The organism is Ramlibacter sp. (assembly GCF_028291745.1).
Lineage (GTDB): Bacteria > Pseudomonadota > Gammaproteobacteria > Burkholderiales > Burkholderiaceae_C > Ramlibacter.
In genome coordinates, this window is record NZ_JAQGNQ010000045.1 from 1 (window position 1) to 49,327 (window position 49,327).

Here is a 49,327-nt window from a genome sequence, read left to right on the forward strand (position 1 = left end):
GGCGGGCGCGACGAGGGGCCGGCGCGCGACGCGCTGCACGACCTGCGCACGGGCGCCGACATCGTCGCGCTGCAAGGCGCCCGCGAGGGGCTGCCGCGCGGCGTTGCGGAAGTGGTGCTGCGCGAACTGGCCGCCCTGTTCTTCGGGCGCCGCGCCCTGCCCCTCGCGGCGCAAGCCGGTGCGATGCTGCCGCGGCTCGATGCCGCACTCGATGCGGCCGTGCACCAGCGCGCCGACGACGACGCGCAGCGGCGCGCTCTCGCGGCGCTGGTGGGCCTGCGGCGCAACCTCTTTCCCGACGCGCCGCCGGTGCGGCCCGCGGTCCCCATGCCAGGAGAGCCGCGGTGATCGGCGACGCTTCCCTCTACGGCCTCTATGTGCCCTGGCTGCTGGTGCTGTGCGGACTCGGGCTCGCGGTGTCGTGGGCGGTGCGCCGCCTGCTGGCCGCGATCGGCTTCTATCGCTGGGTGTGGCACCCGGCCCTCTTCGACCTGGCGCTGTACGCGCTCGTGGTGTGCGGCCTCGCGGCCGCCACCTCACCCCTGACAAGCGCATGACTGCAAGAACCTGGGCGGCCCACGGCCGCATGATGAACGTGGCGCGCGCCCTCGTGACGCTGGCCGCCGTCGCGGCAGCGAGCTGGGCCGTGCTGCGCCTGTGGGACCACTACGAACTGGCACCGTGGACGCGCGACGGCCGCGTGCGGGCGAGCGTCGTGCAGATCGCGCCCGACGTGTCGGGCCTGGTCAGCGAGGTGCCCGTGCACGACAACCAGACCGTGCGTGCCGGCGATGCGCTGTTCAACGTGGACCCTGCCCGCTATGAGCTCGCGGTCCGCCAGGCCGAGGCTGCAGTTGCGGCGCAGCGCATCGTGCTGGCGCAGGCGCTGCGCGAGGACCGCCGCAGCGCGGGCCTGGCCGACCTGATCTCGCAGGAGACGCGCGAGCAGACCCGCATGCACGTGGACCAGGCCCGCGCTGGCGTGGCGCAGGGCGAACTCGCGGTGGCGGCCGCGCGCCTGAACCTGCAGCGCGCCCAGGTCAAGGCACCGGTTGCCGGCATCGTCACCAACCTCGACCTGCGCGCTGGCGGCTACGCCAGCGCCGGGCGGCCGGTGCTGGCGCTGGTCGACATGCGCTCGCTCTACGTCGAGGGCTATTTCGAGGAGACCAAGCTGCGACGCATCCGCATCGGCGACCGCGTGCGCGTGCAGCTGATGGCCGGCTCCGGGGTGCTGGCAGGGACCGTGGACAGCATCGCCGCCGGCATCGCCGACCGCGACCGCTCCACCAGCGCCGACCTGCTGCCCAACGTGAATCCCACCTTCAACTGGGTGCGGCTTGCCCAGCGCGTGCCGGTGCGCGTGCGGCTGGATCCGCTGCCCGCCGACTTGCGGCTGGTGGCCGGCGAGACCGTGAGCGTGGAGGTGATGCAGGGCTCGGGCCTGGATGCCGAGGCCGCCGCTGCCGCGGCGCGCGCGCCTGTGCCCGCAGCGGCGAGGAGCTGAAGAAGCGATGGCCATGCCGTTCTCGCGCCCGCTCGCCGCTGGCACCCTCGCCGCACTGCTTGCTGCCTGCAGCACGAGCCCGGTGGGTCCGGACTATCACGTGCCCGAGCAGGCCCTGGTGCGGCAACCGGCCGCGGCGGCGTCCTTCGATAGCTCGGCCGCGGCGGAGCACCAGGTCGCCGACGCCGCACCGCTGCCGGCCCATTGGTGGCGCCTGTACCAGGACCCCGCCCTCGACGCCCTGGTGCAGCAGGCCCTGCAGCACAACACCGACTTGCGCCAGGCCGCGGCCAATCTCGAGCGGGTGCAGGCGATGGCGGTGGAGGCAGGGGCCGCGCAGTCCGTGCACGTGGGTATGGATGCAGCCCCGGTCTATGGCCATGTGTCCGGCTTGTCGCTGCTGCAGCCCGGCTACCAGCCGCCGACGCGGGGCATGGACAGTGTCGGCGTCACGCTGTCGTACCAGCTCGATCTGTTCGGCCAGATCCGCCGTGGCATCGAGGCCGCCGAGGCGGGCACGGGCTCGGCGCAGGCAGCGCTGGACCTCGCCCGCGTGAACGTTGCCGGCGGCACCGCGCGCGCTTATGCGCTGGCCTGTTCCGCGGGCCTGCGGCTGCGCACCGCGCAGCATTCGATCGCCCTGCAGCAGCAGGCCCTGGACGTCTCGCAGCGGCTGCAGCAGGCTGGCCGCGTGGACGTACTCGATGTCGGCCGCGCGCAGTCGCAGTTGCATCAACTGCGGGCCACCGTCCCCGCACTGCAGGCGCAGCGGCAGGGCGCCTTGCTGCAACTGCAGACGCTGACCGGCACGATTCCCGGCACTGCGCTGCCCCCGGCGGTAGCGAACTGCGAGCGCGCGCCCGTGCTGGCGCAGGCGATCCCGGTCGGTGATGGCGCCGCGCTGCTGCGCCGCCGCCCCGACGTTCGCGAGGCTGAACGCGAACTGGCCGCGGCCACTGCTCGCATCGGTGTCGTCACCGCCGACCTGTACCCGAAGATCGCGCTCGGCCTGTCGGCGTCGAGCGCATCGCCGATGTCGGATTTCGGCGCCCGCGATTCGATCGGCTGGAGCGCCGGTCCGCTGATCTCGTGGACCCTGCCGAACACCGGTGCCGTGCAGGCACGCATCGGCCAGGCGCAAGCCGGTGCCCGCGGCGCGCTCGCGCATTTCGACGGCACGGTGCTGGCCGCCTTGCGTGAAACGGAAACCGCGCTGGACGCCTATGCCCGCGAGCTCGATCGCCGCGCCGCGCTTACTGCCGCCCGCGAAGCCGCGGGCCGCGTCGCCGAACAGGCCCGACGCCTGTACCGCGCGGGCAAGACGGGCTCGCTGGAGACGCTGGACGCCGAGCGCTCGCTGGCGGCCGCCGAGGCGGCGCTGGCCGAGACCCAGGCGCAACTCGCCGACGACCAGATCCGCTTGTTCATGGCGCTGGGCGGCGGCTGGGAAGCGCCAGGGGAACAGGCGGCGGCGCGCTGAGCGGAGGGCCTGTGCACTGCCCTGAAGATGTCGGATGACATCTTTCATGGAGGTCGACGGGCCCGGCCATCGCGTATGCTCCAGCCGAAATGAAGGCTTGCGTTGGCTGATTCCGTCTCCATGACCACGGCCGCCAAGGCGCTGGTGCTGCAAGGCGGCGGCGCCCTGGGCGCCTACCAGGCCGGCGTCTACGAAGCGCTTTGCGAGAACCAGAGCAAGCTCGATTGGGTGGCCGGCGTTTCCATCGGCGCCGTCAACGCCGCATTGATCGCCGGCAACGCCCCCGAGCACCGGGTCGCGCGCCTGCGGGAATTCTGGCAATTGCTGTCCTCCGCCCCCGCGCAGAACCTGCCGCTGCACTGGGGCGAGCGCTCGTTCCTGAACCAGTGGAGCGCTGCCGCCGGTGCGCTGGTGGGCATCCCCGGCCTGTTTCGTCCGCGCGTGGATCCATCCCTGCTGCTCGGCGGGGCGGCGCCGGTGCTGAGCTACTACGACACGGCGCCGCTGAAGGCCGCGCTGGAGCGGCTGGTCGACTTCGATCGCATCAACCGGCGCGAGATGCGCCTGAGCGTGGGCGCCGTCAACGTGCGCACCGGCAATTCGACCTATTTCGACAACAGCACGCAGCGCATCGGCGTCGAACACATCATGGCCAGCGGCGCCCTGCCCCCGGGCTTTCCGCCGGTGCACATAGCAGGGCAGGATTACTGGGATGGCGGCATCCTGTCGAACACGCCCCTGCAGTACGTGCTCGATTCGTTTCCGCGCAGCCGCCGGCTGGTGGTGCTGCAGGTCGACCTGTTCAGCGCCCGCGGGCCGATGCCCCACACGCTGTCGGAAGTGGTCGAGCGGCAAAAGGACATCACGTATTCCAGCCGCACCCGCATGAACACCGACGCGCTCGCCGCCAACGTGAACCTGCAGCAGGCGCTGGCCGACCTGATCGCCAGGCTGCCCCCGCGCCTGCGCAACGACCCCGCGGTGCACGCCCTGAACGAGCACATGACGCACCAGCCGATCGACATCGTGCACCTGATCTACCGCGACAAGCCCTACGAGCTCGACTCGAAGGACTACGAGTTCTCGCGTGCCATGGTCGAAGAGCACTGGCAGGCCGGCGCGCGCGACATGCGCAACACCATCGCGCATCCCGAGTGGCTGCAACGCGCCACGCAGGACGGGGTCACCACCTTCGACCTCACCGAGCCCGGTGGCGCCAAGGTGCGGCGGCCCGGCCCCGACACCGAGGCCGCGGGATGAACATGGCCCAACACCCCCACCAGGAGCTTTCCATGCAACTCAAGGACAAGGTCGCCTTCATCACCGGCTCGGCCAGCGGCATCGGCAAGGAGATCGCCATCGTGTATGCCCGCGAGGGCGCCAGCATCGTCATCGCCGACCTGAACAAGGCGGCGGCCGATGCCACTGCCGCTGAACTCACGGCCAGCGGTGCAAAGGCCGTCGGCGTCGCCGTGGACGTCACCAGCGAGGAGCAGGTGAACGCGGCGGTCGAACAGGGGGCCGCGGCTTTCGGCGGCATCGACATCCTGGTCAGCAATGCCGGCATCCAGATCGTGCATCCGCTGGAGGAGTTCTCCTTTGCCGACTGGAAGAAGATGCTCGCGATCCATCTCGATGGCGCCTTCCTCACCACCCGCGCCTGCCTGAAGCACATGTACGCGCAGGGCCGCGGCGGCAGCGTGATCTACATGGGATCGGTGCACTCCAAGGAAGCGTCGCTGCTGAAGGCGCCGTACGTCACCGCCAAGCACGGCCTGATCGGCCTGTGCAAGACCGTGGCCAAGGAGGGTGCCCGGCACAACGTGCGCGCCAACGTGATCTGCCCCGGCTTCGTGCGCACCCCGCTGGTGGAAAAGCAGATCCCCGAACAGGCGAAGACGCTCGGGATCAGCGAAGACGACGTGATCCGCAAGGTGATGCTCAAGGACACCGTGGACGGCGAGTTCACCACCACCGACGACGTCGCCCAGGTCGCGCTGATGTTCGCGGCCTTCCCGACCAATGCGCTCACCGGCCAGTCGCTGGTGGTGAGCCACGGCTGGTTCATGCAGTAGGGCTAATGCACGCCTAAGACTGCAGTGCTAGGGTGCGCGCAGGAGCCTGAACCATGCGTGTGCTGTTGGTCGAAGACGACGAGATGATCGGCCGCAGCCTGCGGGAAGCCCTGTCTGCGCGCGGCTGGTCGGTCGATTGGGTGAAAGACGGCCTGCTGGCGCAAAGCGCCTGGGCCGACGGCGACTATGCCTGCGTGCTGCTCGACCTGGGCCTGCCCAAGCGCGACGGCGTCGAGGTGCTGCGGCAGGCGCGCGGGCGCGGCGATGCCACGCCGGTGGTCGTGCTCACCGCGCGCGACGGCGTCGACGATCGCATCTACGGCCTGGACGTCGGCGCCGACGACTACCTGCTCAAGCCCTATGAAGTCCGCGAGCTGGTGGCGCGCATGCGGGCCGTCATCCGGCGGCGGGACGGCAGCGCGCATTCGCTCGTCGGCAACGCTGCGCTGCAACTGGATCTCACCACGCGCGAGGTGCTGCTGGCCGGAGAACGCTCGCAGCTGTCCGCGCGCGAATTCGCACTGCTGCACGCGCTGCTCGAACGGCCTGGCGCGATCCTGTCGCGCGAGCAACTGGAGAACCGGATCTACGGCTGGGGCGACGAGGTGAGCAGCAATGCGGTGGACGTGCTGATCCACGGCATGCGCCGCAAGCTCGGGCCTGATGCGATCCGCAACGTGCGCGGGCTCGGTTGGCGCGTGGCGATGCCCACCGCCGACGCAAGGAGCGCCGCGTGAAGTGGAGCGTCTTCCCTGCGGGCCGCCTGTGTTCGTTGCGCCGCGCGCTGCTGCTCTGGCTGGTGCCGCTGTTCCTCGCCGTGGGCAGCGCGGCGGCGGCACTGTCCTATTGGTCGTATGCGCAGATGGTCGATGCCTTCATGGACGACCAGATGCAGCAGCTCGCCGCCACCATTGCGGCCAATCCGGGCGTTCATCCGGCGCCCCAGAGCGCCGAACGTGTGCACCGATGGGGCGCTTACGTGGTGCAGGTGTACGGGCCCGACGGGCGCCTGCGCGCGACCTCGTCCGCGGACGTCGAGCTCGGACTGGTGGCGCAGGAGGGCTTCCACGACGCGGCGGCCGGCGGCTTGCGCTGGCGCGTGTACACGGTGCCGGCTGCCGCCGCGGCGCCGGACCGCGTGCAGGTCCTGCAAAGCGCGGCCTTCCGCGACCGGCTCGCCGCCGAACGTGCGGGCGCCGCGGTGGCGCCCGTGCTGCTGCTGCTGCCGCTGTCGCTGTTCATCCTGTGGGCCCTGGCCCGCGCCATGTCGCTGGCCTTGCGCGACATCGCATGCCAGGCGGCGCAGCAGGACGAACACCACATCGCCGAACTGTCGGTGCGCGGCGTCCCGCAGGAGATCGTGCCCATGGTGCTGTCCTTCAACAGCCTGCTGCGGCGCTTGCGCGAGGCATTCGCCACGCAACGGCGCTTCGTGCAGGACGCCGCGCACGAACTGCGCACGCCCATCACGGCCATCGCCCTGCAGCTGGAAAACATGCACCAGGACGTGCAGTGCGAGGCGGCCGCCGGGCGCTACGGGCAACTGCACGCCGGCGTGCGCCGGGCGCAGCGGCTGGTGGAGCAGTTGCTGCGACTGTCACGCCAGGAGGCCGCCGGCGCCGATGGTCCGGCGATGGTCGACCTGCAGGCGCAGCTGCGCGAGAGCATGAACACGCTGATCGGCCTGGCCGACCAGCGCAGCATCGATCTCGGCTTCGTCGGCCCGCCACCGGCGGCGCGGCCGCTCACCCTGCACTGCGTCGCGGGTGACCTGCGCAGCCTGCTCGACAACCTGATCGAGAACGCGCTGCGCTACACGCCGCAAGGGGGCGTGGTCGACGTACGCCTGCTGCAGGAGCAAGGCCGCATTGCCGTGGAAGTGGTGGACACCGGTCCGGGCATTCCGCAGGACCTCCTGCCCCGGGTGTTCGATCGCTTCTTCCGCGTGCCGGGCACGAGTGCCGAGGGCAGCGGCCTGGGCCTCGCCATCGCGCGCGGCGCGGCGCAGCGCTGCGGGCTCGCGCTCACGCTGCGCAATCGCGGCGACCGCAGCGGCCTGGTCGCGCGCATCGAGGCGCTTGCCTAGTTCACAGGCGCTAAGTCGTGGCTAAGAGAAGCCTCAGGCGCCGCTAACTCCAGGTTCCTACATTGAGTGAACGGTTGGTGCGGGCATGAAAGCAGCACTGGCCGCGAAAGTCACCCTGACCACTCACTGAACGAGGAACCATCATGAACCGCTACCTGATCGCATCCGTGCTCGCCATCGCCGCCGCCGCCACCAGCGTTGCCTTTGCCGACGACATCACCGTGGACCCGAATCCCTTCGCGTCGACGCTGACCCGTGGCGAAGTGAACGCGCAGCTGCAGCAGTACCGCACCGCGCGCGTCAACCCGTGGGCGACCAGCTACAACCAGCTCGCGGGATTCAAGAGCTCGCGCACGCGCGCGGAGGTCACCGCCGAATTCCTGCAGGCCCGCGACGAAGTCGCGGCCCTGAACGGGGAAGACAGCGGTGCGTCCTGGCTCGCGGCGCAAGCGCGGCACGCCGCCCCACCCGTGGCGGTGGGCGGCATGCTGCTGGCGCACTAGTTAGTAGCCGTTGCGGATCACCGTCACGCGGCGGTTGACCCCGTAGCCCGGACGATGCCCGTCGCGCACGATCACGTGGCGCATCGGCTCGTAGCGGTGGCGGACCACCACGGTGCGGTGCATGCGCGGGCCGAAGTCGCCGGCCTCGCCATAACGCGTGGAACGCCGCACGAACGTGCTGCCATCGGGGCGGTCGACGCGCACCGTCCGGTGAACCCCGTTGAATTCGTCCGAGCGCACGTGCTTGGTCACCACGGCGCCGTCAGGCCGCTGGTGCGTGACGGTCAAGTCTTGCGCGAAAGCCTGGCTGGTCGCGAAACCGGTGGCGGCGACCGCCACGGCAATGGCAATGGTCCTGATATTCATGGTTCTACTCCTTGGATTGCAAACGATGGGGACAGCGTACGGGCTGCCCGTCATCTTTGGAGCGCGAGCCATCGGACATGATCGAAGGACGCGGGTGCGTGCCGATGCAGGCCTGCTCCGACGGCGTCTGAAACTGGCGGTGCGCCGTTCACCCCACCGGCCACCCGCTTCCTACAAGCGCATGCCGTGTCCACTGACCGCACGCTGCCCACGGTGGGGCCACATTGTTGTCTCCACAAATCTCTCGGGAGACACCATGAAATACCAGATCGCCTTCGCATCCGTCTTCGCTGCCCTGGTCGCGGTCTCCGCGCCGGCCAGTGCCGGAGCCCTGAAGGGTGCCGCCGTCGGTGCCGCGGTGGGTCACGTCGCGGGTCACCATGCCGCGCTCGGCGCTGCCGCCGGCGCCGCGATCGGACATCACCGGGCGAACAAGAAGGGCTGAGCCGCCGCCGGTGGGGTGGGTCGCCTGCGCCGGGGCGACAATAGGGGGAACCCGGGTGCCCGGAAGGAAAAGGAAGCATGGGGCAAGTTCACCAGCATCACCACCACAACGAACACAACGAACACAGCGAACACAGCGGACACGGCCACCACCATCACGGCCACCACCACCACGAACTCCCGAAGCAGATGGGGAGGGCTTTCCTGATCGGGATTGCGCTGAACCTCTTGTTCGTGCTGTGCGAGTGGTTCTTCGGGGTGGCATCCCACTCGCTGGCCCTGCTGGCGGACGCCACGCACAACCTGGGCGATGTGCTCGGGCTGGTGATGGCATGGGGTGCGTCCGTCCTCGGGCGACGCGCTCCCACCGACCGGTTTACCTACGGGCTGCGCGGCACGTCCATTCTTTCGACGCTGGCCAACGCGATGATCCTCGTCCTGTTGACCGGGGGCCTCGCATGGGCAGCGATCCAGCGTTTCGACGACCCTCAGCCGGTGGTCGGCACCACCGTGATCGCAGTGGCGCTAGCGGGCGTGCTGGTCAACGGCATCAGCGCCTGGCTCCTCAATGCCGGCCAGCAGCACGACATGAACGTCCGCGGCGCCTACCTGCACATGGCCGCCGATGCGGCGGCCTCGCTGGGGGTCGCGATCGCAGGCGTCGTGGTGCTCTTCACCGGGTGGACATGGCTCGACCCCGCCGTCACGCTGGCCCTGGCCGCCGTGATCCTGGTGGGCACGTGGAGCCTGCTGCGCGATGCGCTGAAGCTCGCCTTGCAGGCCGTGCCCCAGCAGATCGACATCGACCAGGTTCGCGGCTTCCTGGCCAGGCTGCCCGGAGTGACGGAAGTGCACGACCTGCACATCTGGGGCATGAGCACCACCGAGAACGCCATGACGGCGCACCTGGTGATTCCGCAAGGACACCCCGGCGACACCTTCCTGCAGACGGTGGCCCACGCCATCGAGCACGACTACTCCATCCACCACGTGACCTTGCAGATCGAACTGGCCGACGGCACCGCCTGTGCGCTGGCGCCTGCCCACGTGGTGTAGCAGCCGGCCCGCGCACCAGTCGCGCGGGCCGTAACTTCTAACGCGTACTGAACGTCAGCAACTGCGCCGGCTCCGCGCCGCAGCTGGCGCAACCCGCCGGCGACGGCCCGGAGGAGGCCGGCAGGAAGGCCTTGGAGGTCACCGGGTCGACCGCCACCGAGTGGGCGTTGTTGCCGGTGGCCACCTGCACGACGAGGCTACGCGTCGCGGCGTCGATCACGCCCAGCACCGGCGTGCAGGGCGAGGCCGCACTGCAGTTGCCACCCACGGACGCGAGTCCGTTGGCGGTCCAGCGACTGGCGGCGGTGTAGTAGCGGTTGGTCGAGGCGTCGAACTCGAGCTGGTCGCCGCCGCCCGCGTTCACCGAGGCCAGGATCGCTCCGTTGGTGCGGTCCATGATCTGCACCAGCAGCGGCGCACCGGTGGTGGCTTCGCGGCAGTTGACGGCGATGTCGTTGCCCGGGCCGAAGGCCAGCCCGGTCGGATCGCAGTTCCCTTCGGCGAACATGCGAACCCCCGCCAGCGCGGTGTAGTTCACCGTGCCGCCGGCCGGGATGGCGCGGATCGAGGCACCCGTCATCACGTCCAGTTCGCCGTGCGGGTTCGCCGTGGTTCCGTCGTTGTTGACGAAGAAGGTGTCGCTGTTGGCGTCGTAGCGACACTGCTCCAGGCCTGCCGAGGGCGCGCCGGCGGCGTCGGTGAACGTGACGTGCGCGACCACGGTCTGCGTATTGGTATTGATGAAGGTCGCGAACGGGATGGGGGCCTCCGGCGTGGAGATCATGTAGATCCCATGCACGGCGTCGACGCAGCCCTCGTCGGCGCGCGTGTTGGACGTGCCGACCACGATGGTCTTCAGCACCTGCTGGGCGGCCGGGTCAACAATCTTCACCGAATTGACGTCGCCGACGTACAGCAGGTTGCCGACCGCATTGATACCGTCGGGTCCCGAGGTCGCGTTGGCCGCCGTGAGCCCGGCAAATGCGTTGGCACCGGTGCCCCTGATCTGCGCCACGATCGCGCTGTTGCTGGTGTCGAAGACATCCACCGCGGCATTGTTCCGGTCGGTGACGTAGTAGCGGTTGCCCACCACGACGCCGAGGTCGAAACCGAAATTGGTTCCGGTGCCCACGCCGGGAATGGGCGTTTGCGCGATCTGGCGCACGACCGGGGTGTTGTCTCCACCACCCCCGCATGCTGCCAGTGTGAGTGCAAGCCCGAGAGCGGGCATCAGTTTCAGCCTCATTTGTTGTCTCCTTTGTTGAGCACCCCGTATGGGGGCTCACAGAGACTAGACTTGCCGGCGCAAGCGAACCTCAGGGTTATCGCGGAGAACACCGCTCCAGTCGGGGCTGCGGTTACGTGCCGTTGCGAACCTGACGCGAGGCTACTCGACCATGGGCTCCGCCGGAAAAGCCATCGCGAAGCGCGCGCCGCCGGAGATCGATGCCTGCACGGTGATCGTCCAGCGCAGGTGCTCGCAGACCCGCTGCACGATCGCCAGGCCCAGCCCGGAGCCGGCGGGGCGCTCGCTGGCCCGCACGTAGCGCTCGAACACCACGCGGCGGATCTCTTGCGGGATCCCGCTGCCGCTGTCTTCCACCACGATGCAACGCTGCTGCAACAGCACGCGCACATAGCCGGTCTCCGTGAACTGGCAGGCGTTGCGGATCAGGTTGCCCACGGCAGTGGCCACGAGCTCGGAGGGGCCGAAAGCCTGCGCCGTCGGGTCCTCGAGCACCAGTTCCAGCGAGACCGGCTTGCCCGCCAGCAAGGGCCGACAGCGCTCCACCTCGTGCGCCAGCAGATGCGGCAGGTCCACGGACGGGAATTCCAGGTGCTCGGGCGCGCGGGACAGCAGCAGCAGCGCGGAAACGCGATCGCCGGTTTCCACCGCGGTGCGGCGGATGCGCTCGACGAAGGGGAGCAGGTCCGGGCGGTCCGGCAGGCGGGCGGCCAACACCTCGGCGGCCCCGAGCATCACGGTCAGCGGCGTGCGCAACTCGTGGCTCACGTCTCCGGTGAACAGCTGCTCGCGCGTGAGGAAGCGTTGCATCTCGTCCTGGTGCACGGCCAGCGCGCGGGCCAGCACGCCGACCTCGTCGCCGCGCCAGAGCGCCAGCGGATCCTTGTCGAGCCCGTTGCGAGTGACCGCATCCGCCAGGTGCACCAGCGGCAGGATCACGCGCCGCGCGGTGACGGCCCCCAGCCCCAGGGCCAAGGCGATGCACAAGGCCGACGTGCCGGCCAGCGCAGCCCACAGCTGGCCCTCGTTGCGCTCGAAATCGCTCTCGTCGTCGACCACCGCAAAGCGGTGGCCGCCCTGCTGGCGGATCAGGACATGCAGCACGCGATCGCCGAGTTCGAGTTCCTGCACGTCCCCAGCTGCCAACTCGCGCATGGCTGCAGGGATATCGTCATCCTGGTAGACCTCGGGATCGCCGCCGACCGCACCACGCGCGTGCCGCACGTGGTTGCGGATCAGGTCGTCGGCCGATTTGACCATGCGGTCGTTCAACAGCCGGTCCTCCAGCGCGTGGATTCCGACCAGCAGCAGCAGCGCGTAGACGGTGCAGACGATCGCGGTCAGGATGACGAAGGCCTGCACGATGCGCGAACGCAGCGAGGATTTACCCAGCATGGCCGCCATCCAGGCAGTAGCCGACGCCCGCGACCGTGCGCAGCAGCGGCGTGGCGAAATCGCGGTCGATTTCCTGCCGCAACACGTGCATGTGCACGCGCAAGGCGTCGCTGGCGGGCGGACTGTCGCCCCACAGCTCGCGCTCCAGTTCGGCCCGCGTCAGCACCCGCGGCATCGCCCGCATCAGCGCCGACAGCAGCTTCACGCCCGTGGGCGTCAGGCGCAGCCGGCGGCCCGCGCGCGTGGCGACCAGCGTGCGCAGGTCCAGCTGCAGGTCTGCCAGTACGAGCATCGCCGCGACGTGCGCACCGCGGGCGCGCCGGTGCAGCGCCTTCAGCCGCACGTCGAGTTCGACCAGCGAGAAGGGCTTGACCAGGTAGTCGTCGGCGCCGGCGTCGAAGCCGGCGACCTTGTCCTGCAGCGTGTCGCGCGCGGTGAGCATCAGCACCGGCGTGGGCTGCCGCAGCACCTGGCGCAGCTTGCGGCAGACCTCGATGCCGTCCATGCCGGGCAGCATCAGGTCCAGCACGATCACGTCGTAGTTGTGCCGGCCCGCCTGCGCCAGGCCCGCGGGGCCGGTGCACGCCGAATCGATCAGGTAGCCGAGCGGCTCGAGAAAGGCATGCAGGTTGGCGAGGATGTCGTGGTGGTCCTCGATCACCAGGATGTGCGGGGCGCGCGGGGCGTCCGGCGCGCTGGGGTGGGCTGCTGCGGTGGTCATCGGGGCCTGCGAAAGCGGCGGTGCAAAGCATCATACGAAGCCGGCGCGCCAAGCGCGAACCGGCCTTCACGCGCTCTTAACGGCGCCCGTCCTATGATGGCTGGCATCGCCATGCACACAGCTCCCCTGCTTCGCCCTCAACTGCGTGCGATAGCCGCCGCGCGCCGGGAGCGCGAAGGCGCGCGGCCCCTGCGCCTGTCGTGCGTCATTCCCTGCCGCAACGAGGAACGCAACCTCGACCTGCTGCTGCCGCTGCTGCGCGAGATGCTGGACGCGCTCGGCGCCGAATGGGAAGTGATCCTGGTGGACGACGGCAGCACCGACGCCACCGCCCTCGTGATGGAGGACTGGACGCAGGTCCCGGGCGTGCGCTTCATCCAGCTGTCGCGCAACTTCGGCAAGGAGGCGGCGCTGACCGCCGGACTGCAGGCCGCTCAGGGCGAGGCCGTACTGATGCTGGACGCCGACCTGCAGCACCCCGTCGACCTGGTGCCGGAAATGGTGGCGCGCTGGCGTGACGGCGCGGACGTCGTCTACGCCTATCGCGCCAGCCGCGCCGACGAATCGCTGGTCAAGCGCTCCGGCGCGCGCCTGTTCTACGCGCTTCTCAACCGCTTCCATCGCTTCCGCATCCCGGAGGATGCCGGCGACTTCCGCTTGCTGGATCGGCGCGCGGTCGATGCGTTGCTCGCGCTGCCCGAGCGCAATCGCTTCATGAAGGGGCTGTATGCGTGGATCGGGTTCGACGCGGTGGGCGTGCCTTACGTGCCACCGCCGCGCGCGCATGGCCGCTCGCAGTTCAGCGGGCTGCGCCTGCTGGGATTGTCGATCGACGGCCTGACCGCCTTCACCACCTGGCCGCTGCGCATCGTCAGCGCCGTCGGCGTGGCCATCGCCACGGCGAGCTTCGCCTATGGCGCTTACCTGTCCGGCGTGTACCTCGTCTACGGCCACCAGGTTTCCGGCTGGACCACCATCGTCGTGGCGCTGATGTTCTTTTCCGGCATCCAGATGATCTTCGCCGGCATCCTCGGCGAGTACATCGCCCGCATCTCCGAGGAGGTGAAAGCCAGGCCGCTGTACGTGGTCAAGCGCGCAGCGGGCCGCGGCCTGCAGCCAGGCAAGCCGTGATCGCGCTGGTGTTCATTGGCGGCCAGGTCGCCGATCTCGCCATGCTGGTGGCCGGACGCAAACGCTGTGGAAGCTGCCGGCCGGCGCGCCAGGCGTGCTCAAGGCGGCGGGCTGCGGCCGAAAGCCCAGTGCGAGCTCAGAAGGTATGTCATGACGGCCACGGCCAGCAGCACGCCGGCCAGTGTCACGTCATACGGCAGCCGGCTCCAGTGCAGCAGCAGCGCGTACGCGCACTCGTTGGCGGCGAAGCCGGTGCCGGAGATCGCGAGGAAGCGGCGTGCCGCCTGCCAGGCCGGCGCGCGGCGCGTGCGGAAGGTGAGCTGCCATTGCCCGAGGAAGGACACGATGAACGCCACCATCCAGCCGCCCACGTTGGCGGCCAGAGGCGGCCAGCGGAAGGTTCCCACCAGCAGTATGACCATGCCCAGATGCACCGCGGCCGCCAGGCCGCCGACCACCACGAAGCTCGCCAGCCGGATCAGTGACCGCACGCCGTCTTCCCGACGTTGAAGGGCGCGCCGCCATGCTTGCGCCCCGCCTGACCCTGTGCGTCGACGACTTCGGCCTGCACGCCGGCATCCACCAGGCGGCCGAGGTCCTGGCCGGCCTCGGCCGCATCGGCGCGGTGAGCTGCATGGTGGCGGCGCCGTGCTGGCCTGCGGCGGCCGAGGCCGCCGCGGAATTCGCTACTTCGCACGTCGGCGTCGGCCTGCACCTGGACCTGACCGAGCACACGGTGGACCCGCGATGCCGCGCACCGCTGGCCGAATGGATGGCCCGCAGCGCCCTGGGCCGCATCGACAGCCTGCGCCTGCGCGGCGAAATCGAGGCGCAGCTCGATCGCTTCGAGCACAGCGTGGGACGCGAGCCCACGCACGTCGACGGGCACCAGCACGTGCATCAATTGCCGGGGGTGCGCGAGGTCCTGCTGTCGGTGCTGGCCGGCCGCTACCTGAGCTTGCCCTGGGTACGCAGCACGCGCGTGCCGGCGGCGGCCGGGGCCAAGGCGCGGGTGATCCAGGCGCTGGGCGAGCGGGGGCTGCGCGAACTGTGCGAGACGACGGGGCTGGCGCAGAACGGGCATCTGCTGGGGGTGTACGGATTCCATGGTGGCGCGGACCGCTATCTTGCCTTGTTGACCGGCTGGCTGCGCTGCGCGCGCGACGGCGACCTGCTCATGTGCCATCCCAGCATGGCCAGCGACGGGGTAGCCTTGGCAGCGGCGCGCCGCTGTGAATTCGACGTGCTCGCCGGCCCGGCGTTCGCTGCGCTGGTGCGACTGTCCGGCGTGCAGCTGGCGCCGTTTGTTGCGCAACCCAAGGAGCGATCATGAAGCTGCACAAGACCATCACCCTGCCCGGCCTGCTGCTCTGTGCCGCGGCCCTGCCCGCGCAAGCCCAGGTCCATGCGCGTCCCGACCGCATCGGCGACGCACTGCAGTACCTCGTGCCGGCGGGCGCGGCGGGCCTGGCCCTGTACGAGCGCGACACCGAGGGGCTCAAGGAGCTGGCCTATTCGCTGGCGCTGTCGCAGGGCAGCACCGAAGTGCTCAAGCGCGTGTTCGACAGCAAGCGCCCGGATGGCACGGGACGCGGCTTCCCCTCGGGGCACACCTCCGCGGTGTTCGCGTCGGCGGCTTTTGTGCACGAGCGCTATGGCGTGCAGACGGCGCTGCCCTACTACGCGCTGGCCACGCTCACCGCGTACAGCCGGGTGCACACCCGCCATCACTTCACCAAGGACGTGGTGGGCGGCGCGGCGGTGGGGGTCGGCTCGTCGTTCCTGCTGACGCACCCTTTCGGGCCGCGCACTTCGGCGTCCGTGAGCTATGCCTCGGACGGCGTGTGGGCGCGCTTGGCGAGCGCCTGGTGAACGCGCTGCGCCCCTCAACCCGTTTCGCGATCGACGTAGCAAGTCGTGCGCTTCATGCAATCGCGCAGCTCGCGCGGGCGCTTGATGGCGCCGCTGCGATCGTCGAACTCCGCCACCATCAGATCGAGCGCGCCGCGGCGCTCATGCTCCTCCACCGGCAGCCACGGCGCACCGAGCGCAGCCCACTGGGCGTCGGTCACCGGAAGCTCGCCGGTCAGGAAGACCTGCAGATTGTCTGCGCCAGCCGGGAAAGACGTCTCCATCGCCTGCCCGGCATCGCCGGGTCGTGACAATCCGTGCGCCAGCGCCGGGTCGAAGACGACCAGGTCGCCGGGCGTCAAGGCCAGCTGCACGCCCGGGTGCGGCATCACGAACTCCACATCGGCCACCGCGAGCGCAAGAATCCAGAACAGGCAGCGCGACCAGTGGCCCCGCACGTCGTTGTGGAAGCCCGCGCCGCGCGAGACCAGATAGTCGATCCGGGTTGCGAGGCTGCTGCGGTACGCACCGAGCTCGTCACCCAGCACGCCCGTCACCTGCAAGGCCGCGGCCAGGCTGCCGACCAGATCGGCCACTCCCGGCGCAGCCGCGGCCAGCTCCTGGGGCGTGGTCGTCGCATAGTCGATGTCCGAGAAAGCCTCGGCGGTGGTTCGCGCACGCCCTGGCGCCGCCATGCTGGCGAGTGCATCGGCATTCAGGAAGCCCGCACGCACCACGTGGACGCGGTCATAGGGCGCCCGTGCGTCGAAGGCATGCGCGGGTTCGTCGCTGCGAACGGCAAAGGCCTTGAAGGGCTGGGGCACGCGGTACGCATTGGCGGCAATGACGCGATGCGTGAGGGGCGGAGGCATCGCCCCCATTGTGCGGGGGAACCGTGTGCCTAGCTGCGCCCGCGCTCGGACCGTCCGTTGCCGCGCAGGGGCACGACCACCGGCGAGCTCCCCGAGTGGCGCTGCACGCGGTCGGACACGCGCTGGCGCAGGCGCAGGCGGGCCGCGTCGGACAGCATGCGGCCGGCCCAGCGGTACACGTTGAACTCTCGCACCGTGCTGCGCAGGCTGGCCATGCGCTCGCGCTGTTCCGCCGGCGGCATCACCAGCGCCTGGAGCAGCGCGTCGGCCGTCTCCTCGACGTGATACGGATTGACGATCAGCGCCTCCGGCAGCTCGCGCGCGGCGCCGGCAAAGCGGCTCAGGATCAACACCCCGTGCTCGTCGTCGCGCGCCGCGACGAATTCCTTGCACACCAGGTTCATGCCGTCATGCAGGCTGGTGACGACGCACACGTCCGCCGCGCGATACAGCCGGTTGACTTCATCGTGCGCGTGATGCTGCGCGAGCAGGCGGATCACCGGCGCCTCGGGGCGACCGAAGCGGGCGTTGATCCGCTCCACCAGCGCGTGGATGCGCTCCTGGAACAGCCGGTACTCCTCGAGCGCGCCGCGCGAGGGCGCGGCCACCTGGATGAAGGTGAAGCGCGATTGCCATTTCGGGTGCTTCTCCAGCATGCGCTCCACCGCGTGCAGCCGCTCCAGGATCCCCTTGGTGTAGTCGAAGCGATCGACCCCGACGGCCACGCGGTGGTGCGCGGGAATGCCCAGCCGCCCGAACACTTCCTCCCGGCACTGGCCGGGCGTGGGCCAGTTGCGCGCCTCCTCCGGGGAAGGCCATTCGATCGAGATCGGATAGCTCTCCACGAAGGTCTGCTCGCCGCCGAAGCTGATGGTGGAGTGCTCGTGCTCGATCCGCGCTTCCAGGTAGCGGTCGACCGTCTCCATGAAGTTCTTGCAATGAAAGTCGGTGTGGAAGCCGAGGATGGTGCTCCCCAGCATGCCTTCGAGGATCTCGCTGCGCCACGGGCAGATGCCGAAGGACTCGGGGTTGGGCCAGGGGATGTGCCAGAAGGTCAGGATCGTGGCGCGCGGCAGGCGTGCGCGGATCAGCGCCGGCAGCAGCGCGAAGTGATAGTCCTGCACCAGCACCACGGGGTCTTCGCTGCGCGCCTCGGCCACCACCGCATCGGCGAACATGCGGTTCACGTGCTGGTAGTGCTCCCAGTCCTTTTCCCGGAACACCGGCCGCACGTGCGCGACGTGGCACAGCGGCCAGAGGCCTTCGTTGGCAAAGCCGTAGTAGTAGCCCTGCTCCTGCTCGGTCGTGAGCCACAGGCGCCGCAGCAGGTATTCGTCCTCGCCCGGGGGCAGCGCGACGCGGTCGTTGCGGTCCACCACCGCGCGGTCGGCGCTGCCGCTGCCGTGCGCGACCCAGGTGCCCGAGCAGGCGCGCATCACCGGCTCCACCGCGGTCACCAGGCCGCTGGCCGGCCGGCGCACTTCGATGCGGCCATTGCGCTGCTCGTGGATGTACGGCTCGCGGTTCGAGACGACGATCACCTGGTCGCCGCGCAGTTGCGTGCGCAGCAGGGACTGCAGGCGCTGCGCCGTCCACATGATGTCGGAGGCCTGCATGCGCCGGTACTCGTCCTCCAGCTCGCGCAGGCGCTCGCGCAGGTCGGCGACCAGCGGGGCGAACTCGGGGGACGCCGCCTCCATGGGCCGCAACAGGCCTTCGCCGCGCAGCAGCGCCCGCGCGCCGGAGACCCAGCCGCGCCAGCTCAGTTGGGCAACGATGATCGTGACCAGCGCGATGCTGGCGCCCAGCGCGATGATGAAGATGATCAGGTACTGGCGCGTGTCCTGGCTGCGGCGCTCGATGAAGCTCAGGTCGTGCATCAGGACGAGCTGCCCCACCGGCCCGGATTCGGCGGTCATCGGATGCACGCTGACGTGCACCGCGCCGCCTTCGATGCCCAGGTTCGACTCGCGGGTCTGCGCGATGGCAGCGGCCTGCGCGCAGGTGAGGTCCTTGGGAAAGTGCTGCGTGCGCCGCATCATCTCCCCGGTGGGCGAGCACCAGCCGATGGCCACCAGGCGCTCGTCCTGCAGGGTGCGGTCGAACAGCGCCTGCAGCTTGCGACCGCGCGCATCGTTGAGCGCTTCGGCCACCGATTCGGACAAGGCGTTGGCCACCAGGGCGCCCCGCGTGTCGAGGTCGCGCGCGAACCAGCGCAAGGTCAGGTTGTCCAGCAAGGGCAGCGCCAGATACGCAGAGGCGGCGAGGATCGCCACCAGCGGCACCAGGAAGCGCAGTTGCAGGCGCAAGTTCTTCATGGCGCGTTGTCTCCCATGCGAATCGATGGGTCCGTTCCGGCCGCCCCGGTTCCGCCCGGACGCAGCATAACGCCGCAGGGCGCGAGGCAGGCAACTCCGCGGGGCGCGCTGCTCGGCAATGCCTGTGGGCGCGGTGCGCTTCCTACGAGAACAGGCCTCGCTGTCTCACATGCCCCTGCTGCCTCGCTCCCTAGCGTAGGCCCATCGCCGGAATGGTCCGGCGCACCCATTCAAGGAAGGGAAGCACATGCCCCAGTCGACCAAGGACAACAAGGGTGGCAAGAGCCACGCCAAGAAGAACACGCATTCGAGCGGCGCCGTCTCGGACAAGGCGGCAGCGAAGAAGTCCGCGCGTTCCACCGCCTCTCCCACGGGCCCGATCAAGCACGGCGAGAAGAAGACCACGCCACGTTGATCGGCGGCAGCCTGCGCCCGGTGCGGGCCAGGAGATAGACTGCCGCGCATGAAGGCAGTTTTCTACGAACGACTCGGCCCTGCGCGGGAGGTTCTCCAGTTCGGCGAGCTGGAGCGCACCGAGCCCGGGGCGGGCGAGGTGCGCGTGCGCGTGCAGTGGTCAGGCGTCAACCCCTCCGACGTCAAGACGCGCATGGGCGCGCGGGCCGGCGGCATGCCTTATCCGCGCGTGATCCCGCACAGCGATGGCATGGGTGTGATCGATGCGGTGGGCGACGGCGTCCCGGCCGATCGCGTCGGCGAGCGGGTCTGGCTGTGGAACGCGGCCCGCGGCCGCGCCCACGGCACCGCCTGCGAATGGCTGTGCCTGCCGCAAGCCCAGGCCGTGCACCTGCCGGACAACGTCAGCGGTGAGGCGGGCGCCTGCCTCGGCATCCCAGCCCTCACCGCGCTCCACGCCGTGTTGATGGACGGCGGCGTGGCGGGCAAGACGGTGCTGGTGCAAGGCGGCGCCGGCGCCGTCGGCCACTATGCCGTGCAGTTCGCCAGCCAGCTCGGCGCCGCCAGGGTGCTCGCCACCGTGAGCACGCCGGAGAAGGCGGCGCTCGCCCGTGCGGCCGGCGCCGACGAAGTCATCCTGTACAAGAGCGAACCGGTGGTCGAACGGGTGCTCGCGCTCACCGGGTCCCGCGGCGTGGACCGGATCATCGAGCTGGATCTCGCCGGCAATGGCGAGGCGGACCTCGCGATGCTGTGCGACAACGGCGAATGCGTGATCTATGGCAGCAACGGGCCGACCGTGCAACTGCCCTTCTACCCGCTGATCGCGAAGAATATCCAGCTGCGCTTCTTCATCGTCTACCACCTGACGCCGGCTGACCGCGAGCGCGCGACGAGGACGCTCACGCGCATGCTGGAGCGCGACACCTTGCAGCACATCATCGGCTGCCGCCTGCCGTTGGCAGAGACTGCCACGGCGCACGAGATGATCGAACGCGGTGAGGTGACGGGCAACCTGGTGCTGCAGGTCGGCTAGAGCGTTCGCGCCCTGCACGAGAACCGCGCGGCGTTCGAGCGTCAGCGGCTGGCAACCGCGGGTGCTGGTGAACGTGGAGAGCGATCCCCTTCACGCTTTCCAGCAGCGGCACCGCCTCGATCGATTGCGATGGTGTTCTGCACACGCGTCCATTGATTCAGCGAACGGGTTGATGCAGGATCCAGCGAATCGATCCGCGACGGAGTGCAAATGCCTGCAGCACCTGCTCCCAGCCATCCCATTCGCCTGCACGGCTTACCGCCGGCAGGTCACAGTCAGCTCGACGAGGCAAAGTCGGCTCCCTCCGTGTTCCACGCGGGAGAACTGGAGATGCAGCGGCGCGCGGGAGCTCTCGAGCGACTGGCGGAGATCGGGCCGCGCGTGATCCGTGACCACATGCCGCAGCAACATCGCGACTTCTTTGCGAAGCTGTGCTTCGTTGTGCTCGGCGCAAGCGACGCCGAGGGGCAGCCGTGGGTCACTGCCATTGCCGGCTCCGAAGGCTTCATTCAATCGCCCGACGACCGTCGCTTGCGGGTGACTGCGGCTCGCGACCCCGGCGACCCGGTGCTGCGCGTGCTGCACCCGGGGAGCGCACTGGGCCTGCTGGGTATCGAGCCACAGACCCGGCGCCGCAATCGGATGAACGGTCGAATCACGGCGCACGGCGAGACCGGCTTCGAAGCGAAGGTCGACATGAGCTTCGGCAACTGTCCCAAGTACATCCAGGCGCGGTGTCCCTGGCCTGGGGACAGCGCGGCAGCAATGGCGCAGCCGCCGGAGTTGCTCGCAGGACTGGACCCAGCGGCTCACCATCTGATCGAGCGCGCGGACACCTTCTTCATCGCGACCGCGCATCCGGCGGCACGGGATCCGCAAGCGAGCGCCGCAGACGGCGCAGACGTCTCGCACCGCGGCGGCAAACCCGGATTCGTTCGGGTGGAGGGACAGGCGCTCATCGTGCCCGACTTCGTGGGCAACTTTTATTTCAACACCCTCGGAAACCTGCTCGTGGAGCCACGGTGTGGCCTGCTGTTCATCGACTTCGAGCGAGGGGACTTGCTCCATCTGACCGCCACAGGCGAGGTGCTGCAGCTTGCCGACGCAGGCAAGTCGTACGCCGGTGCGCAACGGCTGCTTCGCCTGCACATCACCGGCGGTTTACGGCGGCGCAGTGCATTGCCGCTGCGATGGTCGCCCGCACAACTTTCGCCGAACCTGGCGTCCACCGGTGACTGGCCGTGAACCTCAAGGTCGATACGCGGGCTAAAGCGTAGCTGGCAGGGGCGCGGACCCGTGTGCGAGCGCAACGCTCCAGTGAGTTGGGGCGGCAGGCCCGGCCGTCAACGAATGGTTACGCGGCAAATGTTGCCGGCTCATTGCGGTCGGGCTAGGATGGAACATGGTCGAGCAGCCAGGGCGACGAGGTTCGCAAGGTCTGCGGCCTGGCCGACTTCACTCCGTTGGAGCTTTCATGCCAAGCCCCTTGCCGATTCCGCTCCTGCTGCTGCTATCGGCGTTTACCGTAGTGGCCGCGGGGTGCTCGCACAGGACATTGCCCGAGCAGGCGCCCGTAGTGGATCCGTTGGCCGCCTACCGCCTCGGCACGCAACGCGCCCTGGCCTCCTGCAGCGAGGCGGACCCGAATTCGCACAGCACGTCACTGCTGGAGCATCCGCCGACGGGCTTCGGCCGGTGCGTCGCGAACGCCCGCACCGAGTCGACGCGCAAGCTGCGCGCTGCCCTCCCGACCATTCACACGCCGGAACTGCGCTCCGCCCTCCAGGCCTATCACAATGCCTTCCTGGAAGCGCTCGACGCCATCCCCGCGCGGCCGGAGGAGTCGAGCCCCGCTCACTCACTTCGCTTCCAGTACCTGGTGCACAAGACTTCGCACGCCTGGACCCGGTTCGAGATGCTGGAGTCCTGAGGCCGGTGCGCCCCGGCGCGGCACGCTATCAGCGCTCCCAGCCATCGATGGCGAAGAGGACCGCCTGAATTTCGCGCGCCACCTCCGCCACCGGTGATTCGACATTCAGGTCGCCAGTCGCCAGCCGCGATTCGGCTTCGGCAGCCGCTGCTGCCAGCGCCAGCGCCCCCAGGTTGGCTGCCATTCCCTTGATCGTGTGCATCAGCCGCTTCGCTTCCGCCTGGGGCAAGCGCAGGGGGTGCTCCAGTTGCTGCGCCGCAGTCTGCAGGTTGCTCCGAAACACGGGCAGCACGTGCTCCAGCAGTTCCTCGTCGCCGCCCAGCGTCTCCAGGGCGCTTGCGCGGTCGAACAGCGGAGGTGGTCGGCGACGGCCGTGCGGCGCTCGATCGCATCGCCAGCGGCCTGCTCTTTGCGGGGTCGACGACGTCCACCGCATCATGCCGGACGCTCCGCGGCGGTGAACATGAGCCAGATCGCCGCCGCGACAGCCCGGCGGGCTCGACGGCAGTGCGAAACGCCGCGACGATGTCATGCTGCTACAGGCACGGCGGCCACCACCGTTTGAGAAGTGACCAGGGTGCACCGTGCTGGATCTCTGTCCGGGAGGACGGCAAGCTAGCGTCGATCGGCGGATCTTTTGGAGAAACGTGCAATGGCTGAGAACATCCATCCCTTTTACGAGGCGCATCGCGGTGCCATGGAGGCCGCCATGCGCCAGCGCCTCGACCTGGCCGAAGCCATGTTGTGCGAGCGCGCGCATCTGTCCGATACGGATGGGATCAGGCAGGAGGTGATGGACGAATTCGAAATCGTGCTCACCCGAATGCCCTATGTCGGAGGCGAGGCCAGTCGCATGAGCGATTTCTTCATGCGCCTCATGGGCTTCATGGCCATCAGCCGGGTGCTCCGGCGACACGGCGTGGCGCTGGCCGTGATCGGCGACATCGAGCGCGAAAGCTACCAGGCGCAGTTGCTCACCATGCCCGAAGCGGAACGCCTCGCGGCGGGGCGTCAATTCATGTCGGCGGAGAATCAGACGTTGCTGCGCGAGCAGGCTGCAAGAAGCGCTACCCGAAGCCATCAGGAATCGTTCCCGGAAGATTTCGTCTACGATTTCGTCGAGCCGGGCCCGGGTGAAAACTTCGAATTCGGCATCGACTACAAGGCTTGCGGCTTTTGCAAATTCGCGGCCCACCATGGAGATGAGGAAATCCTGCCGAACATCTGCGGGCTTGATTTCGCCGCCTATGCAACGCGAGGCATCCACCTGGAACGGACACAAACGCTGGCCGGCGGCGCGAGCCACTGCAACTTCCGGTTTTCGCGGCTCCCTTCGAATTAGGGGACCGATCAACAGGGCGTGGCCATGAGATCGCGGCAGCCGGCACGCTTCAGATCGCCAGCAGATGGAAAAAAGTCGGCTCGAAGCCTTCAGTGACGGTGTGATCGCCGTGATCATCACGATCATGGTGCTGGAGTTGAAGGTCCCCCATGGGGATGGACTCCCGGCGCTTGCCCCGCTGTGGACCGTGTTCCTCAGCTACGTGCTCAGTTTTGTCTACGTTGGCATCTACTGGAACAACCACCATCACATGCTCCAGCTGGCAGACTCCATCAACGGCCTGGTGCTATGGGCCAACCTGCACCTTCTGTTCTGGCTCTCTCTCGTTCCCTTCAGCACCGGGTGGATGGGCGAGAACCACTTCACCCGGGTGCCTACCATGCTGTATGGCGCGAACCTGTTGCTGTGCGCCGCTGCGTACTCGGCGCTGCAGACGTGCCTCGTTCGCCATCTCGGGGCCGACTCGGCTCTCGCGAAAGCAGTTGCCCGCGACTACAAGGGTCACGCTTCGATGGCCTTGTACCTTGCAGGCATCGTCTGCGCCTGGCTGCTCTCTCCGTGGGGCGGCCTGGCGTGTTTCGTCGTCGTGGCCCTCATCTGGCTGGTGCCGGACAAGCGCATCGAGAGCAAGCTGATGCACTAAAAGGTTGGACCAGCCACGCGCAGAATCAGCCAGCTTTTTCATGGAGATCTGAAACATGGCCACTGAGGCAATTGCCCGTCTCGACCCGCGTGTTCCTCTCTTGCTCCTGCTGTCCCTGACGACCGGCCTCGTGGATGCGGCAAGCGTACTTGGGCTTGGCAAGGTGTTCACCGCGAACATGACGGGAAATGTGGTCTTCCTGGGGTTCGCAGCGGCCGGCGTGCCCGGCTTCAAGGTCATGCCATTTGTCGTTGCCATTGCCAGCTTCATGGTGGGTGCGGTGGTCGCGGGACGCATCGGGAACTCCCACGCCGGCGGGTCCGAAAGGCGCTGGCTCCTGACCTCGGCGATCTTCGAAACGGCCTTGTTGTGGGTCGCGGCAGCGGTCGCCGTCGGCTTCAACGTGGCGGACCAGGCACCCCAGGCGCGCTTGTTCGCCGTCATCGCCCTGACCGGCATCGCGATGGGGTTTCGCAATGGGACCATTCGACAGTTGAAGGTCCCGGATCTCACGACGACCGTACTGACGCTGACCCTCACGGGACTCAGCGCCGATTCGTCAGCCGCGGGCGGCGGTAATCCGAATTGGCAGCGCCGCACGGGCGCGGTTGCCGCCATCTTTGCGGGCGCTGCGATCGGCGCCTATCTGTTGCTGGAAGTGGGCCTTGCTGCGCCGCTTGCGCTGGCCGGCGGGCTCGTGCTGTTCGGCACACTTGCCTGTGCGATGCACCCTGCCTCCGCACGCGTCGCCGGCGCCTGAGCGCAAAGGCACTACCCCGCGCGGGAACTTGCCTGCGAGGGTGCCGCATCGAGCCAGCGCATCGGCCCTCCCTTTCGTCAAGGCTTGCCCACGTGCGGCTGTACTGCCCATGGCGCATGGGCCAGGCTGCGCGCCAGATAGTCGATCAACAACTGCACGCGCTTGGGACGAGCATGGTGCGGCGGCGTGACGATGTGCATCGCAATGGGTGGCGCCGCCCACTCCGGCATCACGCTTTCGAGCGCCCCGCTCTTCAATTCTCGCCACACCAGAAACTCCGGTTGCAGCGCGAGGCCAAGACCGGCAAGGAGCACAGGCGTCAGGGCTTCCGCGTTGTTGACGCGCAGCGGTGCCTCCATGCCGACGGAAAAATCCCCGTGCCTGGCGTGCTCGAAGTGCCAGGCGTCGCCGACTTGCGAATTGGCATAAGACAAGGCGCGATGCGCACCAAGCTCCTTCGGGTGCTTCGGGCGACCGTGCGCGCGGAAGTACTCGGGCGAGCCGACGAGAAGGATGCGGACCGTGCACAGGCGTTGCGCCCGCAGCGAAGAATCAGCCAAGGCGGCAATTCGCAGTGCGACGTCATACCGCCCCTGGATCAGATCCACCATTTCGTCGCTGAAATCGACCTCCAGCGAAATGTCGGGATAGCTCGACATGAATCCTGGAAGCGCCGGTGCCAGATGCCCGATGCCGAACGACATGGGTGCCGCCACGCGGACCAGCCCCCTCGGGGCCGTGGCCTGCGCCATGACCTCCTCCTCCATCGCCTCACCTTCTGCCAGGATGAGTGAGGCGCGGGCGACAGCCGCTCGCCCACTTTCCGTCAAGCAAATCTTGCGCGACGAGCGTTGGAGCAGCGCCGTTTTAAGGCGAGCCTCCAGTCGCGTGACGGCCTTTGAGACGGTCGCCTGCGACAGGCCCAGTTCACGTGCGGCCTTGGCGAACGAGCCTTCCTCGACGACCTTGGCAAACACCGCCCACGCCTCGAAGTCAGGGAGCTTCGTCATGACAGAACTGGAAAGGGTTCTATTCCGTTCATGCCATTTCTTTGTTGATCGACAGCGCGTATCTTAAGCGGCTGGGTACATCAGCGTGCCAGCTGCAAGGACAGCAACTCGTCATCGAACACACGGTGCAGGTCATCACTGCGCATACGGCATTTTCCCGAAAGCATCTTCTCAACTCACTCGTCAAGGCAATCCAATGACCCCTAGCGCCAGAGCCACTCCGGCCCCCAAGCTCCTGACACCGGCCGACCACGCCCTCGTCATGATCGACTTCCAGTCGCAAATGGCCTTCGCGACCAAGTCCATCGACCCCATCGTGCTGCGGACCAACGCCGCGCTGGTGGCGCACGCGGCGGCTGGCTTCAAGGTTCCGACCATCCTCACGACCGTGGCCGAGAAGACCTTTTCGGGACCGATGTTCACCGAGATCACTGACGCGTTCCCCGGGCAGAAAATGCTCGACCGCACTTCGATGAACACCTGGGAAGATGGCCCTGTCATCGAGAACGTGAACCGGATCGGAAAAAAGCGCATCGTGCTTGCAGGCCTGTGGACCAGTGTCTGCATCGTCGGGCCGGCGCTGTCGGCGCTGGACCAGGGCTTCGAGGTGTACGTGATCGCGGATGCCTGCGGCGACGTGTCCAACGAAGCGCACGACCGCGCGATCGACCGCATGGTGCAAGCGGGAGCACAACCCATGACCTCCGTGCAGTACCTGCTGGAATTGCAGCGGGATTGGGCCCGCGGGGACACGTACGAGATGACCACCGGCGTGGCCCGCAGATTCGCCGGTGCTTACGGCATCGGCTTGAACTACGCGCGCGCCATGTTCGGCGGTCACGAATAACCGGGGATTCGGATGAAGGCGTATTTCGTCTCGCTGGCCTTGGGCCTGCTGGTGGGTGTGATCTACGCCCTCTTTCAGGTGCGATCGCCGGCTCCGCCCGCGATCGCACTGGTTGGCCTGCTTGGAATCCTCCTGGGCGAACAACTGCCTCCGCTGATCAAGCAGGTCTGGGCCAAGGAGCCCTTGCACGCTTCATGGGTCCAGAGGCATGTGCTGCCGCATGTGTTCGGCCAGCTTCCCTGCGCCAACCCGCCGGGCGTGCCGGTGCTGGCGGCCGGCAGCACGGTCAATGACAACGTCCCGAACCGCGAAACAACATGACAACCGCCCCGCACCCGCAGGTCATCCTGGTGAACGGAAAATTCACGACCCTCGACAAGGGCAATCCGACCGCCAGCGCCGTGGCCATCGAAGGGGGCCGCTTCGTTCGCGTGGGGGACGACCAGGAAGTGACTTCGCTTGCCGGGCCTGCCACCCGAGTGATCGACCTGCAAGGAAGGCGCGTCCTTCCTGGGCTGATCGACAACCATACGCACGTGATACGCGGCGGCTTGAGCTTCAACATGGAGTTGCGCTGGGACGGGGTGAAGACGCTTGCCGACGCAATGAACATGCTCAAGCGCCAGGTTGCGATCACGCCCGCGCCGCAGTGGGTGCGGGTGGTCGGCGGCTTCACCGAGCACCAGTTCGCCGAAAAGCGCCTGCCGACCCTAGCCGAACTCAATGCCGTCGCGCCGGATACGCCGGTTTTCATTCTCCATCTGTACGACCGGGCGCTGCTCAATGCTGCCGCGTTGCGAGCCGTGGGTTACAACCGTGAGACGCCCGAGCCACCCGGCGGCCAGATCCTGCGCGATGCCAATGGCAATCCGACCGGGCTCTTGCTGGCGAAGCCCAACGCTTCGATCCTGTATGCAACGCTCGGCAAGGGTCCGAAGCTGCCCTTCGATTACCAGCTCAATTCGACGCGCCACTTCATGCGTGAGCTCAACCGCCTTGGTGTGACCGGCGTCATTGACGCTGGTGGCGGCGCACAGAGCTATCCGGAGGACTATCGCGTCATTCAAAAGCTCGCGGATGATGGTCAGTTGACCATACGCTTTGCATACAACCTGTTCACGCAAAAGCCCAAGAAGGAAAAGGACGACTTCCTGGCCTGGACCGCGAGCACCAGGTACAAGCAGGGTGACGAATACTTCCGCCACAACGGTGCGGGCGAGATGCTCGTGTACTCGGCGGCGGACTTCGAGGACTTCCGCCAGCCGCGACCGGACATGCCGGGCGAGATGGAGGGCGAGCTCGAAGATGTCGTCCGGATCCTGGCGCAGAACCGCTGGCCCTGGCGCATGCATGCGACCTACGACGAGACCATCAGCCGCGCACTGGATGTATTCGAACGGGTCAACCAGGAAGTTCCGCTCGCCGGGCTCAACTGGTTCTTCGACCACGCAGAAACCATTTCCGACCGATCGATCGATCGGATTGCGGCACTCGGCGGCGGAATTGCAGTGCAGCATCGCATGGCGTACCAGGGCGAGTACTTCGTCGAGCGATACGGCGCAGGTGCTGCAGCCGCGACGCCGCCGATCGCGCGGATGCTGGAAAAGGGCGTCAAGGTTTCGGCCGGCACGGACGCGACTCGCGTGGCTTCCTACAACCCATGGGTGTCGCTGGCCTGGATGATCACCGGCAAGACGGTAGGCGGCTTGCAGATCTATCCGCAGCGCAACTGCCTGGACCGCGAAACCGCGTTGCGGATGTGGACCGAGAAGGTCACGTGGTTTTCCAATGAGGAGGGCAAGAAGGGCAGCATCCAGGCCGGCCAGCTCGCGGACCTCGTGGTGCCTGACCGCGACTTCTTCGCCTGTCCCGAGTCCGAGATCGCAGATACCGCATCGAACCTGACGATGGTTGGGGGCAAGGTGGTCTATGCGTCCGGAATATTTGCCGCGGAAGACGAGGGAGCGCCGCCGCCTGCGATGCCCGACTGGTCTCCAGTGCGCAGCTTTGGCGGTTTTGCCGCGTGGGGCGATCAGGAGGGAAAGCCGCTGCAGGCCGTCGCCCGACAGAACGCTGCGAATTGTGCATGCGACCAACGATGTGGTGTGCATGGGCACCAGCACGCGACGGCGTGGACAGCCACCTTGCCTGTCTCCGATCTGAAAGGATTCTGGGGCGCGCTGGGTTGTGCGTGCTGGGCAGTCTAGAACCGATGCCCGGCAGGCACTGCACACGGTGAAAGCAAGGGCATGGCGGTGGGTCGCGCTGCTGCTGCTGCTTGCGCCGTAGCTCCCGGGCGGGTCGACCAGGCGCCCGCATCGGGATCAAGGTGCGGGGGGCAACTCGGCCCGCCGGGGAAGGTCGGCACCGCGACGCGAGCAGGTCACCGCGGCGGCGTCCGCAGCGAAGGCCAGTGCCGCCATCACGAGCGCACGCGGCGCCTCGCGCAGGGCTCGCTGCGACAAGGCGTCACGCTCGGCCAGATACGTCAGCATGGCGGCCTGAAAGCTATCGCCGGCGCCCACCGTGTCGACCACCTCGACCCGGCGTCCCTGCACCTCGACCACGCCTGCCGGCGTGTAGGCCACGGCACCACGCGCCCCGCGCGTCACCACCACCCACGCAACGCCGGCGTCACGCCAACGCTGCGCGAGCGCGGCCTCGTGCTCGCCGGGGTGCAGCAAGGCCAGGTCCTCCTCGCTCAGCTTCAGCAGGTGAGTGCGCGGCAGCATCCAGCCCAGCACGGCTCGCCAGGCGTCCACCCGCGGCTCGACGTTCAGGCGGACGTTCACGTCGTAGGCGACCAGGCGGCGGCCATGCTCGCGCTCGACCAGGTCACGCAGTGCGGCTGCCACCGGCTCGACGACCATGGCGTACGAGCCGAGTTGCAGCACGCCGGCCGCGTCGGGCAAGGCCGGCAGCCTGTCCGGCGTCAGCTGTCGGTCGGCCGCTCCATGCCCGTAGAAGGCGTAGGACGGCACACCGGTCTCGTCCAGCCCCACGAGTCCGAGCGTGGTCGAAGCATCGACGCGCACGATGCAGCGGTCGTCCACGCCTTCGTCGCTCAGGGCGCGAAGCAGCCGCTGGCCCAGGAAGTCATTGGAGATGGCGCCAAGGAAGCCGACCGGCTGCCCAAGGCGTGCCAGCCCGATCGCGACGTTGAGGGGAGAGCCGCCGATGCGCGCGTCCAGGCTGAAGCCTGTGGCCGTCGCGGCGCCGGCAAAAACGTCGAACAGGGCTTCGCCGCAAACGATGAACATCAGCAAACCCTCCGGTGCCGGCAATTGCGCGTCATCGCTGCACCGCCTAGAGATCGAAGTTGGTGGGCAGCATCACGACGTCGCGAATCGTGATGGCGCGCGGGCGGGTCAGCATGAACAGGATCACCTGCCCGACCTCGGCCGCTTCGATGAGGCTGCCGGATTCCCTCGCTTCCCTGAGCTTTTCGGCCGGCCAGTCGGCGAGCAGCGCGCTGACCACCGGCCCGGGGGAGACCGAGCCGACGCGGATGCCATGCTTGAAGACCTGCCGCCGGACCGTCTGCACGAAGCAGTTGATGGCCCATTTGGACGACGCGTAGACCGGCTCCCACGGCGTCGGGAAATGGGCGGCCAGCGAACTCGTCACGATGATGTCGCCGGTCCGGCGTTCGATCATGTGCGGCAGTACGTCGTGGACGTTCTTCATCACGACGTTGACGTTCAGGTTGAGCATCCGGTCGATCGCGGAATGGTCTGCATCCAGCAGGTCACCTCCCACGTAGCTGCCGGCGTTGGCATGGAAGATATCCAGCCGACCGGTGCGCGCCAGGATCCGTGGGAGCAAGGTCGCACAGGCCTTCGGATCGAGCAGATCCAGCACGAGCGGAACGACCGCGTCGCCATGCCTTTCGCACACTGCTGCCAATGCGGCCTCGTCGCGGTCGACCAGCACGACGCGTGCGCCTGCGGCCAGCATCGCTTCGGTGCTCGCGAGTCCGATGCCCGAGGCTGCCCCGGTGACCGCTGCGATCCTGCCTTCCAGTTCTCTTGCCATCGACTTTCCCTCTGCTGTCGCCACCGGCCCGCATCGGCCATGCCGGCGGTTCTCAGGAGCGCTTGCTGCCGAATCGCTGGTTGGCCTGGCGGCGGAACTCGGTCGGCGTGACACCCTTGACTTCCAGGAAGCGGCGGTTGAAGTTCGCCACGTTGTTGAAACCGACCTCGTAACAGATGCGCGTGACCAGGCTGTCGGTATCCATGAGGAGTTGCCCCGCGCGATTCACCCGGATGCGATTGACGAAGTCGGTGAAGGTATTTCCGGTGGCACGCCGGAAGAAGCGCGAAAAGCGGCTCTCGCTCATGCCGAGCTCTGCCGCCATGTCGGCCGCGGACAAGGCTTGCGCGTAGTCGCGCATGATGCGGTTGACCACTGCGTTGACCTGTTCGCTGCCCGTGTCGTCTTCGCCTTTCAGCTGCACGCTGGACAGCAGCCGGTAGTCCGTGCAGCGCGCCAGGTCCGCAAGAAATGAGCAGAAGGCTGCAAAGCGCTCGATGCCCTTGCCGCGCTTGACCGCATGCCAGTGCGCCACGGCCCGCTCGGACAGGCCGAAGAACTCGATCCCGTGCCGTGACCGCTCCAGCATCGGCAGCAACTCGGCCAGCTCGGGAAGTTGCTCCGCCGCCTTGGCGATCGGCTCGTGCAGGAAGTGGACCACGAGGTCCCGCTCCGCGACCCCGCCCTCGGGGACGTCGACCGAGATCCAGTTGTGCGGCAGGCGCGGCCCGACCAGGACGACATGACCCGGCTGGAACTGTCCGATCCAGTCCCCCACGAACGCCTTTCCGGAGGTGGCGGTGATCAAGTGCAGTTCGTACTCGTCGTGGACGTGCCAGCGTGCCAGGGGCGTAGGGAAACCATGGGCGAGGCACCGTACGGTTCCGGTCTCCGGCGGCTCGAACCCCAGCGCCAGCGAACGGCTGTAGTCGCGTTCGAGCTGGGGCTGGCGCTGTCGCGGGACGTGCGCGTCATGGCCGGACATTGGCTGGGTTTCCTTCAGCACATGGGATCCCCGGCGGACCTGCCGGAGCGCCGGGGGTGAGCTGCGGGCATGGTCGATGCTCGCCCCTTGCCGCAGTCTATGCGCTTCATCCGCGCTCCGCGACGAAGGCGTGGACGCGTGCACTCGCGGCGCGAACGGCGGCCACCAGCCGCGGATCCTCCGCCAGGCTTCCCCACAACGAGCGGTCAGCGCAGAAGGCGGCCACCGGGTCCTCGGCTGCGCAGATCGCGTGGCCCACCGCAGGATCCATCGCCTGGTCCTCGTAGGTGTGGGGAAGCTGGCCACGGTGCCAGCGCTGAAGGTATGCCAGGAACAGCGCCGGCAGCATGGCCACGCTGTCGATCGGCGCCCCTCGCGCCAGCCCCTCGCGCAAGGTCGGCGCGATGAAACCGGGGATCTTGGAGAAGCCGTCGATCGCCACCCGCTGGTTGGTGTCGCGGATCGCAGCGTTGCCGAAGCGCTCCAGCACCACGTCGCGGTAGGCATGCAGGTCGATCGGACTCGGGGTCAGGCACGGGATGACGCCGTCCGTGATGTAGTCGAAGGCCAGGCGCCGGATCGCCGGATCACGGGTGCCCTCGTGGATGTAGCTGGTTCCAGCCAGGGTGCCGGCCCAGGCAATGCAGCTGTGGCTCGCGTTCAGGATGCGGATCTTGGCCTCTTCGTAGGGCGCGACCGAGTCGACCATCTGCACGCCGACGGTCTCCCAGGCCGGACGGCCCGCGCTGAAGCGATCCTCGATGACCCACTGCATGAAACTCTCTGCCGTGACCGGCGCACGGTCCGGCCAGCCGGTGGCCGCGTGCACCCGCTCGGCGACCTGGGGCGTAGGTCGTGGCGTGATGCGATCGACCATCGCGTTCGGGCTTACCGTGTTGGCGTCCACCCAGGCCTGCAGGGCCTCGTCGCCGATCAGCCCGAGGAACTGCATCAGGCCGGCGCGGGAGCGGTCGCCGTTGTGGCGCAGGTTGTCGCAGTTCAGCAGCGTCACGGGCCCGGCGCGGGCCGCCTTGCGCGCCCGCAGGATCGCCGCCAGCGCACCGTAGATCGTGCTGCCGGGACGCCCTGCGCGGGCGGCTTCGACATCCGCTGCCAGCTCGGGAAAGCCGAGGTCCAGCCGGTCCTTGGCGTCGAGGTAGTAGCCCGCCTCCGTGACGGTGAAGGAGACGATGCGGGTCATCGGGTCCGCCCCGGCCGCGACCAGGCCGGCCAGATCGGGCGTGCAGGGCACGATGCGCGCGATCGACAGGATGCGCTCGTAGTGTCGCTCGCCCGCCGGCGTCACGGTCTCCAGCGTATACCTGCCATCCTGAGCGACCAGGGCGGCGATCGTGTCGGCCATGTCGGGGCGGATGTTCCCGGCCACGATCTCCCAGGAGCGGTCACCGCGCTCGCGCAGGCGGTGCAGGTAGACGGCCTGGTGCGCGCGATGGAACGCCCCCACGCCGATGTGCAGCATCGTGCTCACGGGGGCCTCACAGTGCGTTGGCCATGGACCGGCCCTGCCGGTCGAACAGGTGGAAGGACGATGGCGGGATGTCCAGCCCCACCGCGTCGCCCGCATGCAGCGTCGTGCGCTTGCCCTGCGCCGCCACGATCTGCACGCCGCGCGGCGTGCTGGCTGCGATGCTGGCGTAGATCAGCGTGTTGTTGCCGAGCGATTCGACGAGATCCACCCGGCCCGCCAGCCGCCCCTCGCCAGCGGGGAGCACCTGCACGTTCTCCGGCCGCACGCCGACGAAGCCATCGTGCTTTCGGTCGCCACCGACGACCCCGGGCAACACCGCGCTGTCCACCATGTTCATCGGCGGCGTGCCGATGAACTGGGCGACGAACTGGTTGGCGGGGTGGTCGTAGAGCTCCAGGGGCGAACCGACCTGCTCGATCATGCCCTCGCGCAGCACGACGACGCGATCGGCCAGCGTCATCGCCTCCACCTGGTCGTGCGTCACGTAGATCGTGGTGGCTCCCAGCTCGCGGTGCAGCTGGGCGATCTCCACCCGGGTCTGCCCGCGCAGCGCCGCGTCGAGGTTCGACAGCGGCTCGTCGAACAGGAACACCTTGGGCGCGCGCACGATCGCGCGGCCGATGGCCACGCGCTGGCGCTGGCCGCCGGACAGCTCGCGCGGCGTGCGTTCCAGGTAGTTGGTGAGGTTGAGGATCTCCGCGGCCCGGTCGACCTTCTGCTTGATCACCGCGTGGTCGACGTTCGCCAGGCGCAGGGCGAACGACATGTTGTCGTAGACGCTCATGTGCGGGTAGAGCGCGTAACTCTGGAAAACCATGGCCAGGTCGCGCTTGCTCGAGGCCAGGCGGGTGATGTCGCGGCCGTCCAGCAACAGCGCTCCGCTGTCGATCTCCGTGAGCCCCGCAATCATGCGCAAAAGCGTGCTCTTGCCGCAGCCGGACGGCCCGACGAAGACCACGAACTCGCCCTTTTCGACCTTGAGGTTGATGCCCTTGATGACATGGACCTGGGCGAAGGTTTTCTCTACATCCTGGAGCTCGAGATAGGACATGAAAGGTTCTCCGGGAAGGGATGCGTTACTTGACGGCGCCGAAGGTCAGGCCCTGCACCAGCTGCTTCTGGCTGAACCACCCGACCACCACGATGGGTGCGATGGCCATCAGCGAGGCCGCCGACAACTTCGCCCAGAACAGCCCTTCGGGGCTGGAGTAGGAGGCGATCAGCGTGGCCAGGGTGCCGGCCTTGGACGAACCGAGGTTCAGCGACCAGAACGCCTCGTTCCATGACAGCACCAGGCACAGCAAGGCGGTCGAGGAGATCGTGCCCATGGCAAGGGGCCGGATGACGTGCTTGAACTCACCCGAGAGCGTCGCGCCGTCCATGCGGGCGGCCTCCAGGATCTCGGAGGGGATGTCCTTGAAGCCCGAGTACAGCATCCACACCATGATCGGCAGGTTGGAGAGCGTGAACACGATGGTCAGCGCGGTCAATGAGTCCAGCAGGCCCGCGGTCTGTGCCAGCACATAGATGGGTGCCAGCGCCCCGACGGCCGGCATCATCTTGGTGGACAGCATCCACATCAGGATGTCGCGGGTCTTGCGCGTGTGGAAGAAGGCCATCGAATAGGCCGCCGGCGCCGCGATCGCCAGGCCAAGGAAGGTGGACAGCACGCTGGTGATGACGGAGTTGCGCGCGAAATGCAGGTAGTCGCTGCGGACGTTCACCTCGCGGAAGCTGTCCAGCGTCGGTGCGAAAAACAGCCCGGGCGGAATCGCGATGGCTTGCTGCTCGGTCTTGAAGGCCGTGAGCACGAGCCAGATCAGCGGAAAGACGATCAGCAGCGTCGCGCCCCAGGCGACCACGGTGCGCACGATCAGGTTCAGGTGCTTCATGGCGGTCAGTCCAGGTTCTTGCCGATCATGCGGATCAGGAACACCGCGGCGATGTTGGCGAGCACCACCGCGAACAGCGCACCGGCCGAGGCCACCCCGATGTCGAAATTCATCAGGGCCTGCTTGAAGATCAGGAAGGCCACGTTCGTGCTCGCGTTGCCGGGGCCGCCGCTGGTGGTGGTGAAGATCTCCGCGAACACGCTGATCAGGAAGATCATCTCGATCATCACGACGACCGCGATCGGGCGGCCGAGATGCGGCAGCGTGAGGTACCAGAACTTCTGCAGCGGGTTGGCGCCGTCCATGCCGGCGGCGTCCATCTGCTCCCGGTCCAGCGACTGCAGGCTGGTGATGAAGATCAGGCAGGCAAACGGCAGCCACTGCCAAGCGACCATCGAGATCACCGAGAACAGCGGGTGGTCCGCCAGCCAGTCCACCGGCTGCAAGCCGAAGAAGGTGAAGACCTGCGACAGCACGCCGTACACCGGGTTCATCATCATGTGCTTCCACAGCAGTGCGTTGGCCGTGGGCATGACGAAGAAGGGAGAGATCAGCAGCACGCGCACCAGTCCGCGGCCCGGGAAGGCGTCGTTCACCAGCAGGGCCAGGGTGATGCCGAGCCCCACGGTGGCGACGATCACCGAGCCGAGCAGCAGCAGCGTGTTGTAGACCGAGGCATAGAAGTCCGGATCGGTGAAGAAGAACTCGAAGTTCGCCAGGCCGATGAAGACCTTCTCCCCCGGCTGCATGAGGTTGTAGCGGACCGACGAGAAGTAGAGCGTCATCAGCAGCGGCACGATCATCCAGAGGAAGAGCGTGGCCACCGCCGGCGCCATCAGCAGGCGCGGCAGGGTACGGTGGTTCATGGCAGGCCTCCTCCGGAATCGATCCGGTCAGCACGAAGATCGCTCGGGCACCGCGGCGCGTCCACCCGGAACGGCCGCGGCGCTGCTGCCTACTTGTAGTAGCCGCCCTTGCGCATCTCGCGGTCGGCAGCGACCTGCGAGGCCTTCAGCGCGGCGTCGACCGTGGTCTTGCCGGCCACCAGCGAGCTCATTTGCTGCCCGACCGCCAGGCCGATGGCCTGGAACTCCGGGATCGCCGCGTATTGAACCCCCACGTACGGGCTCTTGAGCAGCGTCGAATCGTTCGGATTGGCGCTGTCGATGGCGGTCTTCTCCGCTCCGGCAAACTTCGCCGCCTTCAGGAACTCGGGGCTCGCATAGGTCGACTTGCGCGTGCCGGTGGGCACCGCCGCCCAGCCCTTCTCCCTGGCCACCAGCTGCACGTACTCCTTGGAGGTGGCCCAGTTGATGAACTTCTGCGCCGCCGCCGTGTGCTGCGTGCCCGCCGGGATCGCCAGCGACCACGCCCACAACCAGTTCGCGCCCTTTTGCGTCACCGCGTACGGCCCCTGCGCGAACGCCACCTTGTCGGCCACCTTGCTTTGCTTCGGGTCGGTGATGAAGGAGGCGGCGATCGTCGCGTCCACCCACATGCCGCACTTGCCCTCGTTGAACAGCGCCAGGATCTCGTTGAAGCTGTTGGCGGCCGAGCCCGGCGGGCCGTAGTTCTTCAGCAGGTCCACGTACATCGTCACCGTGTCCTTCCACGGCTTGGTCTCCAGCTGCGGCTTCCAGGCCATGTCGAACCACTGCGCCCCGAAGCTGTTGGCCATGGTGGACAGAAAGGCCATGTTGTCGCCCCAGCCCGGCTTGCCGCGCAGGCAGATGCCGTACACGCCGTTCTTCGGATCGTGCATCTTCGCCGCCGCATCGCGCACCTCGTTCCAGGTGGGACGCTCGGCGAACTTGATGCCCGCCTTGTCGGCCAGGTCCTTGCGGTACATCAGCATGGAGCTCTCGCCGTAGAACGGAGCGGCGTAGAGCTTGCCATCGACGCTCAGGCCGTTGCGGATGGCGGGCAGCAGGTCGTCCATGTCGTAGGCCGCATCGGCCTTGATCTCGTTGAGCCAGCCCTTCCTGGCCCAGATCGGCGTCTCGTACATGCCGATGGTCATCACGTCGAACTGCCCGCCCTTGGTGGCGATGTCGGTGGTCACACGCTGGCGCAGCACCCCCTCCTCGAGGGTCACCCACTTGACCTTGATGTCCGGGTTGGCCTTCTCGAAGTTCGGCGTGAGCTTCTGCATCTCGATCATGTGGCCGTTGTTCACGGTCGCAATCACGAGCTCCGTGGCCGCCTGCGCGCCGCCGGCAGCGGCCAGCAACACGGACAACGCCAGCGTGGTGTTCAGCTTCATTCGATGTCTCCTCGGAACGGTGGGGGCGGTCTGCGCCAGATGCAGCAAGCACTGCGGTGACGCCGTGAACAATAGGTTCAGCTCGCCGGCACGCGCGTACCGCTCCCGCATCCGGTGATACGGAATTGCACGTGCGTCCTAGTAGTTTCCCCGAACCCACGTAAATTCGTACCAGCCGCCCTGCCCGCGCGTTTCGCAAGCGCGGGTTCCGAAACGCCGTCGCTGAGAGCACCGGGCTGCTGCCCGGGCTGAAACGGGCGACGGCGAACTCACGCGGTGAGAGGGGGTAGTTCAGGCGGCGGCCGGCGCGGGATGCGCACCGTGAACACTGCGCCAGCGCCGTCGGCGTTGGCCGCGGTGATGGTGCCGCGGTGGGCATCGACCACGGCCTTGCAGATGGCGAGGCCCAGTCCCACGCCCGGACGCACGGACTCGGCTTCGCCGCGAGTGAATTTCTCGAACAGTATTTCTTCGCGGCCGCGCACCGATGCCGGCAGCCCCGGCCCGTGGTCGCGCACGGAGAGCACCAGCTGCGTGTCGGTCGCCGTGGCGCGCAACTCGATCGGCGGGCCGCCGTGGCGGACGGCATTTTCCAGCAGGTTCACCAGCACCCGTTCCATCAGCGTTGCGTCGAACTCCACCAGGGGCAGGTCCGGCGGTACGCGGATCTCCAGCTGCCGGTCCGCCAGCAAGGGCCGCAGCATGCGCAAGGCGACGCCCACGACCTCCTCCACCGACTGCCACTCGAGCCGCAGCCTCACCTTGCCGCTTTGCAGCCGCGCCATTTCCAGCAGGTTGTTCACCAGCGTGGCGAGCTCGCGGGCCTGACCCGCCAGCACGTGCGCGGTGTCGGCCTGCCTGGCACTCAGTGGCGGTTCGCTCACGGCCAGCGACTCCGCCAGACCGATCAGCGCGGTCAAGGGCGTGCGCACGTCGTGCGAAATGGCGGCCAGCAAGGCGTTGCGCAGCCGCTCGGACTCCATGTCGACCAAGGCCTGCTGGGCGATCTCCACGTAGTGCACCCGTTCCAGCGCGATCGCCACCTGGCGCGCCAGGGTCTCGAGCTGGCGCCGCTGCTCGGGAATGAACAGCCAGCGCGGCTCGGCCGGGCGCAGCGCCAGCACCCCGCGCACTCGCATCGGCGCCTGCAGCGGCGCGTAGTGCCAGCCATGCGCGGCCAGCGTGCTGGTGCCCAGGCCCGCGGGTTGAGCATGGCGAAATGCCCAGTCGGCGATGGGGCGGTCGAAACCGGGCAGCGGGTCCGCCGGGACGATCAACTCGTCGTGCGCGTCCGTGGGCAGCACCAAGGCGTCGCCGCCGAAGTGGTGGCGCACCGCCTCCTCTCCCAGTTCCACCACCTGCGACGCCAGCAAGGCGGCCGACAGGTCGCGGGTCAGCTCGAACAGGGATTGCGCCCGCCTCTCCCGGCTGGCGGCGATGCGGGCCTGGAAGCGCAGGCCCGCGGTCAATTGCCCGGTGAGGAGACCGACACCAAGCATCACCACAAAGGTGACGAGGTACTGCAGGTCGTTGACGGCGAACGACAGCCGCGGTTCGACGATGAAGAAGTCGAAGGCCGCGACGTTCAAGCCCGCTGCCAGTGCCGCGGGCCCGCGGCCCAGGCGCAAGGCGACCAGCACCGTCCCGAGCAGGAACAGCATCACGATGTTCGCCTGATCGAGCAGGTCGCGCAGCGGAGTGGCCGCCAGCGTGATCGCGATGCTCGCACCGGCGGCCTTGGCATAACGCTGCCACCGGGGCGCATCGCCCGCGCCCTCGGGCGCAGGTGTCTCCTGAACCAGGCGCGCCAGGCGGCGCACGCTCTCACGCCGGCCAATCTCCACGATGTCCATCCAGGGCGCCAGCGCCGCCAGCCGGCGCGTCATGCCGGGCTGGGCCAGCCATCCGGACAGGCGCCGGACCTGCGAGCGGCCCACGACCAGCGTGGCGCAATTGAGCTGCTGCGCGTGCTGCACGAGCTCCGCCGCAGCGTCGTTGCCGGCGAGCGCCGCAGTGCCGGCACCGAGTTCCTCGGCCAGCTTGAGCACCGCCAGGATCCGATCGCGCTCCGGCGCCGGCAGCCGCCGCAGATGCGGAGTCTCCACATAGGCAGCGTGCCAGCGTACGCTCAGCTGGCCGGACCACCGGGCGGCGGCGCGCACCACCTGCTCGTCCCCCTCGCGCGCGCCGACGCAGGCGAGAATGGCGCCTGCGGTGTTCCAGGGCTGCGTGATCGACTGCTCCACGCGGTAGCTGCGCACGTCGTCCTCGACGTGTTCGGCAGTGCGGCGCAGCGCGATCTCGCGCAGTGCGATCAGGTTGCCCTTGCGAAAGAAGTTCTGCGCTGCCCGCTCGGCCTGCTGCGGGATATAGACCTTGCCCTCCTTCAGGCGCGCCATCAGTTCGTCGGGCGTCACGTCCACCAGGACCACTTCGTCGGCCGCGTCCAGCACGGTGTCGGGCACGGTTTCGTGGACCCGGATGCCGGTGATCGCCCCGACCGTGTCGTTCAGGCTCTCCAGGTGCTGCACGTTCAGCGTCGACCATACGTCGATGCCGGCATCCAGCAGCTCCTGCACGTCCTGCCAGCGCTTGGGGTGACGCGAGCCGGGTACGTTGGAGTGCGCCAGCTCGTCGACCAGCAGGACGGCGGGTTTGCGCGCCAGCGCCGCGTCGAGATCGAACTCCAGCAGCTGGCGTTCGCGGTAGGCGACCGGGCGCAGCGGCAGCCGCGGCAGGTCGCCGAGCAGTTGCGCGGTCTCGCTGCGGCCATGCGTCTCGACCAGTCCCACCAGCACGGCGCGGCCGGCCTGCTGCTCGCGCCGCGCCGCGCCCAGCATCGCGTAGGTCTTGCCTACGCCGGCGCTGGCGCCGAAGTAGATGCGCAAGCGGCCGCGCCGCGCCCGCTGTTCGTCCTCCTGCAGTTGCGCGAGCAGGTCGTCAGGATCGGGACGCTGGTTCGGGTCGATCGCCATGGCGCGCGGTGATTGTCTTCGGTCAGTGCGCGGCGTCCAGTGCCAGGTTGAGCCGCAGCACGTTGACCACCGGCTCACCGATCACAGGCAGCCACGGTGCTTCGACGTTCTGCTCCACCAGCGCCGCGACGCGCTCCGGCGGCAGCTTTCGCGCCCTGGCCACGCGCGCAATCTGGTAGCGGGCAGCCGCAGGACTGATGTCCGGATCGAGGCCGCTGGCGGAGGCGGTGACGAGGTCGATGGGCACGGGCGCAGAGTTGCCCGGGTCGGCCGCACGCAGCGCTTCGATGCGGCCCTTCACGGCATCGACCAGCGCCGGGTTGAGGGGTCCCAGGTTGGAGCCGCCGGAAGCCCCGGCGTTGTACGGCATTGGCGAGGTGGCCGAAGGCCGGCCCCAGAAGTGCCCAGGCTCGCTGAAGTTCTGGCCGATCAGGAGCGAGCCCACGGGCTTGCCACCCCGCACGACGAGGCTGCCGGCGGCTTGCGCGGGGAACAACGCCTGGGCCGCGCCCGTCACGGCAAGCGGGTAGGCCACGCCGACCAGCAGGGTGAGCGCCGCGAACAGCACCAGGGCAGGACGGACGATGGACAGCTTGTTCATGGTGTTTCCTTCAGGCCAGACCAACGGCGGTCAGCAGCAGGTCGATCAGCTTGATGCCCACGAAGGGCACGATGAGGCCGCCGAGGCCGTAGATGGCAAGGTTGCGGCGCAGCAGGGCGGCGGCGCCGACCGGGCGGAAGCGCACGCCCTGGAGCGCGAGCGGGATCAGGAACACGATGACCAGCGCGTTGAAGATCACCGCCGACAGGATGGCCGACTGCGGGCTCGCCAGCCGCATCACGTTGAGCGCGGCCAGCTGCGGGTAGGTGGCGGCGAAGATCGCCGGCAGGATGGCGAAGTACTTCGCCACGTCGTTGGCGATGGAGAAGGTGGTCAGCGAGCCGCGCGTCATCAGCAGGGCCTTGCCGGTCTCCACCACTTCGAGCAACTTGGTCGGATCCGAATCGAGGTCGACCATGTTGCCGGCCTCCTTGGCGGCCTGGGTGCCGCTGTTCATCACGACGGCCACGTCGGCCTGCGCCAGGGCTGGCGCGTCGTTGGTGCCGTCGCCGGTCATGGCGACCAGCCGCCCTTCGGCCTGGTACTGCCGGATGATGGCCAGCTTCGCCTCCGGCGTGGCCTCGGCCAGGAAGTCGTCCACCCCCGCTTCGGCCGCGATGGCGGCGGCCGTGAGCTTGTTGTCGCCGGTGATCATCATCGTCTTGATGCCCATGCGGCGCAGCTGCGCGAAGCGGTCGCGGATGCCAGGCTTGACGATGTCCTTCAGCTCGATCACGCCCAGGGCCATGTCGTCTTCGGAGACCACCAGGGGCGTGCTGCCACGGCGAGCCACGTCGTCGGCCGTGCGCATCACTTCCGCGGGCACGCTGCCGCCGCGCAGTTGCACGTGCTTGCGGATGGCATCGGCAGCGCCCTTGCGCAGCTGCCCCCGCGCCAACGCTGCCCCAGAGGGGGAGGCAGCAAGGGCCTCGGGCAGGTCGGCACCGCTCATGCGGTCCTGGGCGCTGAAGGGGATGAAGCGCGCGCCTTCCACGGCCTGCTCGAGCACCCCTTGCCGCTTCGCCAGCTCCACGATCGAGCGGCCTTCCGGCGTCTCGTCGGCCAGCGACGCCAGCAGCGCAATGCGGCCCAGGTGTTCCAGCGTCACGCCAGGGGCCGGGTAGAAGGTCGAGGCCTGGCGGTTGCCATGCGTGATGGTGCCGGTCTTGTCCAGGAGCAGCACGTCGACGTCGCCGGCCGCCTCCACCGCACGGCCGGAGGTGGCGATCACGTTGGCCTGCATCATCCGGCTCATGCCGGCCACGCCCACGGCGGACAGCAAGCCGCCGATGGTGGTCGGGATCAGGCAGACCAGCAGCGACACCAGCGCGGTCAGGGTCACCACCTTGCCGGCGCCCGATGCCTCGACGCTGAACATCGAGTAGGGCAGCAGCGTGACGGTGACCACCAGGAACACGATGGTCAGCGCGATCAGCAGAATGTGCAGCGCCACTTCGTTGGGCGTCTTCTGCCGGCGCGCTCCTTCCACCATGCCGATCATGCGATCGAGGAACGACTCGCCGGGATTGACCGTGATGCGCACGACCATCCAGTCGGACAGCACGCGGGTGCCGCCGGTGACCGAGGAGAAATCGCCGCCCGCCTCGCGCACCACCGGCGCCGATTCGCCGGTGATCGCGCTTTCGTCGACCGAGGCCACGCCCTCGATCACCTCGCCGTCCAGCGGCACGACGTCGCCGGCTTCGACGAGCACCACGTCTCCCTTGCGCAGTTGCTCACCCTCGCGCGGCAGCCAGGCAGCGCCGTGGATGCGGCCCTGCGGGACGCTCTCGTACTTCTTGGCCCAGACGCTCTTCTTCATGCCGCGCAGGGAGGCCACCTGCGCCTTGCTGCGCCCCTCTGCCAGCGCCTCGGCGAAATTCGCGAACAGCACCGTGAACCAAAGCCACAGCGCGACCGCAAAGATGAAGCCGGCGGACGCCTCGCCGTGGCCTTGCAGCGCCTGCAACCAGAGCAAGGTGGTGGCAATGCTGCCGATGTAGACGACGAACATCACCGGGTTGTGCCACTGCACCCGCGGGTCCAGCTTGGCGAACGCACCCCACAGTGCCGGTTTCAGCAGCGAGGCATCGAGCAGGCGCAGTCCTGGCCTTGCAGGCGGGTCGATGCGCAGATCCAGTTGGGGATTTCTGGTCATTGGGGGTCCTTACTTGCCGTTCCAGAGCATCAGGTGCTCCACCGTCGGGCCCAGCGCCAGCGCGGGCACGTAATTCAGCAGGCCGACCAGCAGCACGGTGCCGATCAACAAGGCCACGAACAAGGGGCCATGCGTCGGCATCGTGCCGGCCGTCACCGGCAGCCGCTTCTTGGCGGCCAGGGCGCCGGCGATGGCCAGCACCGGCACGATCACGCCGAAGCGCCCCAGCCAGACGGCCAAGCCCAGCAAGATGTTGTAGAAGGGCGTGTTGGCCGACAGGCCGGCAAAGGCGCTGCCGTTGTTGTTGGCGGCGGAAGAGAATGCGTAAAGGATCTCGCTGAATCCGTGGGCGCCGGGGTTCGCGATTCCCGCCTTGCCGGCCCCGGCGGTCACCGCGATGGCGGTGCCCGCCAGCACGAGGATCGGAGTGACCAGGATGGCCACCGAGGTCAGCTTCATCTCGTGGGCCTCGATCTTCTTGCCCAGGTATTCGGGTGTGCGCCCGATCATCAAGCCGGCTATGAAAACGGCGAGGATGGCGAAGATCAGCATTCCGTAGAGACCCGAGCCGACGCCGCCGAACACGACCTCGCCCAGCTGGATCAGCACCAGCGGCACCATGCCGCCGAGAGGCGTGAAGGAGTCGTGCATCGCGTTGACGGCTCCGCACGAAGCCGCGGTAGTGACGGCGGCGAACAGGCTGGAGCCGGCGATTCCGAAGCGGACCTCCTTGCCTTCCATGTTGCCGCCGGCCTGCGCCAGGCTGGGCGTCATGTCGGTGCCCAGCGCCGCGAGGTGCGGGTTGCCGGCCTGCTCCGCCGGCATGACCACCAGCGCGAAGGCGACGAACATCACGGTCATGGCGGCCAGCACGGCCCAGCCCTGGCGGCGGTCGCCGACGCCGCGGCCGAAAGTGAAGCACAGCGCCGCCGGGATCAGGAAGATGGCCACCATCTGCACCAGGTTGGTCCAGGCGTCGGGGTTTTCGAACGGGTGCGCGGAGTTGGCGTTGAAAAAGCCGCCGCCATTGGTGCCGATCATCTTGATCGCCTCCTGCGACGCGACCGGCCCCATCGGCAGGGTCTGCGTCCGCGCCTGCATGTCCTCCAGCACGGGCTGGCCCTTGGCATTCTTCAGCGGCTGGCCGTCGGGGCCGTTCTTCGGCTGCTGGTACAGGGTTGCCTCCAGCGTCTGCACTTCCTGGTAGGGCGAGAAATTCTGGATCGCCCCTCGCGCCACCAGGCCCAGCGCCATCGCGAGGGACAGCGGCACCAGCAGCCAGACGGTGATGCGCGTCAGGTCGGTCCAGAAGTTGCCGACCCCGTTCGCCGAGCGGGCCGCGAAGCCGCGGATCAGCGCATACGCGACCGCGATACCGGTGGCCGCCGAGAAGAAGTTCTGGCCGGCCAATGCCACCATCTGCACCAGATAGCTCATGGTCGATTCGCCGGCGTAACCCTGCCAGTTGGTGTTGCTGACGAAGCTGACCGCGGTGTTGAACGAGGAGTCCGGCGAGACCGCGGCCATCCCGGCGGGGTTGAGTGGCAGCAGATGCTGCAAGCGCTGCAGCGCATACACGAAGAGCGCACCCACGGCGTTGAAGGCCAGCAAGGCAAGCGCATAGTGCGTCCACGGCATGGATGCCGCGGGATCGACCCCAGCGAGGCGATACAGGGGCGCCTCGACGCGCTGCATCCAGCGTGGCAGCCGGCCTTCCATCAGTGCGGCCATCCAGCGGCCGACGGGCCATGCCAGCACCAGGACAATCAGCAGGAACAGGGCCAGCAGCCCCCCGGCGGAAGTGCTCATGTCAGAACTCCTCGGCTCGAAACAAGGCGTAGACCAGGTACGCCAACAGCGCGAGCGCGCAGAAGCCGCCCAGGCCATACAGGGTGGTTGCGGCGATCACGCGCGCGGCTCCCGGCGCGGCGCGAGGACCGCGAGGCCCCGCACCAGCAGCGCCATGAGGGCCCAGAGGGCGAGCCCGAGAAGGATGAAGACGATGTCCATGCAGTGCTCCTTTCGTGGATCGCAGTCTCGGCAAAGCGGCGTAAAAGCAGGGAAAGGAAACGGGCAGTGGCTGTAAAGAATCCATAAAGGGCATGCACCCTGCATGCCCTCTAGAACCTGGCGATGAACCGCTCCACGCGTGCGGCCGCGAGCACGGACTGCGGATCGGTACCAAGTGCCTGGACCGGGATGGCGCCCTGCAACCACTCGCTGGGTTCCGCAAACCAGGCGGCCAGCTCCCAGTCCTCGACGATGCCGCGCAGCTCCGCGAGCACCGCGGCGACCGCTGGCAGCACCGACATGTCGGCGGGGTCGAACTGGAATTTCGGCAGCAGCCATCGGCCATGCCACTCGAAGGTGACGACCTCCTGGGCGACGATGCGCCGGGCCAGCACCGAAATCGGCCGCGAACAGCGACCTTCGAGCCTGGACAGCACCTCCTCGCACCCTGCCAGTCCGCCGCTGCGCTCGAAAACCCGCACCATCTCGTCTCCGAGCGCCTCGCTCGGCGCCCACGCGCGCAGGAAAGCCCGTGACCGGGAGATGCCACGCAGCTGGTTGCCGGGCGCACGGAGATCGCCGCGGCACAGAGGACGTTGCCAAACGGGTGTCGGACTTTGCAAGACGAGCTCCTGGAGTTGGCCCTGCATCTGAGCATCGCCGGCGCGCGGCTTCATGGCAGCGTCCTGCCCGCCAGTGACAGCTGTGACGGCGCCGGTGACAGGCGCAACGCCGCAGTGGCAGGCTGAGCGCGGCGCCCGGGCACGTGGCCCGTTCAGGACGATGGCGGCACCGGCTTGCCGGGAAATCGCAGGATGAACACGGTGGGCCCTGCCGGCGCGCTGTGCACGGCGGCTGTTCCCCCGTGCAGCTCGAGGATCGAGCGCACGATGGCCAGCCCGAGGCCGGAGCCCGAGGCCGAGTGGTGGCGCGCGGCGTCGGCGCGGTAGAAGCGCTCGAAGATGCGCGGCTGGTGTTCCGGTGCAATCGGCGGACCATCGTTGGCGACGCGGATCGTGCAGCTGCCGTCCGTGGCAGGCTGCGCATCGAGCTGGATCGAAGTGCCCGCCGGGGCATAGCGCAGCGCGTTCGACACAAGGTTGCTGACGGCGCGCACCAGCATGCTCTCGTCGGCCCACACGCGCGGTTCCGCGCCCGGGAGCGCCTGCACCCGCATCTGCAGCACCACGCGGTGCTCCTCGGCCAGCAGCTCGAAGTAACCCACCACGCGCTGCAGCGCCTCGGCCAGGTCCACCCAGTGCGCCGCCAGCGCAGGCTGCCGGTCGGCCCGTGCCAGGAACAGCATGTTGCCGATCATGCGCGAGAGCCGCTCGTATTCCTCCACCGCCGACTCCAGCACGGCGCGGTACTCCTCGGCGCTGCGCGGCCGCGAGAGCGCCACCTGCGCCTCGCCCAGCAAGTTGCCGAGTGGCGTGCGCAGGTCGTGCGCCAGATCGGAGGAGAAGGCGGACAGGCGGTCGAAGGCGTTCTGCAGCCGGTCGAGCATGTGGTTGAAGGCCTGCGTGGACTCGACCAGTTCGGTCGGCGCCCCCTCCAGCGGCATGCGCTCGTGCAGGTCGCTGGCGCCAATGCGGCTGGCGGTGGCGCCGAAGCGCCGCACGCTGACGACGATCTCGCGGGCAATCGCGAGGCCGAAGATGCCGGCCAGCGCCGCCGATACGCACAGCGCCACGGCCAGGTTCTGGCGGTTGTGCGCGCGCAGCTCGCGGGTGGGCGTGGTCTCCACGGCCAGCGCGATCTGCAGCGTACGCGGCGGCTGCCCTTGCGTGGCGGGCAAGGGCAGCCGCGCGCGCAACACTCGGTAGCGCACGCCGTCGGGCGCGATCCACAAGGTGGTCAGCGGCCCATAGCGCTGGGCCAATTCTTCCGTCTGCGGCACCGTGGCTTCGCTCGGGAGCGTCTCGGCGGCCAGCGCCTGCGGCGGCAGCGCCGCGGGCGGCACCCGGAAGCGCCGCGACTTCGCCAGCAACCGACCCTGCTGTTCATCCACGACTTCGGCCTCCAGCCGGCGCGTGCGCTGCACCGCGCGCGCCACCAGGCGGGGCACGGCGGCCGGGTCGTTGCCCGAAGCTGCCAGGTCCTCCCGCAGGATCATCAGGCTGGACACCAGCAGCAGCTCGCTTTCCTCGCGCAGCTCGCTGGCGAGGATGCGGTCCATCGTCAGGCCGACCAACAGGATGATGACGCCCGAGACCAGCGTGACTGCCAGCGTGATCTGGGCGGTGAGCGAGCGGCGCAGGGCCCGCGCGAGCCGCTGCAGGGCGCCGCCTGCCGGCTTCACGGCGTCTGCTCGTCAAACAGGTAGCCGACGCCGCGGATGGTGTGGATCAGCTTCTGCGGGAAGGCGTCGTCGAGCTTGGCACGCAGCCGCCGCACCGCGACGTCGACCACGTTGGTATCGCTGTCGAAATTCATGTCCCACACGTTCTCGGCGATCAGCGTGCGCGAGCACATCTCGCCGGCGTGGCGCATGAAGTAGTCCAGCAACGCGTACTCCTTGGCCGTGAGCTCGATGCGCTGGCCGGCGCGCGTGACCCGGCGGCGCAGCGGGTCCACCTCCACGTCGGCAAAGTGCAGCCGCTGCTCGGGCTGCACGCCGCCGCGCCGCAGGATGTTCTGCACCCGCACCAGCAGCTCGGAGAAGGCGAAGGGCTTGACCAGATAGTCGTCCGCGCCCAGCCTCAGGCCCTTGACGCGGTCTTCCACCGCGTCGCGCGCGGTAAGGAACAGCACCGGGGTGGGATGACGGCGGCGGATGCCCTGCAGCACGTCCCAGCCTTCGATGCCGGGCAGCATCACGTCCAGCAGGACCAGGTCGTAGCTGCTGCTGGTGGCCAGGTGCAGGCCGTCGAAGCCGTCGCTGGCCACGTCGACCACGTAGCCCTGCTCCATCAGGCCCTTGCGGACGTAGGCGGCGGTCTTGGGTTCGTCTTCAACGATCAGGATGCGCATGGCGGCAATGCTCCGTGGCCTGCAGTGTTGCCGGCGCCACGCACCGGAAGATGGCCGGAAGATGTCACGACTGTAATGCGGCCGTCCATCGACGGTAGCCCGCAACAGCTTATCTTCGGTGCACCCCTTGCCGGAGTCTTTCCCCATGACAAGCTGGTCTTCCGCGGGCCCCACGGTGCTCGCCTCCTTCCTCGCTTCGCTGGTCGAGTTCGTCGAAGCGCTCACCATCGTGCTCGCCGTCGGCCTCACCCGCGGCTGGAAATCCTCGCTGCTCGGAACGGCTGCCGGCGTCGCTGCGCTGGTTGCCCTGGTGGCGGCGCTGGGCCGGTCGCTGCAGGCCATTCCCCTGCCGCAGCTGCAGCTGGCCGTCGGCGTGCTGCTGCTCCTGTTCGGCATGCGCTGGCTGCACAAGGCGGTGCTGCGCTCCGCCGGCGTCATCCCGCTGCACGACGAGGCGCTGGAGTTCTCGCGCCAGACGCAGGTCTTGCAGGGCGGCGCGCGCACAGGCCACGGCGTGGACGCCATCGCCTTCCTGACTGCATTCAAGGCGGTGCTGCTGGAGGGCATCGAGGTGGTGTTCGTCGTGGTGGCGTTGGGTCTCAAGGGGGGGATGCTGCTGCCGGCGTCGGCTGGCGCGCTGCTGGCCCTGGTGCTCGTGGCGACGCTGGGTCTGCTGCTGCACCGGCCGCTCGCCCGGGTTCCGGAGAACACGCTCAAGTTCTCGGTGGGCGTGATGCTGAGCGCCTTCGGCACCTACTGGGCCGGCGAGGGCATCGGGCTTGCATGGCCCGCCGCCGATGCCAGCATCCTGTTCCTGATCGCCGCCTTCCTGGCGGTGGGCTGGCTGGCGGCCAAGGCCTGCGGTCGGCTGCGCGCGGCGCGGGCGCCCGCCCCGCCCCGCAGCGGTTCCCGC

General features: G+C 68.3%; 50 protein-coding genes. 25 read left to right on the forward strand and 25 right to left on the reverse strand.

Going from position 1 to position 49,327, the window contains the following annotated elements:
• From JWP60_RS06615 to JWP60_RS06655, 9 genes are all read left to right on the forward strand, one after another.
• The coding region (locus tag JWP60_RS06615) for an FUSC family protein (protein WP_299788087.1) at positions 1 to 348 on the forward strand (348 nt) is incomplete at its 5' end.
• Positions 345 to 557 (forward strand): DUF1656 domain-containing protein, encoded by a 213-nt coding sequence (locus tag JWP60_RS06620; protein WP_299788090.1) that lies wholly within the window; start codon positions 345 to 347, stop codon positions 555 to 557. The genes JWP60_RS06615 and JWP60_RS06620, both read left to right, overlap by 4 nt.
• Entirely contained in the window at positions 554 to 1,507 is a 954-nt protein-coding gene (locus JWP60_RS06625; RefSeq protein WP_299788093.1) for an HlyD family secretion protein, read from the forward strand. Before JWP60_RS06620 ends, JWP60_RS06625 begins: the two co-directional genes overlap by 4 nt.
• 7 nt (positions 1,508 to 1,514) lie before the next feature.
• Entirely contained in the window at positions 1,515 to 2,987 is a 1,473-nt protein-coding gene (locus JWP60_RS06630; protein ID WP_299788096.1) for a TolC family protein, read from the forward strand.
• 120 nt (positions 2,988 to 3,107) lie between these two features.
• Positions 3,108 to 4,247: a patatin-like phospholipase family protein gene (locus JWP60_RS06635; RefSeq protein ID WP_299788232.1), complete on the forward strand. Its 1,140-nt coding sequence runs from the start codon at positions 3,108 to 3,110 to the stop codon at positions 4,245 to 4,247.
• Between the two features lie 32 nt (positions 4,248 to 4,279).
• Positions 4,280 to 5,062 carry a 3-hydroxybutyrate dehydrogenase gene (locus JWP60_RS06640; protein WP_299788099.1) on the forward strand — a complete coding sequence of 261 codons (783 nt, stop codon included), beginning with the start codon at positions 4,280 to 4,282 and terminating at the stop codon, positions 5,060 to 5,062.
• A 53-nt stretch (positions 5,063 to 5,115) separates the two neighbouring features.
• Positions 5,116 to 5,799, forward strand: a complete 684-nt coding sequence (locus JWP60_RS06645) for a response regulator transcription factor (protein ID WP_299788102.1) — start codon at positions 5,116 to 5,118, stop codon at positions 5,797 to 5,799.
• The gene (locus tag JWP60_RS06650; RefSeq protein WP_299788105.1) at positions 5,796 to 7,148 is read left to right on the forward strand and encodes an ATP-binding protein; all 1,353 of its coding nucleotides are present in this window, start codon (positions 5,796 to 5,798) and stop codon (positions 7,146 to 7,148) included. The genes JWP60_RS06645 and JWP60_RS06650 overlap by 4 nt, the downstream gene beginning before the upstream one ends.
• 143 nt (positions 7,149 to 7,291) lie before the next feature.
• A complete protein-coding gene (locus JWP60_RS06655) occupies positions 7,292 to 7,651 on the forward strand; it encodes a DUF4148 domain-containing protein (protein WP_299788108.1) in 360 nt (119 codons plus the stop codon).
• On the opposite strand, the gene JWP60_RS06660 is transcribed toward JWP60_RS06655, so the two are convergent.
• Positions 7,652 to 8,017: a hypothetical protein gene (locus tag JWP60_RS06660; protein ID WP_299788111.1), complete on the reverse strand. Its 366-nt coding sequence runs from the start codon at positions 8,015 to 8,017 to the stop codon at positions 7,652 to 7,654.
• Between the two features lie 256 nt (positions 8,018 to 8,273).
• Here JWP60_RS06660 and JWP60_RS06665 point away from each other — a divergent pair, with 256 nt between their 5' ends.
• The gene (locus JWP60_RS06665) at positions 8,274 to 8,462 is read left to right on the forward strand and encodes a hypothetical protein (protein ID WP_299788114.1); all 189 of its coding nucleotides are present in this window, start codon (positions 8,274 to 8,276) and stop codon (positions 8,460 to 8,462) included.
• Positions 8,463 to 8,539: 77 nt separating this feature from the next.
• A complete protein-coding gene (locus JWP60_RS06670; RefSeq protein WP_299788117.1) occupies positions 8,540 to 9,517 on the forward strand; it encodes a cation diffusion facilitator family transporter in 978 nt (325 codons plus the stop codon).
• A 37-nt stretch (positions 9,518 to 9,554) separates the two neighbouring features.
• Here the strand turns inward: JWP60_RS06670 and JWP60_RS06675 are convergent, their stop codons facing one another.
• From JWP60_RS06675 to JWP60_RS06685, 3 genes are all read right to left on the reverse strand, one after another.
• Positions 9,555 to 10,763 carry a hypothetical protein gene (locus JWP60_RS06675; protein ID WP_299788120.1) on the reverse strand — a complete coding sequence of 403 codons (1,209 nt, stop codon included), beginning with the start codon at positions 10,761 to 10,763 and terminating at the stop codon, positions 9,555 to 9,557.
• Between the two features lie 141 nt (positions 10,764 to 10,904).
• Positions 10,905 to 12,158, reverse strand: a complete 1,254-nt coding sequence (locus JWP60_RS06680) for a HAMP domain-containing sensor histidine kinase (protein WP_299788123.1) — start codon at positions 12,156 to 12,158, stop codon at positions 10,905 to 10,907.
• The gene (locus JWP60_RS06685) at positions 12,148 to 12,879 is read right to left on the reverse strand and encodes a response regulator transcription factor (RefSeq protein WP_299788126.1); all 732 of its coding nucleotides are present in this window, start codon (positions 12,877 to 12,879) and stop codon (positions 12,148 to 12,150) included. The genes JWP60_RS06680 and JWP60_RS06685 overlap by 11 nt, the downstream gene beginning before the upstream one ends.
• A gap of 111 nt (positions 12,880 to 12,990) precedes the next feature.
• On the opposite strand from JWP60_RS06685, the gene JWP60_RS06690 reads away from it, so the two are divergent.
• Positions 12,991 to 14,010: a glycosyltransferase family 2 protein gene (locus JWP60_RS06690; RefSeq protein ID WP_299788129.1), complete on the forward strand. Its 1,020-nt coding sequence runs from the start codon at positions 12,991 to 12,993 to the stop codon at positions 14,008 to 14,010.
• A gap of 98 nt (positions 14,011 to 14,108) precedes the next feature.
• On the opposite strand, the gene JWP60_RS06695 is transcribed toward JWP60_RS06690, so the two are convergent.
• Positions 14,109 to 14,501 (reverse strand): GtrA family protein, encoded by a 393-nt coding sequence (locus JWP60_RS06695; RefSeq protein ID WP_299788132.1) that lies wholly within the window; start codon positions 14,499 to 14,501, stop codon positions 14,109 to 14,111.
• A 32-nt stretch (positions 14,502 to 14,533) separates the two neighbouring features.
• Between JWP60_RS06695 and JWP60_RS06700 the strand changes: the two genes are divergently transcribed.
• Positions 14,534 to 15,343, forward strand: a complete 810-nt coding sequence (locus JWP60_RS06700; protein ID WP_299788135.1) for a ChbG/HpnK family deacetylase — start codon at positions 14,534 to 14,536, stop codon at positions 15,341 to 15,343.
• Positions 15,340 to 15,882 carry a phosphatase PAP2 family protein gene (locus tag JWP60_RS06705; protein WP_299788138.1) on the forward strand — a complete coding sequence of 181 codons (543 nt, stop codon included), beginning with the start codon at positions 15,340 to 15,342 and terminating at the stop codon, positions 15,880 to 15,882. The genes JWP60_RS06700 and JWP60_RS06705 overlap by 4 nt, the downstream gene beginning before the upstream one ends.
• 14 nt (positions 15,883 to 15,896) lie before the next feature.
• Here JWP60_RS06705 and JWP60_RS06710 read toward each other — a convergent pair whose 3' ends face one another.
• Together JWP60_RS06710 and JWP60_RS06715 are read right to left on the reverse strand one after the other, a co-directional pair.
• A complete protein-coding gene (locus JWP60_RS06710; protein WP_299788141.1) occupies positions 15,897 to 16,733 on the reverse strand; it encodes a hypothetical protein in 837 nt (278 codons plus the stop codon).
• Positions 16,734 to 16,762: 29 nt separating this feature from the next.
• Positions 16,763 to 19,051 (reverse strand): trehalose-6-phosphate synthase, encoded by a 2,289-nt coding sequence (locus JWP60_RS06715; protein WP_299788144.1) that lies wholly within the window; start codon positions 19,049 to 19,051, stop codon positions 16,763 to 16,765.
• A 247-nt stretch (positions 19,052 to 19,298) separates the two neighbouring features.
• On the opposite strand from JWP60_RS06715, the gene JWP60_RS06720 reads away from it, so the two are divergent.
• The 4 genes from JWP60_RS06720 (at position 19,299) to JWP60_RS06735 (ending at position 22,431) form a co-directional block, all read left to right on the forward strand.
• Complete coding sequence (locus JWP60_RS06720) at positions 19,299 to 19,466, forward strand: hypothetical protein (protein WP_299788147.1); 168 nt, start codon at positions 19,299 to 19,301, stop codon at positions 19,464 to 19,466.
• A 48-nt stretch (positions 19,467 to 19,514) separates the two neighbouring features.
• On the forward strand, positions 19,515 to 20,501 hold the full coding sequence (locus JWP60_RS06725; protein WP_299788150.1) for an NADPH:quinone reductase: 987 nt from the start codon (positions 19,515 to 19,517) through the stop codon (positions 20,499 to 20,501).
• Positions 20,502 to 20,711: 210 nt separating this feature from the next.
• On the forward strand, positions 20,712 to 21,746 hold the full coding sequence (locus tag JWP60_RS06730) for a pyridoxamine 5'-phosphate oxidase family protein (protein ID WP_299788153.1): 1,035 nt from the start codon (positions 20,712 to 20,714) through the stop codon (positions 21,744 to 21,746).
• Between the two features lie 229 nt (positions 21,747 to 21,975).
• Positions 21,976 to 22,431, forward strand: a complete 456-nt coding sequence (locus tag JWP60_RS06735) for a hypothetical protein (RefSeq protein WP_299788156.1) — start codon at positions 21,976 to 21,978, stop codon at positions 22,429 to 22,431.
• Between the two features lie 28 nt (positions 22,432 to 22,459).
• Here the strand turns inward: JWP60_RS06735 and JWP60_RS06740 are convergent, their stop codons facing one another.
• On the reverse strand, positions 22,460 to 22,963 hold the full coding sequence (locus JWP60_RS06740; protein ID WP_299788157.1) for an Hpt domain-containing protein: 504 nt from the start codon (positions 22,961 to 22,963) through the stop codon (positions 22,460 to 22,462).
• Positions 22,964 to 23,083: 120 nt separating this feature from the next.
• Between JWP60_RS06740 and JWP60_RS06745 the strand changes: the two genes are divergently transcribed.
• From JWP60_RS06745 to JWP60_RS06755, 3 genes are all read left to right on the forward strand, one after another.
• The gene (locus JWP60_RS06745; protein WP_299788160.1) at positions 23,084 to 23,773 is read left to right on the forward strand and encodes an L-2-amino-thiazoline-4-carboxylic acid hydrolase; all 690 of its coding nucleotides are present in this window, start codon (positions 23,084 to 23,086) and stop codon (positions 23,771 to 23,773) included.
• Positions 23,774 to 23,837: 64 nt separating this feature from the next.
• The gene (locus tag JWP60_RS06750; protein ID WP_299788163.1) at positions 23,838 to 24,416 is read left to right on the forward strand and encodes a TMEM175 family protein; all 579 of its coding nucleotides are present in this window, start codon (positions 23,838 to 23,840) and stop codon (positions 24,414 to 24,416) included.
• A 55-nt stretch (positions 24,417 to 24,471) separates the two neighbouring features.
• Positions 24,472 to 25,176 (forward strand): YoaK family protein, encoded by a 705-nt coding sequence (locus JWP60_RS06755; protein ID WP_299788166.1) that lies wholly within the window; start codon positions 24,472 to 24,474, stop codon positions 25,174 to 25,176.
• A 77-nt stretch (positions 25,177 to 25,253) separates the two neighbouring features.
• Here JWP60_RS06755 and JWP60_RS06760 read toward each other — a convergent pair whose 3' ends face one another.
• Complete coding sequence (locus tag JWP60_RS06760; protein ID WP_299788169.1) at positions 25,254 to 26,186, reverse strand: LysR family transcriptional regulator; 933 nt, start codon at positions 26,184 to 26,186, stop codon at positions 25,254 to 25,256.
• A 196-nt stretch (positions 26,187 to 26,382) separates the two neighbouring features.
• On the opposite strand from JWP60_RS06760, the gene JWP60_RS06765 reads away from it, so the two are divergent.
• From JWP60_RS06765 to JWP60_RS06775, 3 genes are read left to right on the forward strand one after another with little or no spacing between them, the layout of a single operon-like run.
• Positions 26,383 to 27,033, forward strand: coding sequence for a hydrolase (locus JWP60_RS06765; RefSeq protein ID WP_299788172.1), 651 nt, complete (start codon positions 26,383 to 26,385; stop codon positions 27,031 to 27,033).
• Positions 27,034 to 27,045: 12 nt separating this feature from the next.
• Entirely contained in the window at positions 27,046 to 27,354 is a 309-nt protein-coding gene (locus JWP60_RS06770; RefSeq protein ID WP_299788175.1) for a DUF1427 family protein, read from the forward strand.
• Positions 27,351 to 29,240 carry an amidohydrolase gene (locus JWP60_RS06775; protein WP_299788178.1) on the forward strand — a complete coding sequence of 630 codons (1,890 nt, stop codon included), beginning with the start codon at positions 27,351 to 27,353 and terminating at the stop codon, positions 29,238 to 29,240. Before JWP60_RS06770 ends, JWP60_RS06775 begins: the two co-directional genes overlap by 4 nt.
• 117 nt (positions 29,241 to 29,357) lie before the next feature.
• On the opposite strand, the gene JWP60_RS06780 is transcribed toward JWP60_RS06775, so the two are convergent.
• From JWP60_RS06780 to JWP60_RS06855, 16 genes are all read right to left on the reverse strand, one after another.
• Positions 29,358 to 30,293, reverse strand: a complete 936-nt coding sequence (locus JWP60_RS06780) for a carbohydrate kinase (RefSeq protein ID WP_299788181.1) — start codon at positions 30,291 to 30,293, stop codon at positions 29,358 to 29,360.
• 46 nt (positions 30,294 to 30,339) lie between these two features.
• Positions 30,340 to 31,068, reverse strand: coding sequence for an SDR family oxidoreductase (locus JWP60_RS06785; protein ID WP_299788184.1), 729 nt, complete (start codon positions 31,066 to 31,068; stop codon positions 30,340 to 30,342).
• Positions 31,069 to 31,120: 52 nt separating this feature from the next.
• Positions 31,121 to 32,053 carry an AraC family transcriptional regulator gene (locus JWP60_RS06790; RefSeq protein ID WP_299788187.1) on the reverse strand — a complete coding sequence of 311 codons (933 nt, stop codon included), beginning with the start codon at positions 32,051 to 32,053 and terminating at the stop codon, positions 31,121 to 31,123.
• Between the two features lie 106 nt (positions 32,054 to 32,159).
• Positions 32,160 to 33,638 (reverse strand): D-arabinitol 4-dehydrogenase, encoded by a 1,479-nt coding sequence (gene dalD / locus JWP60_RS06795; protein WP_299788190.1) that lies wholly within the window; start codon positions 33,636 to 33,638, stop codon positions 32,160 to 32,162.
• Positions 33,550 to 34,593 (reverse strand): ABC transporter ATP-binding protein, encoded by a 1,044-nt coding sequence (locus JWP60_RS06800; RefSeq protein ID WP_299788193.1) that lies wholly within the window; start codon positions 34,591 to 34,593, stop codon positions 33,550 to 33,552. The genes dalD and JWP60_RS06800 overlap by 89 nt, the downstream gene beginning before the upstream one ends.
• Positions 34,594 to 34,618: 25 nt before the next feature.
• Positions 34,619 to 35,434, reverse strand: coding sequence for a carbohydrate ABC transporter permease (locus JWP60_RS06805; RefSeq protein WP_299788196.1), 816 nt, complete (start codon positions 35,432 to 35,434; stop codon positions 34,619 to 34,621).
• A gap of 5 nt (positions 35,435 to 35,439) precedes the next feature.
• A complete protein-coding gene (locus tag JWP60_RS06810) occupies positions 35,440 to 36,300 on the reverse strand; it encodes a sugar ABC transporter permease (protein WP_299788199.1) in 861 nt (286 codons plus the stop codon).
• An 89-nt stretch (positions 36,301 to 36,389) separates the two neighbouring features.
• Positions 36,390 to 37,697, reverse strand: a complete 1,308-nt coding sequence (locus JWP60_RS06815; protein ID WP_299788202.1) for a sugar ABC transporter substrate-binding protein — start codon at positions 37,695 to 37,697, stop codon at positions 36,390 to 36,392.
• A gap of 269 nt (positions 37,698 to 37,966) precedes the next feature.
• Positions 37,967 to 40,672 (reverse strand): DUF4118 domain-containing protein, encoded by a 2,706-nt coding sequence (locus JWP60_RS06820; RefSeq protein WP_299788205.1) that lies wholly within the window; start codon positions 40,670 to 40,672, stop codon positions 37,967 to 37,969.
• 22 nt (positions 40,673 to 40,694) lie between these two features.
• Positions 40,695 to 41,273 carry a potassium-transporting ATPase subunit KdpC gene (gene kdpC / locus JWP60_RS06825; protein ID WP_299788208.1) on the reverse strand — a complete coding sequence of 193 codons (579 nt, stop codon included), beginning with the start codon at positions 41,271 to 41,273 and terminating at the stop codon, positions 40,695 to 40,697.
• 10 nt (positions 41,274 to 41,283) lie between these two features.
• Positions 41,284 to 43,431, reverse strand: coding sequence for a potassium-transporting ATPase subunit KdpB (kdpB, locus tag JWP60_RS06830; RefSeq protein ID WP_299788211.1), 2,148 nt, complete (start codon positions 43,429 to 43,431; stop codon positions 41,284 to 41,286).
• A 9-nt stretch (positions 43,432 to 43,440) separates the two neighbouring features.
• On the reverse strand, positions 43,441 to 45,240 hold the full coding sequence (gene kdpA / locus JWP60_RS06835; protein WP_299788214.1) for a potassium-transporting ATPase subunit KdpA: 1,800 nt from the start codon (positions 45,238 to 45,240) through the stop codon (positions 43,441 to 43,443).
• A 1-nt stretch (position 45,241) separates the two neighbouring features.
• The gene (kdpF, locus tag JWP60_RS06840) at positions 45,242 to 45,340 is read right to left on the reverse strand and encodes a K(+)-transporting ATPase subunit F (RefSeq protein ID WP_299788217.1); all 99 of its coding nucleotides are present in this window, start codon (positions 45,338 to 45,340) and stop codon (positions 45,242 to 45,244) included.
• Positions 45,341 to 45,551: 211 nt separating this feature from the next.
• Entirely contained in the window at positions 45,552 to 46,118 is a 567-nt protein-coding gene (locus tag JWP60_RS06845; protein ID WP_299788220.1) for a hypothetical protein, read from the reverse strand.
• A 98-nt stretch (positions 46,119 to 46,216) separates the two neighbouring features.
• Positions 46,217 to 47,743 (reverse strand): heavy metal sensor histidine kinase, encoded by a 1,527-nt coding sequence (locus JWP60_RS06850; RefSeq protein WP_299788223.1) that lies wholly within the window; start codon positions 47,741 to 47,743, stop codon positions 46,217 to 46,219.
• Positions 47,740 to 48,414, reverse strand: a complete 675-nt coding sequence (locus tag JWP60_RS06855) for a heavy metal response regulator transcription factor (protein ID WP_299788226.1) — start codon at positions 48,412 to 48,414, stop codon at positions 47,740 to 47,742. Before JWP60_RS06855 ends, JWP60_RS06850 begins: the two co-directional genes overlap by 4 nt.
• Before the next feature lie 145 nt (positions 48,415 to 48,559).
• On the opposite strand from JWP60_RS06855, the gene JWP60_RS06860 reads away from it, so the two are divergent.
• Positions 48,560 to 49,327: hypothetical protein (locus JWP60_RS06860; protein ID WP_299788229.1), on the forward strand; the 768-nt coding region annotated here is incomplete at its 3' end.

Bases quoted from the DNA above. Each gene is read 5' to 3' on its own strand.
- JWP60_RS06625 (WP_299788093.1), top strand. From the start codon at position 554: ATGACTGCAAGAACCTGGGCGGCCCACGGCCGCATGATGAACGTGGCG.
- JWP60_RS06630 (WP_299788096.1), top strand. From the start codon at position 1,515: ATGGCCATGCCGTTCTCGCGCCCGCTCGCCGCTGGCACCCTCGCCGCA.
- JWP60_RS06635 (WP_299788232.1), top strand. From the start codon at position 3,108: ATGACCACGGCCGCCAAGGCGCTGGTGCTGCAAGGCGGCGGCGCCCTG.
- JWP60_RS06640 (WP_299788099.1), top strand. From the start codon at position 4,280: ATGCAACTCAAGGACAAGGTCGCCTTCATCACCGGCTCGGCCAGCGGC.
- JWP60_RS06645 (WP_299788102.1), top strand. From the start codon at position 5,116: ATGCGTGTGCTGTTGGTCGAAGACGACGAGATGATCGGCCGCAGCCTG.
- JWP60_RS06655 (WP_299788108.1), top strand. From the start codon at position 7,292: ATGAACCGCTACCTGATCGCATCCGTGCTCGCCATCGCCGCCGCCGCC.
- JWP60_RS06660 (WP_299788111.1), bottom strand. From the start codon at position 8,017: ATGAATATCAGGACCATTGCCATTGCCGTGGCGGTCGCCGCCACCGGT.
- JWP60_RS06665 (WP_299788114.1), top strand. From the start codon at position 8,274: ATGAAATACCAGATCGCCTTCGCATCCGTCTTCGCTGCCCTGGTCGCG.
- JWP60_RS06670 (WP_299788117.1), top strand. From the start codon at position 8,540: ATGGGGCAAGTTCACCAGCATCACCACCACAACGAACACAACGAACAC.
- JWP60_RS06675 (WP_299788120.1), bottom strand. From the start codon at position 10,763: ATGAGGCTGAAACTGATGCCCGCTCTCGGGCTTGCACTCACACTGGCA.
- JWP60_RS06680 (WP_299788123.1), bottom strand. From the start codon at position 12,158: ATGCTGGGTAAATCCTCGCTGCGTTCGCGCATCGTGCAGGCCTTCGTC.
- JWP60_RS06685 (WP_299788126.1), bottom strand. From the start codon at position 12,879: ATGACCACCGCAGCAGCCCACCCCAGCGCGCCGGACGCCCCGCGCGCC.
- JWP60_RS06690 (WP_299788129.1), top strand. From the start codon at position 12,991: ATGCACACAGCTCCCCTGCTTCGCCCTCAACTGCGTGCGATAGCCGCC.
- JWP60_RS06700 (WP_299788135.1), top strand. From the start codon at position 14,534: ATGCTTGCGCCCCGCCTGACCCTGTGCGTCGACGACTTCGGCCTGCAC.
- JWP60_RS06705 (WP_299788138.1), top strand. From the start codon at position 15,340: ATGAAGCTGCACAAGACCATCACCCTGCCCGGCCTGCTGCTCTGTGCC.
- JWP60_RS06710 (WP_299788141.1), bottom strand. From the start codon at position 16,733: ATGCCTCCGCCCCTCACGCATCGCGTCATTGCCGCCAATGCGTACCGC.
- JWP60_RS06715 (WP_299788144.1), bottom strand. From the start codon at position 19,051: ATGAAGAACTTGCGCCTGCAACTGCGCTTCCTGGTGCCGCTGGTGGCG.
- JWP60_RS06720 (WP_299788147.1), top strand. From the start codon at position 19,299: ATGCCCCAGTCGACCAAGGACAACAAGGGTGGCAAGAGCCACGCCAAG.
- JWP60_RS06725 (WP_299788150.1), top strand. From the start codon at position 19,515: ATGAAGGCAGTTTTCTACGAACGACTCGGCCCTGCGCGGGAGGTTCTC.
- JWP60_RS06730 (WP_299788153.1), top strand. From the start codon at position 20,712: ATGCCTGCAGCACCTGCTCCCAGCCATCCCATTCGCCTGCACGGCTTA.
- JWP60_RS06735 (WP_299788156.1), top strand. From the start codon at position 21,976: ATGCCAAGCCCCTTGCCGATTCCGCTCCTGCTGCTGCTATCGGCGTTT.
- JWP60_RS06740 (WP_299788157.1), bottom strand. From the start codon at position 22,963: ATGACATCGTCGCGGCGTTTCGCACTGCCGTCGAGCCCGCCGGGCTGT.
- JWP60_RS06745 (WP_299788160.1), top strand. From the start codon at position 23,084: ATGGCTGAGAACATCCATCCCTTTTACGAGGCGCATCGCGGTGCCATG.
- JWP60_RS06750 (WP_299788163.1), top strand. From the start codon at position 23,838: ATGGAAAAAAGTCGGCTCGAAGCCTTCAGTGACGGTGTGATCGCCGTG.
- JWP60_RS06755 (WP_299788166.1), top strand. From the start codon at position 24,472: ATGGCCACTGAGGCAATTGCCCGTCTCGACCCGCGTGTTCCTCTCTTG.
- JWP60_RS06760 (WP_299788169.1), bottom strand. From the start codon at position 26,186: ATGACGAAGCTCCCTGACTTCGAGGCGTGGGCGGTGTTTGCCAAGGTC.
- JWP60_RS06765 (WP_299788172.1), top strand. From the start codon at position 26,383: ATGACCCCTAGCGCCAGAGCCACTCCGGCCCCCAAGCTCCTGACACCG.
- JWP60_RS06770 (WP_299788175.1), top strand. From the start codon at position 27,046: ATGAAGGCGTATTTCGTCTCGCTGGCCTTGGGCCTGCTGGTGGGTGTG.
- JWP60_RS06775 (WP_299788178.1), top strand. From the start codon at position 27,351: ATGACAACCGCCCCGCACCCGCAGGTCATCCTGGTGAACGGAAAATTC.
- JWP60_RS06780 (WP_299788181.1), bottom strand. From the start codon at position 30,293: ATGTTCATCGTTTGCGGCGAAGCCCTGTTCGACGTTTTTGCCGGCGCC.
- JWP60_RS06785 (WP_299788184.1), bottom strand. From the start codon at position 31,068: ATGGCAAGAGAACTGGAAGGCAGGATCGCAGCGGTCACCGGGGCAGCC.
- JWP60_RS06790 (WP_299788187.1), bottom strand. From the start codon at position 32,053: ATGTCCGGCCATGACGCGCACGTCCCGCGACAGCGCCAGCCCCAGCTC.
- dalD (WP_299788190.1), bottom strand. From the start codon at position 33,638: ATGCGGGCGACGCGGTGGGGCTGGACATCCCGCCATCGTCCTTCCACC.
- JWP60_RS06800 (WP_299788193.1), bottom strand. From the start codon at position 34,593: ATGTCCTATCTCGAGCTCCAGGATGTAGAGAAAACCTTCGCCCAGGTC.
- JWP60_RS06805 (WP_299788196.1), bottom strand. From the start codon at position 35,434: ATGAAGCACCTGAACCTGATCGTGCGCACCGTGGTCGCCTGGGGCGCG.
- JWP60_RS06810 (WP_299788199.1), bottom strand. From the start codon at position 36,300: ATGAACCACCGTACCCTGCCGCGCCTGCTGATGGCGCCGGCGGTGGCC.
- JWP60_RS06815 (WP_299788202.1), bottom strand. From the start codon at position 37,697: ATGAAGCTGAACACCACGCTGGCGTTGTCCGTGTTGCTGGCCGCTGCC.
- JWP60_RS06820 (WP_299788205.1), bottom strand. From the start codon at position 40,672: ATGGCGATCGACCCGAACCAGCGTCCCGATCCTGACGACCTGCTCGCG.
- kdpC (WP_299788208.1), bottom strand. From the start codon at position 41,273: ATGAACAAGCTGTCCATCGTCCGTCCTGCCCTGGTGCTGTTCGCGGCG.
- kdpB (WP_299788211.1), bottom strand. From the start codon at position 43,431: ATGACCAGAAATCCCCAACTGGATCTGCGCATCGACCCGCCTGCAAGG.
- kdpA (WP_299788214.1), bottom strand. From the start codon at position 45,240: ATGAGCACTTCCGCCGGGGGGCTGCTGGCCCTGTTCCTGCTGATTGTC.
- JWP60_RS06845 (WP_299788220.1), bottom strand. From the start codon at position 46,118: ATGAAGCCGCGCGCCGGCGATGCTCAGATGCAGGGCCAACTCCAGGAG.
- JWP60_RS06855 (WP_299788226.1), bottom strand. From the start codon at position 48,414: ATGCGCATCCTGATCGTTGAAGACGAACCCAAGACCGCCGCCTACGTC.